Raw genomic sequence first — 57,671 nt, 5'->3', positions numbered from 1 at the left:
TTCGCTCGTGCGTATGGCACAGGATTGGTCTTTGCGTGTGCCGCTTGTCGACGGGCAGGGTAACTTTGGCTCGATTGACGGCGATCCACCTGCAGCGATGCGTTACACAGAATCGCGGCTTCAAAAGGTTGCGCATGAGCTACTTGAAGATATCGACAAGGATACTGTCGACTTTCAAGATAACTATGATGGCTCACGTGAAGAGCCTAAGGTTTTGCCTGCGCGCTTTCCAAATCTGTTGGTCAATGGTTCTGGCGGTATTGCTGTTGGCATGGCGACCAATATCCCGCCGCACAATCTGGGCGAATTGGTTGATGGTTGTATCGCGATGATCGACAATCCGGCAATCACTTTGCCGGAAATGATGCAGCATGTGCCAGGGCCGGACTTTCCGACCGGTGCTATGGTGCTTGGACGTTCTGGTATTCAGTCTGCTTATGAGACAGGCCGCGGTTCGATTATCATGCGTGGTAAAGCTGAAATTGAACAGCGCCCGAACGACCGCGAAGCAATTATCATTACTGAGGTGCCATATCAGGTCAATAAAGCGACCATGATTGAAAAAATGGCTGACCTCGTGCGCGATAAGCGCGTGGAAGGTATTTCTGATCTGCGCGATGAATCTGACCGTACGGGATACCGCGTGGTTGTTGAGATCAAGCGCGATGCTAATGCGGAAGTGGTTTTGAACCAGCTTTACCGCTATACACCGCTGCAGACTTCGTTCGGCGCCAATATGGTTGCACTGAACGGCGGCAAGCCAGAACTTATGAATATTATGGATATGCTACGCGCGTTTGTAGCATTCCGCGAAGTTGTTGTTCAGCGCCGTACCAAGTTCTTGCTGCGTAAAGCGCGTGATCGTGCTCATGTCTTGGTTGGTTTGGCGATTGCTGTGGCCAATATTGACGAAATTATCCATCTTATTCGCGTTGCGCCAAATCCGGCGACGGCGCGTGAACAATTGATGGAACGTCGTTGGCCTGCAAAAGATGTTGCTCCTTTGGTGGAACTGATTGCTGACCCACGCCATAAGCTCAATGAAGATGGAACTTATTTCCTTTCAGAAGAGCAGGCACGCGCCATTCTCGAATTACGCCTTGCACGCCTTACTGCGCTTGGACGTGATGAGATTGCCGATGAATTGAACACGATTGGCGGCGAGATTAAAGAATATCTTGAAATTCTGGCATCACGTCAGCGCATTCAAGATATCGTCAAGGAAGAACTTGCTGCCGTTAAAGAAGAGTTTGGTACGCCGCGCCGCACGGTTTTAGCTGAAGGCGGTCCGGACATGGACGATGAAGACCTCATCGCCCGTGAAGAAATGGTCGTCACATTCAGTCATGAAGGATATATCAAGCGCGTTCCGCTCGATACGTATCGTGCACAGCGCCGTGGCGGTAAGGGTCGCTCTGGCATGGCAACCAAGGACGAAGATTTCGTAACACGTTTGTTCGTTGCCAATACCCATACGCCGATCTTGTTCTTCTCGTCGCGCGGCATCGTCTATAAAGAAAAAGTATGGCGCTTGCCGATAGGTACGCCAACATCGCGCGGTAAATTCTTGCGTAATATGCTGCCGCTTGAGGCTAATGAACGTATCACTTCCATTATGCCGCTTCCTGAGGATGAGGAAAGCTGGGCTGAGTTGGACGTTATGTTCGCGACAACGCGCGGCACTGTGCGCCGAAACAAATTGTCTGACTTTGTTCAGGTTAATCGTAACGGCAAAATTGCGATGAAATTTGAAGAAGGGTCAGGCGACGAAATTCTATCTGTTCAGACCTGTTCTGAAGATGATGATGTGCTTATGACAACCGCGCTCGGCCAGTGTATTCGTTTTGCTGTCACCGATATTCGGGTGTTTGCAGGGCGTAATTCGACAGGCGTGCGCGGCATGAATATTGCCAATGGTGACAATGTGATTTCAATGTCCATTCTTGGTCATGTGGACGCAAGTGCACAGGAACGTGCTGGTTATCTGAAACATGCAGCGGCGCTTCGCCGTGCGGATGTAGAAGATGAGGATGTGGCTGTAAGTACTTCTGATGATGAAGAAAATACAGTTGCGGCTGAACTTTCACCTGAACGTTTGGATGAACTTGCAGCACGCGAACAATTTGTGTTGACCATCTCTGAATTTGGTTATGGCAAGCGCTCTTCTTCTTATGATTTCCGTGTTTCAGGACGTGGCGGCAAAGGCATTAAAGCAACCGACACATCCAAGACCAAAGAGATTGGCCAATTGGTTGCGACTTTCCCTGTTGATAGCGATGACCAGATTATGCTGGTGTCGAACAATGGGCAGGTTATTCGTGTGCCGGTTGAGGGAATACGCTTTGCGAGCCGTTCAACTAAGGGCGTTACGATCTTCAAAACGCGCGATGGTGAGCGTGTGGTTTCGGTCGAACGTATCTCTGAACCTGCTGATGATGAAGCCGAAGACGGTGAAGGCATTGAAGCTATTGAAGGTATCGTTTTGCCTGAAGGTGGTTCAGGCGGTGCTGTTGAAGGTGATACAGATTTGCCGGATGAAGCTTTGCCTGGTGATGATGACTAATGATTGATGCAGCAGTGCTTTGGACTTTTGTTCTTGCCTGAGCAGCAATTGTTGTCGTGCCTGGCCCGACGGTTACGGTGATTATCGCTAACTCGCTACGGTCAGGCTCTAAAGCTGGCTTTATGAATATTGCTGGCACGCAGTTTGGCCTAGCGATTATGATCGGCGTACTTGCCTTCGGTTTGCAGGCCGTCGTCTCTATAATGGGTGAGATCTTCGATTATGTGAAGCTGTTCGGGGCAGCTTATCTCATCTATCTGGGTATCATGATGTGGCGTTCAAACGGCGCATTAGCAAACCCTAATGAGATGCGCACAAAGAAACATTCAATGAACGGCTATTTTTGGCAAGGATTTTTTGTAATCTGGTCAAACCCTAAAGCACTGTTCTTCTTTGGCGCATTTATTCCGCAATTTATTGTCGCGGAAGGCAATGCCTCTGTTCAAACAATTATACTGGGCGGTATTTTTATGATTATCGGTGCCGTTGGTGACGGGATTTATGCGCTTGCCGCTGGCAGAACGGGAAGCTGGCTTACACAGTCCAATATTCGTTTGATTGAACGCATATCAGGCACTGCGCTTATTGGCGCCGGTATTTGGTTGGCTCTAACAAAGCGCGCTTAAGTTATTTCGATTGTTCTTGACGTATCAAAAGAGCAGCGGACAAACCGCTTGTGATTGTTAAAAGTGCGATTGCGAAAGCGGCGGTATAAAGTGCGAACATTTTGCGTTCCTATTCTTACTTGTTTTGCGCGCCGCAACTGCTGGAGTCTCGTGCGGTGCATTTGTTGACTTGCTGATATAACGCGGGATGTGATTTAAAGTTGCATCATTTACGTACACAGATGCGTGTTCAGCCTGTGAGGAGGCCTCAATGTTATTAAAACGAGCCAGTTTACAGCTTTTCTTCCTGACTGTTTTTGCAGGCCTTTTTACTTTCTCTGCGTCTGCATCGGCCAATATTGAGTGCCGCGCGGTTGATGGGCGAAGCGGTGAAATATCTATGAATGTAGGGCGTTTGGATGTGCTGTCTGTTTTGTCTGCGCGGGTGACCGCTTTTGGCAGAACATGGTCCACGACTGAAGGTGAAGGCACAACGATCATTGTTGGGCAAGCATTTCAGGATGATAAACGCATGCTGGTTGATTTCACCGATGATAGTGTTGATGTTGTTCTTATTTCATTGCGCACGGTGCGTGTTTCGACCGCAGATGAATATGGCGAAGCCGGAATATTGCGTATCGGTAAAGCAGTTTATCCTGTTTTATGCGAAGGCGATTGATTTACGACTTTCAAGCCAGCTGAAATACGGATAAATCAAAATCATGACAAAGCTTAGTATCGGTTTTTATTCAGGTTCCTTCGATCCTATTACCAACGGCCATATGGCTGTTTTGGAAGGCGCACTCACATCATTTGACCGCGTTGTCATTGGTATTGGCGTTCATGCTGTTAAAAAAGGCATGTTTGATTTTGATCAGCGCAAAGCTCTTATTGAGCAATCGCTGAGCGATTCAGCGCTCGATCCGAGCTGTGTAACAATTGTTGCATTTGACGGTTTGGTGGTTGATGCCGCTCGAAAAGCGGATGCAAAAGCCATTGTGCGCGGTCTGCGCGATGCTTCTGATTTTGATTATGAAATGCAGATGGCAGGCATGAATGCGCAGCTCGCACCGGATATTCAAACAATATTTATTCCTGCAACAGTTGAGACACGCCCGATCAGTGCCACATTAGTGCGGCAGATCGCAGTCATGGGCGGCGATGTGTCGTCATTTGTACCGGCGCCAGTGTTGCAGGCGCTCAAAAAACTCAAATAAACAGGATATTTTTATGCGTTTAGGAAAATTCATTGGTGGCGCACTGGCCGCAATTACAATTGCTGCGGCATCCACAATTGCTGCTTTTGCCGCTGAACCAGAAAACACAATGGTTATCACCCTTAAATCGGGCGAAGTGGTTGTTGCTTTGCGTCCAGACCTTGCTCCAAAACATGTTGAGCAAATTAAAAAGCTCGCGCGCGCTGGTGAGTATGACAATGTGGCTTTCCACCGCGTGATTGAAGGCTTCATGGCGCAAACGGGCGATGTTCAGTTCGGCGATATGGAAGATGGTTATAGCGCGGATCGTGCGGGCACTGGTGGTTCTAAGCTTGACGATATTGATGCCGAGTTCACAGACACGCATTTCAAGCGCGGTGTTGTAGGCATGGCACGATCACAGAACCCGAACTCTGCCAATTCGCAGTTCTTTATCATGTTCGCCGATGGTGACTTTCTCAATGGTCAGTACACAGTTGTTGGTGAAGTTGAGAGCGGAATGGAGTTTGTGGACGAAATCAAACGTGGTTCTGGTCAATCGGGCTCAGTTTCTGGTCCAGATCGCATGATCAAGGTTGAGATTGCCGCCGACAAATAATAGGGACATGTCACGAATGTTTTCATATCCCAAAACGAAGGAATAAAATTTGGCTTATAAAGATCCAGAAAATACACTCATCCTTGATACAACTAAGGGTGAAGTTGTTATTGAAATGCGTCCTGATTTGGCGCCTAACCATGTTGCGCGTATCAAAGAACTTGCCCGTGCAGGTGAGTATAATGGTGTGGTGTTCCACCGCGTTATTGATGGCTTCATGGCACAAACTGGCGATGTTAAATTCGGCAAACAGGGTGGCGCATCATTTGATGCTAACCGTGCTGGCATGGGTGGTTCAGACAAGCCTGATCTTGCACAAGAATTTTCTGACGAAAATCATGGCCGCGGTGCTTGTTCTATGGCGCGTGCGCAGAACCCAAATTCTGCAAACTCACAGTTCTTCATCGTTTTTGATGATGCTAGCTTCTTGAACAAGCAATATACTGTTTGGGGCCAAGTCACCGAAGGTATGGACAATGTTGACCAGCTAAAACGCGGTGAACCGGTTCAAATGCCTGATTCAATTACAACAGCGAAAATTGCGGCTGATTTGTAAGCGACTACTATAATAGCTTAATGGGCAGGCCTTCAGGTGATGGCCTGCCTTTTGCATGTGTGGACTTGCCTAATGCGCGTAGATGATTTTGATTTCGAGCTTCCTGAAAAGCATATTGCGCTGCGCCCAGCTGAGCCGCGTGACAGTGCAAAATTGCTTGTGGTCAAACCATCAGGCCGCACAGATTCGCAAGTCAGCGGACTGGTTCAGTTTTTAAAGGCCGGTGACTGCCTTGTTTTCAACGACACGAAAGTCATTCCTGCGCAGCTTAATGGTATCCGTGAGCGCGACGGTGCTCCCGGCTCTGAAGTTGGCTTTACGCTTCATTTGCGCGGTGCGCCCGATAGCTGGAATGCTTTTGCTAAAGGCGCAAAAAAGCTGCGTGTGGGCGATCTTGTTACTTTTGGTTCTGAACTGAATGCACATATTGCTGAAAAGTTAGATGGCGGTGAAGTGCGCCTTGTGTTTAATTGCAGCGGACCGGATCTTGATATAGCAATCATGGCCGTGGGCCATGTGCCGCTTCCACCCTATATCGCCGCAAAGCGCGAAGATGATGGTCGAGATTTAAAAGATTATCAGACAATTTATGCGCGCGAAAATGGCGCTGTGGCTGCGCCCACTGCCGGATTGCATTTTACCGACGAACTTTTTGCTGCATTGGACAAGGCTGGTATCGGGCGTGAATTCGTAACGCTTCACGTTGGCGCAGGAACATTTTTACCTGTCAAAGTAGATGATACAAAAGACCATAAAATGCATTCAGAAATTGGCACGATTACTGGTGATGTTGCCGAGCGGCTCAATGCCGTTAAACAGGCCGGTGGCCGTATTGTTGCCGTTGGCACAACATCATTACGCTTGCTTGAAAGTGCGGCTAAAACGGATGGCAATCTGGAGGCGTGGCGCGGTGCGACTGACATTTTTATAACGCCTGGCTATAAATTTAAATTTGTCGATCTTTTGATGACAAATTTTCATTTGCCGCGTTCAACCTTGATGATGCTTGTGAGTGCTTTTGCAGGCTATGAAAATATGCGTGCAGCTTACGAGCATGCCAAGGCGCATGATTATCGATTTTATTCTTATGGCGATTCAAGCCTGCTTTTTCCTGAAGGTTCTGACGAATGACGCAAAATTTTGGTTTCACGCTACACAATAGTGATGGCATGGCGCGGCGCGGTACTGTTCATACGGGGCGCGGCGATATTCAAACGCCGGCCTTTATGCCCGTTGGTACGGTTGGAACAGTCAAAGGGCTTTACCTTAATCAGGTTAAAGATGCTGGCGCTGATATTATTTTAGGCAACACATATCATTTGATGCTGCGGCCGGGCGCTGAGCGTATGGACCGGCTTGGGGGCTTGCATAAGTTCATCGGATGGGATGGTCCAATCCTGACAGATAGCGGCGGCTTTCAAGTGATGAGCCTGTCTGCTTTGCGCAAAATGAGTGAAGAGGGCGTGACGTTTAAAAGCCATGTGGATGGCAAATTGTTCGAGATGTCACCGGAGCGCTCGATTGAAATTCAGGGGCTTTTGGGTTCTGATATTCAGATGCAGCTTGATGAATGTGTGGCGCTGCCTGCCGATCATGACACGATGAAAAGCGCGATGGAATTATCTTTGCGCTGGGCAGAACGGTGTAAAGTCGCCTTTGGTGACCAGCCGGGCAAAGCGATGTTCGGCATTGTGCAGGGCGGCGATAATGTGAAACTTCGTGAGCAATCTGCACAGGCGCTGGTCGATATGGACCTCAAAGGTTATTCAATTGGCGGCCTTGCTGTTGGTGAGCCGCAAGACGTTATGCTGTCCATGCTCGACGTTGTTTGTCCGATTTTGCCTTCTGCAAAACCGCGCTATTTGATGGGTGTTGGTACGCCGCAGGATTTGCTGCGCTCGGTTGCCCACGGTGTTGATATGTTTGACTGTGTCATGCCAACGCGCTCAGGTCGTCACGGCTTGGCATTTACAACACGTGGCCGTGTGAACTTGAAGAATGCGCGTCATGCCGAAGACAATCGACCTTTGGATGAAGGCGTCAATTGCACAGCATCAAATACGTATTCACGCGCTTATTTGCATCACCTTATTCGCTCGAACGAAATGCTCGGAATGATGTTGTTAAGTTGGCATAATATTGCATATTATCAACACCTTATGGCGGGTATTAGAGACGCAATATCAAGTAACAATTTTGCGCAATTTGCAGAAGAAACAGAAGCACGCTGGGCTGCTGGTGATATTGATGCACTTTAAGTGCCTTACTTAAAGTAGATGTTTAGGTCATGCCAGCTGCGCCTTTGCGCAGATTAACGGCATCGATTTTCCAGCTACCGTCAGGTTGTCGCTGCATGTAATATATTGCGGTCCAATCTGACCCATCTGGTGCGCGGATTAGTAAGTCTTGTTTGATGCGGCCTTCGGTTAAATTTTCAGTGTTTCCAAAGGCATAATTGCCGGGTCTTAAAACGGGCAAGTAACCGCCTTCAACCATCGCCATGAACTGTTCCACCGTTGGGAATATGCCTTTGATATTGTCTGACGCGAATGAATAAGCCAGATCAAAATCACGGGCGATAAATGCTTCCAGTTGATTGGTGATTACGCCGCGTGCTGCATTATTATCGGACTGCGCATTTGCCGTGGCAGGTGTGAGCAATAAAGCCAGCGCGAAAAAAGCGCTTGGAAACATATTCCTGATCATTCGCATTTCCTCCTATCATCATTATAGAATAGACGGGCAGGTGAGCAACTTAGTTTCAAATTGTCAGTTCATTGGTGCATGCGCTTGCGGATAGTTTGGAAATCGGGCAGAGCTTCATCAACATTAGAAAGCGGAAAATCGATGTCAGCAAAATTCTTTGATCATGCGGTTCTACCAGTCGAAAGTCTTGAGGTTAGCCGTGAGCGCTATCAGGCGCTTGGTTTTACTGTGGCTGCGGATGCGCGCCATCCTTTTGGTACTGAAAATGCCTGTGTTTTCTTTAGCGATGATACATATCTCGAACCGTTAGGCATTGCTCAGCGTGAGGATTGCGAAGCGACGGCAACAAAAGGAAATGTATTCACGAAGCTGGATCAAACGTATCGCTTCCGTGTCGCGCAGGATGGGTTCTCTGCTGTTGCTTTTAAAACCAATGATGCGGATGCGGACCATAAGGCATTTCAAAAGCTGGGTATTTCAGCTGGCAAAAAATTATCTTTCGGTCGCAATTTTGTGGACGGTAATGGCAAAAAAGAACGTGCATCGTTCAAGCTTTCTTTTGCAAGAGATGACCGCGCACCGGATGCTACTTTCTTTACATGTGAACGTATCAACACCCCCAATGTTGATCGTTCATCGCTGACCAGTCATGCCAATGGTGTTACCGGTATTAAAGAGATAATTCTAAGCGAATTTGTTCCTTCAGATTTTCAATATTTTCTTCAGCCTGTGATTGGAAACCGAGACACGCCGTCTCATTCCTTCGGTATGGAAATCACATCGGCAAATGTGAATTTTAATGTTTTGACGCCAGAAGGTTTGACAGCGATGTTCGGCGCTACGCGACAAACATTGGACCGCGGCCTACGTCTTGAAGGGATCGTTTTTGCAGCAGATAAAAATGCGCTGCTTGCTGCGCTTAAACAAGGCAATATCGAATACCGTGATACAGGGCGTTATATCATCGTGCCAGCTGCCAATGGGCAGGGCGCGTTTTTTGCTTTTGAAGGCAATTAAGAAGGCGATTTAAAAATGAGTTCTACAGTCAATTCAGTTGTTAAAGCTGGTAATGTTTCGTTCGGCAATGCACTGCCTTTGTCGCTTATCGCGGGTCCGTGCCAAATGGAAAGTCGCGATCATGCGATGGAAATGGCATCTGCATTAAAAGAGATCTGCGCAGAGCTTGGTATCGGGTTTGTTTTTAAAACATCATACGACAAGGCAAACCGCACATCGATTTCCGGTCAGCGTGGCCTTGGCCTTAAAAAGGCGATGGATGTTTTTGCAGAAATTAAGACAAGCCTCGATTTGCCTGTTCTAACCGATGTTCACACGGCTGAGCAGTGTGCGCCGGTTGGTGAAGTGTGTGACGTTTTGCAAATCCCAGCCTTTTTGTGTCGCCAGACCGATCTGCTGATTGCTGCCGCTGAAACAGGCAAGGTCGTTAATGTCAAAAAAGGCCAGTTTCTTGCGCCATGGGATATGACGAATGTATTGAAAAAAGTCACAGATAGCGGCAACCCAAATGTCATGTTAACGGAACGCGGCGCCAGCTTTGGCTATAATACGCTGGTTTCAGATATGCGCGCGCTTCCCATCATGGCTGAAACAGGTGCACCGATCATTTTTGATGCAACCCATTCGGTTCAACAACCCGGTGGGCAAGGCACATCTTCTGGCGGGGATCGCCGTATGGTGCCTTATTTGTCCAAAGCCGCTGTAGCGGTCGGTGTGGCGGGGCTCTTTATAGAAACGCACCAAGACCCTGATAATGCACCATCTGATGGGCCAAACATGATGCACTTAAAAGACATGAAATCGCTGCTTTTAAAACTAATGGCTTTTGACGCTTTGGCGAAATCTGCCTGATTTATCAGGCGCAACGATTGGTTTGCGGCCGCTCGCTTGATTATGTCAGGCGCATGAAATCGCTCGCAGGCCTATTTTACTTTTTAACGGTCTCGTTTATGCAAAGACGAGATATATGACTTACGTATGATAAGGATTAGAAAATGACTGCAATTATCGACATTATTGGCCGCCAAATTTTTGATAGCCGCGGCAATCCTACTGTGGAGGTCGATGTTATTCTGGAAGACGGTACGCTTGGCCGTGCAGCTGTACCATCGGGTGCTTCAACTGGTGCTTATGAAGCGGTTGAATTGCGTGACGGTGGTAGCCGCTATGGTGGCAAGGGCGTTTCAAAAGCAATCGACGCAATCAACGGTCCTATCTTTGATGCGATCGGCGGAATGGACGCGACACAGCAGCGCCAAATCGATGAAACAATGATCGAGTTGGACGGCACAGAAAATAAAGCCAATTTTGGCGCTAACGCTATTCTTGGTGTTTCGCTGGCTGTTGCGCATGCCGCTGCAAACTATCTTGGCCTGCCGCTTTATAAATATGTAGGCGGCCCAAATGCTCGCATTTTGCCTGTGCCAATGATGAACATTATCAATGGCGGCGAACATGCTGACAACCCAATTGATTTTCAAGAATTTATGATTTCTCCGGTTGGTGCTGAATCTCTTGAAGATGCTGTGCGCATGGGTTCTGAAGTTTTCCATGTTCTTAAAAAGCGTTTGTCTGTTGCTGGCCACAACACATCAGTTGGTGATGAGGGCGGTTTTGCACCGAACCTTTCCAGTGCAATTGATGCGCTTGATTTCATTATGGATTCGATCAAGGAAGCTGGCTACAAGCCGGGCGAAGACATGTATATCGCACTTGATTGCGCTGCGTCTGAATTCTTTAAAGATGGCAATTATGTTTACAAAGGTGAGGGTGTTACGCGCACGCCATCTGAGCAAGCAAAATACCTTGCTAAACTTGCGGCTGATTACCCAATCATTTCGATTGAAGACGGCATGGACGAAGATGACTGGGATGGCTGGGCTGAGTTGACGGCCCTTATCGGTTCGACTTGCCAGCTCGTTGGCGATGATTTGTTTGTAACCAACACCAAGCGTTTGAAGACCGGCATTGAGAAGGGCGTTGCAAACTCCATTCTTATCAAGGTCAACCAGATTGGCACATTGTCCGAAACTTTGGATGCTGTCGAGCTTGCGCATAAAGCTGGTTATACGGCTGTTATGTCTCACCGTTCAGGTGAAACCGAAGATGCAACCATTGCTGACTTGGCTGTTGCTACCAATTGCGGACAAATCAAAACCGGTTCGCTTGCCCGTTCAGACCGGCTCGCGAAATACAACCAGCTCATTCGCATTGAAGAAGAGCTTGGCAATTACGCGCAATATGCGGGCCGCTCAATTTTGCGGAAATAATAGTTACTGAGCTTTTATTAAAAAGGCCGCGCTGGATTTTCTTCCAGCGCGGCCTTTTACGTTTTGTTAGCTATGTTTTTTGGGTGAGGCTTAACCAAGACCGTATACCTTCTGGATCAGTTATTACTTTCAGGTGTGTGTATGTGGACCAGACAATATAAGAGATCAAAACTGCGCGTCGTCGTGGTACCAGTGCTGGCGTGCTGTCTGCTTGGCTATTTTGTATTTCATGCTGTTAATGGAACGCTTGGTCTTAATTCAAGTGAACGCTATGATGCTGAAATATCAAGGCTCGGTGTTGAGCTGGCTTCATTGGAAAAACGCCGCGGCGAATTGCAAACGCGTACCAAGCTTTTAAGCGATGGATCGTTGGAGCGTGATTTGATTGATGAAACAGCGCGCAGGGCGCTCGGATTGACTCGTTCTAATGAACTCATAATGCTGCATAGCAGCAATTAACTCGATTTCAGTTAATTGCACTATTTTTCAAATAAAATAGCCACTTAACGTGTCCGTGTTATGCAAAAATGCCTCTTGCAACTCCTTTGCGCTGCGTTAGTGTTAATTCAGATAATAATGTAACGGGAGATCTTCATGGCAGCACGCGCGCGTAAATCTGCACCTAAGAAAGCGGTCGATCATGCTTTGCTTGGTTCTATTCCGGCACCTGAGCCGGCAAAACTTTCCAAAGATGAAGAGCTGAAGGCATATCGCGATATGCTTTTGATCCGCCGCTTTGAAGAAAAAGCGGGCCAGCTGTACGGTATGGGTCAAATCGGTGGCTTCTGTCACCTTTATATCGGTCAAGAAGCTGTTGTTACCGGCATCCAAATGAATATGAATGATGGTGATCAGATGATTACTGCTTACCGTGATCATGGTCATATGTTGGCTATGGGCATGGAAAGCCGCGGCGTTATGGCCGAACTTACAGGTCGCAGCGATGGTTATTCGCGCGGTAAGGGCGGCTCAATGCACATGTTTAGCCGCGAAAAGAACTTTTACGGCGGTCATGGTATCGTTGGCGCGCAGGTTTCGCTCGGCACAGGTTTGGCTTTTGCGAACAAGTACCGAGATAATGGTAATGTCTCTGTATCGTTCTGCGGCGATGGCGCGGCCAACCAGGGTCAGGTCTATGAGAGCTTTAACATGGCAGCGTTGTGGAAGCTGCCGACAATCTATGTGATTGAAAACAACCGTTATGCGATGGGTACATCGACAAAACGCCATGCAGCGCAGCTTGATTTCTCAATGCGCGGTGTATCTTTCGGTATTCCTGGCATTCAGGTTGATGGTATGGATGTTCGTGCCGTGAAATCCGCTTCGGAATATGCGCTCAACCATTGCCGCAATGGCGATGGTCCAATCATTCTTGAGATGATGACATATCGCTATCGCGGTCACTCAATGTCTGACCCTGCGAAATACCGCACCAAAGACGAAGTGCAGAAAATGCGCTCGGAGCAAGATCCGATTGAACAGGTCAAACAGCGTATTATTGCTGAAAAACTGGCTACGGAAGATGATTTGAAGGTCATCGATAAGGAAATTCGGGAAATCGTGGTGGATGCTGCAGAGTTTGCGCAAAACAGCCCCGAGCCTGATGTTTCTGAACTTTACACCGACATTTTGCTTTAAGGGGAGATACCAGCATGCCTATCGATATTCTTATGCCTGCGCTTTCTCCAACAATGGAAGAAGGCAATCTGGCCAAATGGACTGTTAAAGAGGGCGACAAAGTCGGCCCCGGCGATGTGATCGCTGAAATTGAAACGGACAAGGCAACCATGGAAGTGGAAGCCGTTGAAGAGGGAACCATCGGCAAAATCGTTGTCGCCGAAGGGACCGAAAACGTTAAGGTCAACGCTGTCATCGCTATTCTATTAGAAGAGGGCGAAAGCGCGGGCGATATTAATGCTGAAAAATCATCTGCTAAATCCGAACCATCTGACGACAGTTCAGCGCCAGCCAAGGATGATAGCAAGGCGGCATCTGTTCCTGCAGAGCCAATCGCTGTTGAGCCTGCATCTGATCCCGATATTCCCGAAGGCACGAAAATGGTGCCAACAACTGTTCGTGTTGCTTTGCGCGATGCTATGGCCGAAGAAATGCGCGCCAGTGACGATGTGTTTGTCATGGGTGAGGAAGTCGCCGAATATCAAGGCGCGTATAAAATCACGCAAGGCTTGCTTGATGAGTTCGGACCGCGCCGCGTTGTCGATACACCCATCACAGAGCATGGTTTTGCCGGTGTTGGCGTTGGCGCTGCGATGACAGGTTTGCGTCCAATTGTTGAGTTTATGACATTCAACTTTGCGATGCAGGCGATAGACCAAATTATCAACTCTGCTGCCAAAACGCTTTATATGTCTGGCGGCCAGATGGGCGCACCAATGGTGTTCCGTGGTCCAAACGGTGCCGCAGCGCGTGTGGGTGCACAGCACTCACAATGTTATGCTGCTTGGTATAGCCATGTGCCGGGCTTGAAAGTTATCATGCCCTATACGGCGGCTGATGCAAAAGGCTTGCTCAAAGCGGCAATCCGCGACCCGAACCCTGTTATCTTCTTGGAAAACGAGGTTCTTTACGGCCAAACATTTGATGTGCCGGATATGGATGATTTTGTTTTGCCAATCGGCAAGGCACGCATTCATAAAAAGGGTAAAGATTGTACAATCGTTTCCTTCGGTATTGGCATGACTTACGCCATCAAGGCTATGGAAGCGCTGAGCGAGCAGGGCATTGATTGTGAATTGATCGATCTTCGCACAATCCGCCCGATGGATATTCCGACAATTTTGGAAAGCGTTAAAAAGACAGGCCGTTTGGTGACTGTTGAAGAGGGCTTCCCACAATCATCTGTTGGTGATTTCATCGCAAACAAAGTGCAACGCGAAGCATTTGACTATCTTGATGCGCCGATCATTTCGATCTGCGGTAAAGATGTGCCAATGCCTTATGCGGCCAATCTTGAAAAACTGGCATTGCCAAATGTAGATGAAGTCATTGATGCTGTTAAAGCTGTCACTTACGCGGGTTAAGGAGGTCTATCATGCCTATTAATATTACAATGCCCGCACTTTCGCCAACGATGGAAGAGGGTAACCTTGCCAAATGGTTGGTCAAAGAAGGCGACAAAGTTGGCCCCGGCGATGTGATTGCTGAAATCGAAACCGACAAGGCAACGATGGAAGTCGAAGCGGTTGATGAAGGTACGATTGCCAAGATCCTTGTCGAAGAGGGTACTGAAAACGTCAAGGTGAACGCTGTCATCGCGATTTTGGCTGAAGAGGGCGAAGATGCTTCTGAAGCTGCTAAAGGCGGTGCTTCTGCGCCAGCGAAGCAAGAGGCTCCTGCCGAGGCAAAAGCTGAAAGCGCTTCTGAAGCGCCAACGCCTGCGGCCAAAACATCGGCGGCTGATTCCAAGCCACTTAGCGAGGATAAGGGCGGTTCTGCTGGACCAGTGCCAACAAAAGACGGGGCAAAAGTTTTTGCCTCTCCTTTGGCACGCCGTATCGCGAAGAATGAAGGCGTTGATATTACTGCCGTTTCAGGCTCCGGCCCGAAAGGCCGTATCGTCAAACGCGATGTTGAAGAAGCAATTGCTGGCGGCGCTCAGCCTAAAGCCGAGGCACCAAAAGCTGCGACAGCAATGCCAGTTGGCGCATCTGCCGAAGCGGTGCTGAAAAACTTCGAAGAAGGCTCTTACGAGCTCGTCAAGCACGACGGTATGCGCAAGACAATTGCCAAGCGTTTACAAGAATCCAAACAGACCATCCCGCATTTCTATGTGACGATGGATTGTGAATTGGATGCACTGCTTTCCTTGCGCTCGCAGCTCAACAAATCTGCGCCTGTTAAAGATGATAAGCCTGCTTACAAGATTTCCGTCAATGACATGGTGATCAAAGCGCTGGCGCTATCTTTGCGTGATGTGCCGGATGCGAATGTGTCTTGGACCGATGAAAATATGGTCAAGCATAAACATGCCGATGTTGGTGTGGCTGTGTCTATTCCGGGCGGTTTGATTACACCAATTGTGCGTTCTGCTGAAACCAAAACTCTGTCTGCCATTTCCAATGAAATGAAAGATTTGGGCAAACGCGCCAAAGAGAAGAAACTTAGCCCGAATGAATATCAGGGCGGTACGACTGCTGTATCCAATATGGGTATGATGGGCGTGAAGAACTTCTCTGCTGTGGTTAATCCGCCGCATGCGACAATTCTTGCTATTGGTGCTGGTGAACAGCGTCCGGTTGTTAAAGATGGTGAGTTGACGATCGCAACCGTCATGAGCGTTACGCTATCGACAGACCATCGCTGTGTGGATGGTGCGCTGGGTGCAGAATTGCTCGGTGCATTCAAAAACTACATCGAAAATCCAATGGGCATGTTGGTTTAAACCATCATGACCACGGTTCTCGCATATGGCGACTCGCTCACTTGGGGCTCATGCCCCGAGACTGGTAGTCGTCATCCGGTCAGTCACCGTTGGCCTGATGTGCTTAGTGCGGCTTTGGGCGATGATGTGACCGTTATAACCAATGGTTTGCGCGGTCGCACAACGGCGTATGATGAATATTTGGCCGATTGTGATCGCAATGGTGTGCGTGTTTTACCAACGGTTTTAAATACCCATGCGCCGATTGATTTGGTTATCATTTTGCTGGGTGCCAATGATATGAAACCTCATATTTGCGGTACGGCAATTGGCGCTTTGCAAGGTGTGCGGCGTTTAACGCAAATTGCTAAAAATCATATGCAAGGACTTTCAAACGGGCATTGTGCAAAGGTTCTAATCGTCGCACCGCCGCCTTTGGTGGAAAGCGATGATCTTGAGTTTCGCGCTATGTTTGACGGCGGTATCGCTGAAAGTAAGAAGCTCGCCGGCCTATATGAGAAGCTTGCTAAAGATATGGATGTTGCATTTTTTGATGCTGGCACTGTGGCTGAGGCCTCTACATTAGATGGTGTTCATTTGGACGCCGAAAACACAAAGAAAATTGGTGCGGCACTCGCGCCCATCGTGAAAAAATTACTCGCGGTTTAAACCGCTTTGACACGGAGAAGCTAAAATGGCTGACAATAATTATGACGTGCTGATTATCGGTTCCGGTCCCGGCGGTTATGTAACGGCGATCCGTGCTGCGCAATTGGGCATGAAAGTTGGCATCATTGAGCGTGAGCATCTTGGTGGCATCTGTCTCAACTGGGGCTGTATTCCAACCAAGGCGTTGCTGCGTTCTGGCGAAATGCTCGACTATGCAAACCGCGCATCCGAATATGGGTTGAAGCTTGAAGGCAAAATGACGGCCGATGTGAAAGAGGTCGTTAAGCGTTCGCGCGGTGTATCAATGCGTCTTAATGGCGGTGTTGGTTTTCTGATGAAGAAGAACAAGATCGATGTGATTTGGGGCGAAGCCAAACTTGCTGGTAAAGGCAAAGTTACAGTTGGTAAACCGACTAAAAAAATCATGGAGCCGCAAAACCCTATCCCTAAAAATATCAAAGGTGAAGGTGACTACACGGCCAAGCACATCATTGTTGCGACAGGAGCGCGTCCACGCGCATTGCCGGGCATTGAGCCAGACGGCAAGCTGATCTGGACTTATTTTGAAGCAATGGTGCCGCAGGAATTGCCAAAGAAGCTCATCGTTATGGGCTCTGGTGCTATCGGCATTGAGTTTGCATCATTTTATAATTCTATGGGCTGCGACGTTACCGTTGTTGAACTCATGCCAAACATTATGCCGGTTGAAGACCCTGAAATTTCTGGCATAGCTCGAAAAGCGCTTGAGAAGCACGGGCTTAAAATTATTACTGAGGCGAAAGTCACAAAAGTTGAGAAGAAATCCAATTCGATCATTGCCCATGTTGAAGGCAAAGACGGCAAAGTGACGCCGATGGAAGCGGACCGGATGATTTCGGCTGTTGGTGTTCAAGGCAATATCGAAGGCCTTGGCCTTGAAGATCTTGGCATTAAAACTGATCGCGGCTGCGTGGTGATCGACGGATACGGCAAAACCAATGTCGAAGGTATTTACGCCATTGGCGATGTTGCTGGACCGCCAATGCTGGCGCACAAGGCTGAGCATGAAGGTGTGATTTGTATCGAAAAGATTGCCGGTGTGCCAAATGTTCATCCGATGGAAAAAGACAAGATTCCAGGCTGTACCTATTGTCATCCGCAAGTTGCCTCTGTTGGTTTGACGGAAGCCAAAGCCAAAGAAGCAGGCATTGATATTCGTGTTGGCCGTTACATATTTAATGCAAATGGCAAAGCCATTGCGCTTGGCGAAGATAATGGCATGGTCAAAACGATCTTTAACAAAAAGACGGGCCAGTTAATCGGCGCGCATCTTGTTGGCGCAGAAGTCACAGAACTTATTCAGGGCTTTGTTATCGCGATGAACCTTGAGACGACGGAAGAAGAGCTAATGCACACGATCTTCCCGCATCCGACACTTTCAGAAATGATGAAAGAGAGCGTGCTGGATGCCTATGGACGTGTTTTAAATGCCTAAGCGTTCTCGCCGCGGCATCATTCGCGGCGGTAATGCGCGTTGGTGGCAGTCAACAGGCTGGAAAATCATGCGCGTAAGCATCATATTGTTTATGGTGATGGGGTTTCTTGCTTCATTCGCCGCGATGCGCAACGGCGGTGTCACATTTAACGGTGTTCTGGTTGAAGGTTGGACTGGCGTTTGGTACGTGACTGGCATTACGGCGTGTGCAGGATTTTTATTTGGCGCTATTTGGCTGCTTTTATTTAAAGCAATGTCGATGGCATCGAAAAACTAGAAAGTTAGGTTGTCCGAATGGTTACGGTTCTCGATACAACAAGGCCTTCCGGCAAAATGCGGCATCCTGAAAAGGCGCATCGTCCAGATCAGCCAACACGCTTGAAAAAGCCAGACTGGATTCGCGTGAAAGCGCCGACATCGAAGGGCTTTCACGAGACAAATAAAATCGTTAAATCGCATAATCTTGTGACGGTTTGCGGTGAGGCGGGCTGTCCAAATATTGGCGAATGCTGGGATCAGAAACACGCGTCCTTTATGATTATGGGTGAAATTTGTACCCGTGCTTGTGCTTTTTGTAATGTCGCGACTGGCATGCCCGGTGCGCTTGATAAAGAAGAGCCTGTCAATGTAGCAAAAGCCGTCAAAAAGATGGGGCTTAAGCATGTGGTTATCACGTCGGTTGACCGCGATGATTTGGCTGATGGTGGCGCGCAGCATTTTGTAGAAGTTATTCAAGCAATCCGCGAATATTCGCCCGGTACGACGGTTGAGATTCTAACGCCGGACTTCCTTCGCAAAGAAGGTGCGCTTGAGGCTGTCGTGGCCGCTAAGCCTGACGTGTTTAACCACAATCTTGAAACGGTGCCTTCTAATTATTTAAAAGTGCGCCCTGGTGCACGCTATTTCCACTCAATCCGCCTTCTTCAACGCGTCAAAGAGCTTGATCCTTCGATTTTTACAAAATCTGGAATCATGGTGGGGCTTGGCGAAGAGCGCAATGAAGTGCTGCAATTGATGGATGATTTGCGCATTGCTGATGTCGATTTTCTAACGATCGGCCAGTATTTGCAGCCAACAAAAAAGCACCATGAAGTGATGAGCTTTGTGACGCCTGATGAGTTCAAATCATATGAAACAATTGCTTATACAAAAGGCTTTTTAATGGTTTCGGCTTCACCGCTTACGCGTTCATCGCACCATGCGGGGTCGGATTTTGAAAAACTGCGGGCGAACCGCGAAGCAAAGCTGGCCTCGATAAAGTAATATGCCGAGTTTTAAGACCACGCGCCGCGTCAATCACAGCGCAGACAAAATGTTTGCGCTGATTGCTGACGTGGAAAAATACCCTGAATTTTTGCCCTTATGTGAGGCGCTCAGTGTTCGTGATATCCGCGAACGTGATGGCAAGCAGATGCTGGTTGCGGATATGAGTGTTGGCTATAAGGCAATACGCGAGACATTTACCAGTAGGGTTCTGCTCAATCCTGACGAGAGTCAGATTGATGTGTCCTATATTGATGGGCCGTTCAAATATCTCGACAATCGCTGGACGTTCACCGATGTTGATGAACGCAGCTCTGATGTGCACTTTTATATTGATTATGAGTTTAAGAGCAGAATGCTTGGTATGGTCATGGGGTCGATGTTCGACCGTGCTTTTCGAATGTTTGCGGAGGCATTCGAAAAGCGTGCAGACGAGATTTATTCAGAGTCTTGATCTGGCTCTTTGTCAGGCGCTTCTTTTAATGTCTCAATCAAAATCATCAGCGCGGTCATAACTGTTTCTGCGCGAATTGCATCGCGGCCATTATCGTCAAAGTAACGGCTGATCGCAAATGTTGGCGCCCAATCGCAGGCACAGCCAAACCAGACGAGGCCGACCGGTTTATCTTCGGTGCCGCCGCCTGGACCAGCAATGCCTGTTACTGAAATCGCAATGTCTGTTGAGCTTTTCTGCAAAGCGTTCTTTGCCATTGCTTCGGCAACTTCTTCGGACACAGCGCCGGGGCCGCCATCTTCAAAGAATTCTTCCGGCACGGATAGCATTTCGATTTTGGCATCGTTGGAATAAGTTACATAACCGCGATCCAAAACCTTGCTGGAACCAGGAATATCGGTGATCATGCCAGCGATTAGGCCGCCTGTGCAACTTTCAGCGGTCGCGATTGTAAATCCACGTGCGGAAAAGGTTTCGACGACTTCTAGCGCAAGTGCGCTCAGCGGGTTGTCGTGTGCTGGGGTGTCATTCATGATTTTTCTCCATAGACAACACTCGCAATTGCAAGCGCCATAATGCCTTCTTTACGGCCAATAAAGCCCATTGTTTCGTTTGTCGTTGCCTTCACCGAGCAGCGCTCTAAAGAAATACCGAGCAGTTCGCTTAATTTCTCACGCATTGCCATCCGGTGCGGTGCAATCTTGGGTGCTTCGGTTACGATTGTCACGTCAGCGTTCATGATTGTACCGCCGTTTTGCCGCACAATTTTGACTGCTTCTGATAAAAAAACATGGCTGGCCATGCCGTGCCATTTTTCATCAGTTGGCGGAAAATGGTCGCCGATATCGCCCGCGCCGCAAGTGGCAAGAAGCGCGTCTGTTAGCGCATGCAATCCAACATCTGCATCTGAATGACCCGATAGTTTTTTATCGAACGGAATATCAATGCCGCATAAAATAACTTTATCACCATCTTCAAAACGGTGAACATCATAGCCATTGCCTGTGCGCACATCGGGTAGAGAATTATTGTTCATATTTTCCTGTGCGGTAAAATCTTGAGGGTAGGTGAGTTTGATATTGGAGGCGTCGCCCTCCACAATCCGCACTGTCATTCCCGCCCATTCAAAGATTGCTGCATCATCAGTGAAATCAGATATGGATTGCGCGCTCGCTTTATCATGCAGTGCAAGAATAGTTTCAAATGGGAAGGCTTGAGGGGTTTGTGCGCGGTGCATATCTTTGCGCGATGCTGTGCCAGTCACGATACCATCTGATACGGTTTTGAGGGTTTCCGACACGGCGATGGTTGGTAAAATTCCGTCATTGGGATTTGCCCCAATTTCTTCGATGACCCGCAATAAAAAGTCATCATTCACATAAGGGCGGGCAGCATCATGTATTAGAACATGACTAAAATCTTGTGCCATGTCGCGAAGCGCCCGTAGGCCTGCATGCACGGATTCCTGCCGTGTCGTGCCGCCCGTTACAATTGCCATCTGCGCTGTATCAATATTGCATGTTGCTTGTTTGAGCAGCGCTGCATCATCTGCATGAATAACGAGAACGGTGTTCGCCGCTGGTATAAAGTTTGCAAAACGTGATATTGTTTGTTCTATAACAGTGCTGGAACCGAGTTTTCGGTACTGTTTTGGCCCGTTTTGCATGCCTGCGCGTTCGCCGCGGCCTGCCGCCACAATCACCAGTCCCATTGAGTGTTGCAAATATGCTGACAAAATATCTCGTCCTAGTCGCAGGTTTCGTTGCTTGCTTTGGTTTGTTTAAAGTTTTGCGACCTTTATCATAGGTGGCTAATTGCGCAATTAGTCTATATTGTATAAAGAATGTGCAGTCGATATAGCTGCTTAAAAAATGGACAATCACTTGACTGCACTCCTTCATGAACCGTTCCAGATTGGAAATGTTGCCGTTCGCAATCGCGTTCTGGCTGCTCCTTTATCTGGTGTGAGTGACTTGCCTTTCCGTCAGCGCACTTGGGCGGCGGGCGCAGGTATTGTTGTTAGTGAAATGATTGCGAGCCGTGAGTTTTGTTCTGAATCCGACGAGTCCACACGGCGTGCGCTTTCTCATGATGCAGGTCCGGCAATGCTTCAGCTTGCGGGCTTTGAAGCGCACTGGATGGGCGAAGCGGCGAAAATCGCTGAATCAAATGGCGCGGAAATTATAGATATCAATATGGGGTGTCCTGCTCGCAAAGTGACAGGAAAAGCATCTGGCTCGGCGCTTATGCGTGATCTTGATCATGCCATGACGCTTGTCAATGCGACGGTTGATGCGGTTCAAGTTCCGGTGACGCTCAAGATGCGCTTGGGCTGGGATGACGAAACAATCAACGCGCCAGAGCTTGCAAGGCGTGCGGTCGATGCAGGGGTGCAAATGATTACCGTGCATGGGCGCACGCGCTGTCAATTTTATGACGGTGTTGCGGATTGGCGGGCTGTTGCGGCCGTTCGGGATGTGGTGGATGTGCCTTTGGTCGTTAATGGCGATATTGACGACCTTTCATCCGCGATTGCGGCCTGCGAGCAATCTGGTGCTGATGCCGTGATGATTGGGCGGGCAGGGCAAGGTTCGCCGTGGAAAGCCGGCGACATAGCCAATGCGTCTGCTGGGCTTCCACAATTTACACAGGCACCATCCTTTGATGTCGCTGATTATGTGATCTCCCATTACCAAGCAATGCTTGAACATTATGGCGAGCATGTTGGCACGCGCCATGCGCGCAAGCATTTGGGTTGGTATATTGATGGTCTTTTGCCAAAGACGCAGTCCATAACTGAACTACGCACAGAGATTATGAGATCTCATTTGCCGGAGAAAGTTATTCCGCTTTTGCGCGATGTTTTTAACTCAGTAGATATTGAAAAATCGGAAGCTGCATAATGAGTCCTGCAAGTAAAAATGCCAGTCAGGCAGAGAATGCGCGGCGCGTATTAGATAATCTGCGTGATCCGGTTATCATGATCGATAAGGATAATTTGATCACTTTTGCCAATTTGGAGGCGGAGTATTTTTTCTCTTCGTCGATGGCAAACCTTGCTAATTTCAGAATTGATGAGTTTGTTGGTTTTTCTAATCCATTGTTGACGTTGATAGATCAGGTGCGTTTGGCTCAATCACCGACAAATGAGTACCGCGTGGATGTCTCATCGCCGCGCTTAGGTCTTGACCGGACTGTCGATATTCATGTCACGCCTGTTGCTGAAGAAGACGGTGCGATGGTGATTGTTTTCCGTGAACGTTCAATGGCTGAAAAGTTTGACCGGCAAATGACACATCGCGGCGCTGCCCGTTCGGTAACGGGCTTGGCGTCCATGCTGGGCCATGAGATTAAAAATCCGCTTTCAGGTATTCGCGGTGCTGCGCAATTGCTTGAAAGTGTTGTCAGCGATGAAGACCGTGCGCTGGCACAGTTGATTAAAGATGAGTGCGACCGGATTGTTCAACTTGTCGATAAAATGGAAGTGTTTTCTGATGAGCGGCCGCTGGACCGTGATCCGGTCAATATCCATGTCGTTTTGGACCGCGTTCAGAAAATCGCTAAATCGGGATTTGGACGGAATATAGAGTTCAAGCAGGACTTTGATCCATCACTGCCTTATATTGCTGGCAATCAGGATCAGCTTATTCAGGTGTTTTTGAACCTCGTCAAAAATGCCTGTGAGGCCGTTGCCAATGTTGAAAATCCAAAAATAAGATTGAAAACAGCATATCAACCCGGCGTTCGTCTTTCGATCCCAGGCTTGCATGAGCGCGTTTCTTTACCGTTGGAATTTTCTGTGCAGGACAATGGTCCCGGTGTTCCAGAAGAAATTCAGAGCTATATGTTCGATCCTTTTATTACAACAAAAACAAATGGTTCAGGCCTTGGGCTTGCTTTGGTTGCCAAGATTGTTGGGGACCATGGAGGCGTTATTGAGTGCGATAGTCAGCCTGGAAATACCAAATTCAAAATTTTAATGCCAACTGCGCCAAAAGCGCCGAGCTAAGGCTTTTAAGGTAAATGCAATGAACGGAACAATTCTAGTTGCAGACGATGATGCAGCCATTCGCACCGTGCTTAGTCAGGCATTGTCACGTGCTGGGTATGATGTTCGCTTAACGTCGAATGCCTCAACTTTATGGCGTTGGGTGGCTGAAGGTGAAGGCGACTGCGTGATCAGTGATGTGGTTATGCCGGATGAAAATCTATTTGATCTTCTGCCGCGCATGAAAAAAATGCGCCCAGATCTGCCGGTTATTGTCATGAGTGCGCAAAACACATTTATGACGGCGATCAGAGCTTCTGAAAACGGCGCCTATGAATATCTTCCAAAGCCGTTTGACCTTGTAGAGCTCACTGCGATTATTGAGCGTGCGCTACAGGAAGCGCGGCGCAAACCGACTGATAGCAAGAGTGCTGTGGCAGAAAAAGATGAAGCCATGCCGCTTGTTGGCCGCTCGCCAGCGATGCAGGAGATATACCGTGTTTTGGCGCGCATGATGCAGTCTGATCTCACGGTTTTGATCAATGGCGAATCAGGAACCGGCAAAGAGTTGGTTGCGCGTGCGCTGCATGAATATGGCAAGCGCAAAAAGGGCCCGTTTGTTGCGATCAATATGGCAGCTATCCCGCGCGATTTGATTGAGTCTGAGCTTTTCGGTCATGAAAAAGGGGCATTTACTGGCGCCCATAGCCGTGCCACAGGCCGGTTTGAACAAGCGGAAAATGGCACTTTGTTTCTTGATGAAATCGGTGACATGCCTATGGATGCGCAAACGCGTTTGTTGCGTGTGCTTCAGCAGGGCGAATATACGACGGTTGGCGGACGCACACCGATCAAAACAAATGTGCGTATTGTGACCGCGACGAATAAAGAGCTGCGTAGCCTTATCAATCAAGGGCTGTTTCGCGAAGACTTATATTATCGCTTGAATGTTGTTCCGCTGCGCATACCGCCTTTGCGTGAACGTGTTCAGGATATTCCTGATCTGGTCAGCCATTTCTTGAAGAAAGTTCAAGAAGAAGGGCTTGAAGAAAAGATATTATTGCCGGATGCGATTGAGGCACTTTTGCATCACTCTTGGCCGGGCAATGTGCGTGAACTTGAAAATCTGGTTCGCAGATTGGCAGCGTTGTATCCGCAAGATGAAATAACAGCCGATATCATTTCATCTGAACTTCAAGACCCTGATAATCATAATTTGCCAGACATCGGTCACGTTGAAAACGGTAAAAATATCACCATCGCGCAAGCGGTTGAATTAAATATGCAAAAATATTTCAATTCATTCGGCGATGGTTTGCCGCCGCCAGGACTATACCACAGACTTCTTTCCGAACTGGAATATCCGTTGTTAATGGCAACATTGACCGCAACGCGGGGGAACCAGATTAAAGCTGCGGATATTTTAGGCTTAAATAGGAATACGCTTCGAAAGAAAATCCGTGATTTAGGCGTTAGTGTTTTTAAAGGCCAATAAATGCGTTAAATAAAGTCTGGGAGTGGTCATTTATGTTGCAAAATGGCCACATTCTGTTGCACAATCGCCTCAGTATTACTGGGCTGGATTGAATCGCTAAATGGTCTCTCTCGACAAGGAAATGATGACACCGGTTGCCGGTCTTGCTCCGGGCAGGGCTGTGTTGCGTTACGGCTTCATTCTGGTGTTTGCGGCGGTTATTGTTGCGATTGCCTCTTTCGTTATTCTTATTGGTCTGACACCCATTCTGCCAGATGACACCGTCGCGATTACGGCTGTTATTATTAATGGTATGTTTGTTGCGGGTCTGCTGCTGCTTATCGGTATCGAACTTAAGCGCATTAAAGATGCTCGTCGTTATGGCCATGCGGGTGCGCGTTTGCATGTGCGTATCGTCACACTTTTCTCGATTATTGCTGCCGCGCCAGCTTTGGCTGTTGCTATTGTGGCAGCCATTACTTTGGACCTTGGCTTGGACCGATGGTTTGAAATCCGCACACGGACAATCGTGGAATCATCCAAAGAAGTCGCGGAAAGCTATATCAACGAAAATGCGATCAATCTGCGCGATGCGTCAATCAATATGTCGTTTTCACTGGATAATCAGGTGCGCCTTTTTAGGCTAGATCAACGCGGTTTTCGTAATTTTCTGACACAGCAAGCCAAGGGGCGAGGCATGTTGGGCGCATCGGTTATTCGTCCTGACGGAACGGTCATTCACAGCGCTGATATTGAAACAAGTCAACCTTTACCGTTGCCGCCAGAAGATGCACTTGAGACAGCCAAAGATGGTGCGCCAGTGATTATTCCGCCCGGCGTGACCAATTTGGTGGGCGCGCTAATTATGTTACGCGAAATTGATAATGCGATGCTTTATACCGTGCGAAGCGTTGATGCTGATGCGCTTAATGCTGTTCGGCTCATGGAACAGAACCGGCTGGAATACAGTAACCTTGAAGGGAACCGTCCGGTTCTACAGCTTGCTTTTGCTATTCTTTATTTTGGGCTGACGCTGATCATGCTGCTTTCTGCAATATGGACCGGCATCGCTGTTGCGAACCGTATTGTGCGGCCGATTCGTCAATTGATCACAGCATCTGATGAAGTGGCGGGCGGGAACCTTGAGGTGCGGGTGCCTGTTCGTGCCAGCGACGGCGATGTGGCGCATCTGGGTGAAACATTCAATGATATGATTGTTCAACTCAAAACACAGCGTAATGACCTTTTGACAGCGCGCGACACAATTGATGAACGCCGACGGTTCTCAGAGGCTGTTCTTTCTGGTGTATCTGCGGGTGTTTTGGGTGTTGACCGTGCAGGTGTGATTCATGTCGCCAATAGTTCGGCGGCTCAAATTCTCGTTGGCAGCAATCAAGACATTATTGGCCGGCTGCTGAGTGACATATCACCGGCGCTTGCTGATTCTTATGCGGACATGGTTTCAAATGACCGTGATGATCTTCGTAGGCAAGTGACCTTCATTGATGGCGCAGGACGTGAGCGCGTGCTCAATGTACAACTGACACTAGAGCAAGAGCCTGCGGGCAGTGCAGAACATGGTCGTTCCGTCACAGACGTTTTAACGATTGATGATATTTCGGATCTCATGGAAGCGCAGCGCTCTAGTGCTTGGGCCGATGTCGCTCGGCGTATTGCTCATGAAATCAAAAACCCATTGACGCCTATTCAGCTTTCCGCAGAGCGTATACGCCGCCGGTTTGGCAAGCAAATTGCTGATGAGGACCGAAAAGTCTTTGACCAGTGTACAGATACGATCATCCGGCAGGTTGGTGATATTGGCCGTATGGTCGATGAGTTTTCATCATTCGCGCGCATGCCAAAACCTGTCATGCAAATGCAGGATTTGCGGACGGTTATCAAAGAGGCTGCTTTTTTAGTTGAAGTTAGCCGCAATGAAATCAAATTTGACCATGATTTGGGTGCAGGACCTTTAAAATGTCTACTCGATGATCGCCTAGTTGGTCAGGCTATTGGTAATGTCATCAAGAATGCATCCGAAGCTGTTGAAAGCCGGATTTTTGAAGGTCTGCTTGATAATAAAGAAGGTCATATTTTGATACGTGCCTATGGGGCCGGAGATCAATGGATTCATTTGGATGTAATTGATAATGGGCGCGGTTTTCCGAAAGCCAATCGCCAACGCTTGCTTGAGCCTTATATGACCACCCGAGAAAAAGGGACGGGGCTTGGGTTGGCGATCGTTCGGAAAATTATGGAAGATCATCATGGACGTTTGGAGCTTCATGATGCACCGCTTGAGCACCATGAGGGAACGGGTGCCATGGTGCGCATGATCTTCCCAAAAAGCGAAGCTGTGTTTGATGAACAGGCTGAAAATATAACAGATAAAAACACGACAAGTGTGGAGAATTCAGTATGAAAGCAGATATTCTCATCGTCGATGATGAAGCTGACATCCGTGATATCGTATCGGGTATTTTGGAAGATGAAGGACATGAGACGCGGACTGCTTATGATAGTGACAGTGCGCTGGCGGCAATTTCTGACCGTGTACCGCGCTTAGTGTTTCTTGATATTTGGATGCAGGGCAGCAAGCTTGATGGACTTGGGTTGCTTGACGAAATTCAAGCGATGCACCCCGGACTTCCGGTTGTCATGATTTCTGGTCACGGTAATATTGAAACGGCTGTGTCTGCTATTCGCCGCGGTGCATTCGACTATATTGAAAAGCCGTTTAAAGTGGATCGTCTTGTTTTGGTTACGGAGCGAGCGCTTGAAACAAGCTCTATGCGCCGCGAAATTTCCGAACTTAAAAAACGATCTTCTGACTCTGAAGAACTGCTTGGTAATTCTGCCGCGATGATGAATTTGCGCCAAAGCATTGACCGTGTCGCGCCAACCAATAGCCGTGTGCTTATCAAGGGACCAACAGGCGCAGGAAAAGAGCTTGTCGCACGGGCAATTCATGCTGCTTCATCGCGCGCTAGAAGTTCGTTTGTGTCGATTAATGCGGCTGCAATTACACCAAGCCGGATGGAAATTGAGCTGTTTGGTACAGAACCAGATGGTACAGAGCGCAAGGTCGGCGCGTTAGAGCAAGCGCATGGCGGTATTCTTTATCTTGATGAAATCGCTGATATGCCGCTTGAAACACAGTCTAAAATCTTGCGCGTTCTTGTTGAGCAAGAGTTTGAGCGGGTAGGCGGTGTCAGGCGCGTTAAAGTGGATGTGCGTATTATCTCATCGACTGCTTTTGATTTGGAAGCATTGATTGAAGAGGGCAAATTCCGCCGCGATTTGTTTAATCGGCTGGCTGTTGTGCCTATTGAAGTGCCACCCTTAACGGCGCGGCGCGAGGATATTGATGTTCTTGTTCAGGCCTTTATGAAGCAAATATCAGCTCAGACAGGTATTCGGACTAAAATCATAGACGATGATGCGATGGCTGTTCTGCAAGCGCATTCTTGGCCGGGTAATATTCGTCAATTACGCAACACCATTGAGCGGATCATGATTTTGACTCGCGATGAAAGCGATGAAATTCCGATCACTGTCGATAAATTACCTGCAGAACTCAGTGATAATTTACCCAAAGCGCCAACCGAGTCAGATACACACATTATGTCATTACCGCTGCGCGAAGCACGCGAGCGTTTTGAGCGTGATTATTTGTTGGCTCAAATATCTCGTTTTGGCGGTAATATTTCACGGACGGCTGAATTTATTGGTATGGAGCGCTCTGCACTACACCGTAAACTGAAGTCTTTAGGAGTTTAAACGCCTATGCGGGTTATTATTTGTGGCGCTGGACAGGTCGGTTACGGTATCGCGGAACGGTTGGCAGCAGAGGACAATGACGTTTCTGTTATTGATACGTCTGCGGCGTTAATCCAGCGTGTGCGTGATACGCTCGATGTGCGCGGTTTCGTTGGGCATGGGGGCCATCCGGATGTGTTGGCTGCAGCTGGTGCTGACGAAGCTGAAATGATCATTGCGGTTACGCTGTATGACGAAGTGAATATGATTGCTTGTCAGGTTGCGCACTCGCTTTTCGATGTGCCAACGAAGATCGCCCGTATTCGTGCGCAATCATATCTTCAAGATCAGTACCGTGACATGTTCAGCCGCGATAATCTGCCGATTGACGTGATCATTTCGCCAGAGCGTGAAGTGGGCGAAGTCGTGTTGAAACGCATTGCACTGCCCGGTGCAACGGACGTTGTTCAGTTTGCCGATGACAATGTGACGATGATGGCGATTGAGTGCCGCGAAGATTGTCCTGTTATCAATACGCCGCTTAGCCAGTTGAGCGAACTTTTCCCTGACCTTGGGGCAACGGTCACAGGTGTGTGGCGTAATGATAAGCTTTTCATTGCGAAATCAAGCGACCAGCTATTTGCAGGTGATCTTGTCTATGTGATTTCTGTCAAAGGACAGGTGCGCAGAACACTTGCACTGTTTGGCCACCAAGAAACACAGGCGCGCCGCATTGTATTTGCAGGCGGCGGTAATATCGGCCTTTATGCTGCTTCTCGATTGGAAAAGTCGGCGATTAAAGCCAATTTGAAAATCATTGAAGCAAACCGCACCCGCGCGGTTGATGTTGCTGACCAATTGCTTCGAACCATCGTCTTGCATGGCAGTGCACTCGATCAGCAGATATTGCGTGAAGCAGATGTGCAGGATGCCGACCTTATGGTTGCGCTCACCAATGATGATCAGGTTAATGTTTTATCGTCGGTTATGGCTAAAAGATTGGGCTGTAAATCAACGATGACTTTGATCAATGATTTGTCATATCAAAACTTTACAGCGGCGCTTGGTATTGATGCGCAAATTAATCCGCGTGCCGTGACCATATCGCGCGTTTTGCAACATATGCGCCGTGGCCGTATCCGCCAGGTACACTCTGTTCAAAAAGGTCAGGCGGAAGTCATAGAAGCGCAAGCTTTGGAAACGTCGCCGCTGGTTGGCAAACCATTGCGCGAACAAGAACTGCCTGAAGATGTGCGCATCGGTGCCATTTACCGCGAAGGTGTCGTCATCAAACCGGACGGTGACACAATTGTAAAAGCAAATGACCGTGTCGTCATGTTTGCCAAAACTTCTGCTGTTAAGAGTGTAGAGCAGTTGTTCCGCGTAAGTCTTGAGTTTTTCTAAGCCCTTGGAAGGGAAATACAATGTCGCGTATTGCTTATGTCAATGGATGCTATGTGCCGCATAACCAAGCGGCTGTGCATATTGAAGATCGTGGCTATCAGTTTGCTGATGGCGTCTATGAAGTGTGTGAAATTGCGGATGGTTATATCATTGATATGACGCGGCATCTTGCGCGCCTTAACCGCTCATTGAGCGAGCTTCAAATGGCGTGGCCTGTCGATAAGAAAGCCTTCGTGCGGATCGTCAAGGAAGTGGTGATACGCAACCGCGTGCGCAATGGTCTTGTCTATATTCAAGTTAGCCGCGGTGTGGCTAAGCGCGACCATGTTTTCCCTTCAGCCAGTGTTAAGTCGGCGCTGGTTATCACAGCGCGGCGTAGCGATCCTGTACAAGCAGATGAAAAAGCTCAAACTGGCGTTGGGGTTATCACTGTTCCAGAAAATCGCTGGGACCGAGTTGATATTAAAACGGTTGGTCTGCTGCCCAATGTTTTGGCAAAGCAGAAAGCAAAAGAGCAGGGTGCTGCTGAAGCATGGTTTATTGATGAAGATGGCATGGTGAAAGAGGGCGGTTCTACGAATGCGTGGATCGTCACTCAAGACGGCACGCTAGTGACGCGTCCTGCAGATCATGGCATTTTGCGCGGGATTACCAGAACAACAGCTATTGATGCAGCGGAAAAACTAGGCTTAAAAGTCGAGGAGCGCTACTTTTCTGTGGATGAAGCAAAAAATGCACGCGAAGCATTCATTACGGCTGCGACAACCATATTAATTCCTGTTGTATCTATTGATGGTGATTCTGTCGCAAATGGGCATGCAGGCTCAATAACTGAGCAGCTACGCATTCAGTTTCGTATCGAGGCAGAAAAAACATCTGTCTATAGGTAACGCAGTAGGCAGTTTTTTCTAATAAAGGTACAGCAATTGACGTTGACGTACTGGTGATAATTGAAAATATGCTTATACATGGGCACCTTGAGGTTACGAGTTTGATTGCAAGCTCATTTTACACGGTAAGAAAATGGCAGATAGATCACAAAACTTACAGGACCAGTTTTTAAATTCGGTCCGAAAGCAAAAAATTTCACTGACAATTTTCCTCGTAAACGGCGTAAAGTTGACAGGTGTTGTTACCTCATTTGATAATTTCTGCGTTTTGTTGCGTCGTGATGGTCATGCGCAGCTTGTTTATAAGCATGCCATTTCAACAATCATGCCGGGCCAGCCTGTGCAAATGTTTGAAAGTGAAACGGCTAATCAAGGCGACGAGTAATCGGCTCCCCATTTGATGATATTGATGGCGATGAAGACGCCAAAGGACCTCGCGGATCAATTGATCACGCGGTAGAGCCAACACGCGCAATTGTCATTGCGCCGGATATTAGCCAGAGAAATCAGGCAAAATCTACTTTTGCAAACGGCGCTATCGAGCGCAGCGCTGCTGAACGATTGGTTGAAGCGGAAGGTTTAGCGCTCGCGATCGATCTGGTTATTGCACATTCTGCTGTCATTAATGTTGCAAAACCACGCCCCGCAACCTTGCTAGGGTCTGGTAAAGTTATTGAATTAGCGGAAATCGTAAAAGCCGAAAACGCGAAATTGGTCGTCATTGACCATGCATTGACACCTGTTCAGCAGCGTAACCTTGAAAAAGAGCTGCATGCTAAAGTGGTTGACCGTACAGGTCTTATTTTAGAAATTTTTGGTCGCCGTGCGCGAACCAAAGAAGGCTCTTTGCAAGTTGAGCTCGCGCATTTGAACTATCAGCGTGGCCGTTTGGTCCGTTCATGGACACATTTGGAGCGTCAACGTGGCGGTGCTGGCTTTCTGGGTGGCCCTGGTGAAACGCAGATTGAGGCTGATAGACGGCTTCTGCGCGATAAGATTAAAAGCCTTGAGGTTGAGCTTGAAGCTGTGCGCCGCACACGCACGCTACACCGTGCCAAGCGCAAAAAAATACCGCTGCCTGTTGTTGCATTTGTTGGTTATACCAATGCGGGAAAATCCACGCTTTTCAATCGTTTAACGGGCGCAGATGTTCACGCAGAAGATATGTTATTTGCAACGCTAGACCCAACATTGCGGCGCGTTCAATTGCCCGGTGGCACATGGATTATTTTGTCCGATACTGTGGGCTTTATTTCCGATTTGCCAACACACCTCGTTGCGGCCTTCCGTGCGACACTTGAAGAAGTGCAGGAAGCCAATCTCGTGCTGCATGTTCATGATGCCGCCGATAGCGCTGTATCCGCTCAGGCCGATGATGTGCGGCAGGTTTTGAAAGATCTTGAAATTGATCCTGAAGACACATCTCACATCATTGAAGTGTGGAACAAGATTGATGCACTTTTGCCTGAAGACCGTGAAGCGATACAAAAACGCATGGTTCCGAGTAAGGGCGATACGCTCAACCAAGTTGCGGTGAGTGCGCTTGATGGCACTGGATTGCCGGATTTACTCGCGCTTATTGAACAAAAAATTGCTGGGTCGCTTGTTTCACGCACTGTAGAAATTTCACCTGACCATTTTGCCGACGTTGCTTGGCTTTATGAAAATGGCATTGTGCGCGGCCGTGAAGCGCTTGATGATGGTATGATTGTTGTGCGTGTGGATTTGACGCCTGAAAACTCTGAAGCCTATGATCGAAGAACCAAAGGTTAGGATATGGCTGCGCAAGAAATCGAATTTCCTGAGTTTTTTGATAGTCTTGATGAAATTTCGCCGCCATGTGCTGCGACCTCTCTCATCGGCCATGAAACGGCGATGGAACAGATATTTTCAGCAATAACTGGTGGTCATCACGCATTGATATTGGATGGTGAGCAGGGGATAGGCAAGGCGAGCGCTGCCTTTCTTACTGCAAATGCTGTGCTTGGAAATGTGCCGCTTGATGATGTTCAAGCCCTTTATCAATGCAATGAAAATACAGGCACATATCGCCAGATTGCACAGAACGTGCATCCCAATATGCTCTATTTAACCCGTCCTAAAAAAGATGACGGCAAGGGATTTAAGACGGTTATTACCGTTGATGAAGTGCGCCGTTTGCAGCGCTTTCTCGGCATGACGTCTTCGGCTGGTGATAAACGAATCATCATTATCGACAGTCTTGGCGATATGAATCGCAACGCTGCCAACGCTGTTCTTAAATTACTTGAAGAACCGCCTGTAAATACATTGTTTTTGCTTGTTTGTCATGGCTTGGGCGGTATCTTGCCAACCATTCGTTCGCGATGCCAAGTGGTGCGGTTTCAACCACTTGATAATGAGCAAGTGAAAACTGTTTTAAATAAGGTTGCGGGCACGCTTCTTGATTCAGATCAGATTCCGCAGCTTACTGCCTTGTCTGGTGGCTCTGTTCGCCATGCGTTGTTAATGGCGCTTAATGGCGGGGTGGAGCTGAAAGAGAATCTCGATCTGTTTTTAACGTCTGTGCAGTTTGATACGGCACGCGCGCATAAGCTTGCAGAGGTCGCAGGAGCGCGGGGCAGCGATACGCATAATATTTTGCTGCGTCAGATGATGTTTGAGTCCATTCAGCAAGCGGCGATACAGGCTGCTCATAATGGCAATGTTCACCGTGCTGCGCAGATTGCAAGGTTTGACGAAGAGTTCGGCGAGCGCGCACGTATGGCCGATGGTTTTAACCTCGACCGCAAGCAAGAGTTTCTCATCATGGCCAATAAGGTGCATGCATTGCTGCATACGGCGTAGTTTAGCGCCTCACCCATGATTTGAGCGCTATTGCCTTGTTGATGTGAGACTGCGTCAAATATCTCGAAAAATTTGAACAAGTTGCAATTTCAATTCGGGACAATTTGTTCTAAAGCTCCGCTACAAATTTCAATACGATCAGATTGTAGCTTATGAGCGATAAATTCTTCATCACGACGCCAATTTTCTATCCAAACGGTGTTCCGCATATCGGCCACGCCTATACTGCGATTGCCACGGATGTTCTCGCACGTTTCCAGCGCCTTGATGGTAAAGATACCTTCATGTTGACCGGAACGGATGAGCACGGGCAAAAAATGCAGCGCACAGCAGAAGAGCGCGGAATTACGCCGCAGCAATTGGCTGATGAAAATGCAGCTGTATTTCAAAAGATGGTTGAGACATTTGGCTGTTTGCACCGTGAGTTTATTCGCACGACTGAAGATCGTCATGCCAAGGCCGCACAAGCGCTTTGGAAAAAGATGGAAGCCAATGGTGATATCTATTTAGACACCTATGGCGGCTGGTATTCTGTTCGTCAGGAAGCCTATTTCGACGAAGCTGAAACTACGGTCGGCGAAGATGGTGTGCGCCGCGAGCCGCTTGGCTCTGAAGTTGAGTGGGTGGAAGAGGAAAGCTATTATTTCAAGCTTTCTGCCTATGGTGACAAACTATTAGAATATTACGAAAAGCACCCCGATTTTATTGCGCCGCCTGAGCGCCGCAATGAGGTGATGAGTTTCGTTAAAGGTGGTTTGCGTGATTTATCTGTTTCGCGCACGACATTTGATTGGGGCATTCCTGTTCCAGGAAATGACGATCATGTCATGTATGTTTGGGTTGATGCGCTGACCAACTATATTACAGCAGCAGGCTATCCGGATGAGCAGGGGGCTGATTGGAGCTATTGGCCTGCGACCCATATTATCGGCAAAGACATTATCCGTTTTCACGCCGTTTATTGGCCTGCATTCTTGATGTCGGCAGGCATTGAATTACCAAAGCGAATTTACGCGCATGGCTTTCTTTTCAGCAAAGGTGAAAAGATGTCGAAATCAGTTGGCAACGTGATTGATCCGTTCGAACTGGTTGATGAATTTGGTCTCGATAAAGTGCGCTATTTCTTTATGCGAGAAGTGCCGTTCGGCAATGATGGTTCTTACAGCAATGACGCGATCATTACGCGCACCAATGCTGATCTTGCCAATGGTCTTGGTAATTTGGCACAGCGTTCATTGTCTATGATTGCTAAAAACCTTGATGGTGTTTTGCCAGAGCCAGGCGCTTTACAGCCTGAAGATAAAGCATTGATCGGCCTATGTGTGCCAGCTTTGGAAACAGCGCGTGCCGCGATGGACAAACAGCAAATACATAAAGCGCTCGAAGCTGTTTTTGATGTTGTGACCGCTGGTGATCGCTATGTCGATACAATGGCGCCGTGGGGCCTTAAAAAGACCGATCCTGAACGTATGGCGACTGTGCTTTATACGGTTGCAGAAACCGTGCGCCGCATTGCCATTATGTGCCAGCCAATCATGCCGGAATCAGCCGGTAAATTGCTCGATCTTGTGGCTGTGCCAGACGATCAACGTAATTTTTCTAATATCGAAGACGCACTTGTTGGCGGCATATCATTGCCTAAGCCGGAAGGTGTTTTCCCGCGCTATGTGGAGACAAAAGCCTGATGCCTGCACTCGTTGACAGTCATTGCCATTTGAACTTTCCCGACTTTGCGCCAGAGCTAGATGCGGTTGTTGAGCGTGCTCGTAGCGCTGGTTTGGTGCGGATGGTGACCATATCCACGCGCGTGCATGAGTTTGATAAGATACGCGCCATTGCTGACGCTTATGACGATGTGTACTGCTCGGTTGGCACACATCCGCACAACGCCGATGAAGAGCTTGATGTAATGACGAGCGATCTCGTCGCGCATGCTGAGCACCCCAAAGTTGTTGCTATTGGCGAGGCGGGGCTTGATTATTTTTACGACAATGCACCTGTTGAAGCGCAAAAGATCGGCCTTATTCGCCATATAGATGCAGCACGTGAAACCGGATTGCCTTTGGTTATTCATGCGCGTGCGGCGGATGATGATATGATGCAAATCTTGCGTGATGAAATCGCTAAAAATGGTGCGTTTCCGTTTGTGCTTCATTGCTTCTCATCGGGCAAAGCGCTTGCCGAATGCGGTGTTGAACTTGGCGGTTATGTATCGTTTTCAGGTATTTTGACATTCAAAAACAGCCAAGAAATTCGCGATATCGCCAAAGACATTCCGCTTGACCGCATGCTCGTAGAAACCGATGCGCCTTATCTTGCGCCGCCGCCACACCGTGGTCAGCGTAATGAGCCAGCCTTCGTCGTAAATACAGCCAAAGTGCTCGCTGAAACGCTGGATGTTTCTTTTGAGGCCATCGCTCAGCAAACGACATCAAATTTCTATAATTTATTTTCCAAGGTGCCACGTCACGATGGTTGATAAAGACGGAAGATTGCAAGTGACCATCTTAGGATGCGGTTCATCGCCAGGCGTGCCGCGCCTTAATGGTGATTGGGGCAATTGCGATCCAAATAACACTAAAAACAATCGTTTGCGTGCTGCGGTTCTTATTGAGAGAATTGCGGAAAATGGCGACAAAACGGTCGTTTGTGTCGATACTGGTCCTGATTTTCGTGCGCAGATGATTGCGGCCCAAGTTCAGCAATTGGATGGGGTTGTTTATACGCACGCGCATGCAGACCATGTGCACGGTATTGATGATTTGCGCACATTTGTGATCATGCAAAAACAACGCATGAATATTTATGCCGATGATCTGACGACTGAACGATTGCGCGATGGTTTTGCCTATTGTTTTGAGACGCCTATTGGCAGTTCTTATCCGCCAATTTTGCACCCGCACCGGATTAAACATGACGAGCCATTTACAATAGATGGAGCAGGGGGCGCATTAGAATTTGTACCGCTTGTTCAACAGCACGGCAGCATTCATTCTTTGGGCTTTCGAATAGGTGAGTTTGCCTATTGTTCTGACGTGTCTGCTTTTCCAGAAGCAACGCTTGAAAAAATGGCCGATCTTGATGTGTTGATTATCGATGCCTTACAATATCGTGAGCACCCAAGCCATTTATCGCTGGAGCAAAGTTTGCAAATTATCGAACGTTTAAAGCCTAAACGCGCATATTTAACGCATATGCATATTCCGCTGGACTATGAAACTGTGCTGCGCGAGACGCCGGATAATGTAGAGCCTTGTTATGATGGGTTGATCATAAAAACATCATAACGCGTTGATTTTCCTAATATTTGATGGGAATATTTTCGTATGCCGTTCATCGGATCAGCTTTTGCCGGCCATTTGAGAACGACACGCTTTTGCGCATGTTCTAGCGCGACTTGCATTAATTCGACAGCATCGTCATCAGTCCCAACGATTTCACGAACTTGGCGCAGCTCACGCTTGACCAGAGCGGAGTTTTTACGTGGAGGATGCATCGGATCGATTAAAATAGACTCGCATTTTAGCTCAGGCAAAACGTCTTTGGCATCGCCTTTAATCAGGGTCATACGACCAATAATGTCTCGGAATTCACCACCTTCGTTCAAAGCGCGTTCCATGCCTTGAGCCAATAAAGCATGCATTTCTTGCGAGCGTTCTATCATTGTAACGTGCGCGCCGAGCGATGCTAACAGGAATGAGTCGCGACCCAAACCAGCCGTTGCATCAACAATTGTGGGCGTAACGCCAGAACGGAAACCCATTGCTTTGGGCAAATCTTGTTTTCTTCCGCCGCCAAAGCGAAGCCGATGAGCGACAGCGCCACTGACGAAATCTACCTGCAACTCTCCAATATTCTGCGTCATATGTGGCTTATCGCTATTTTCGTATGCTTCAAATTAGCCAATGATTTAACCCATTTGATGCAAATTCCAATTGCTTTTCTATATGTCGTGTTGATTAAAGTGAGATTTGGAGCTTGTGTATATGCATTACCTATCCAAGATAGATACACATTTTAGTTCCATAATCTATCTTATGCGACAATTGTATGTAGCTGTAAGTATTCAGATTGTTTTGAGGATACCGATGTCAAAGAGCGTGAAACGTGTCGAGCAAGCCATTCTTCATCTAAAGCTTAGTGCTTCAGTGCAGCGTATGCCGGAAACAACACGAACGGCAAAAGACGCTGCTGTAGCGTGCGATTGTAGTGTTGGGCAGATCGTGAAGTCCATGATATTCGAAGGTGTCGAAACAGGTACGTTGAAGCTGCTGCTTGTCAGTGGCCAGCACAATTTTGATCTCGATAAAGCTCCTGAGCTGTTTGGAGAACCGTTGATGAGAGCCGACCCGAAGCGCGTCCGTTCAGAGACAGGTTTTGCAATTGGCGGTGTGTCGCCCATTGGCCATTTATGCGAAATTGAGACATGGATGGACGACAAGCTTTTGGACTATGGGATCGTTTGGGCAGCAGCGGGTGCGCCAAATGCTGTTTTCAGTGTAGCGCCAGCGGATTTGAGCATGGCGACGAAGGCTAAGACTTTTAGGGTTGCCTGATTCCAATTGTTGATTTGAACTCCCGCTCCTATTTTAAACCAGTTTAACGCTCATCTTTACGCAAGATCAAAAGCAACAGCCTGTTTTATGAAATGAGCCATCGCTATATTTGGATATTCGTCAATGCTTGAAACTCGCACTGTGCGAGACCGTTTACCTGAACCTGTCAGTATTTCAAAAGGATCTTCAAATTTTCCGCCAGCCGTAAAGGAAAACGTGATGCCAGCTTTGGTTGGGCTAATGGCTACAATGTCCCTTTTTACCTTATAAACAGGAACAGAGTAATATTTCTCTGTTCCTCCTCGCATACGTAGTGATGCTTCAGGTGCTATCCTAGCCATCTGTTCACAGAAGCGAAGAACGATGAGTTTATGGTTCGCAAGTACACGCTCTTGGAGAAAATGATTATATAGATCGCTCATAAGCATCAAAACCCATCACTTAGAAGCCTTGTTATTCTTGGCTAAAGTATGAGCCACCAGAGCGTTGGCATGGCCATGGCCCATTGCGTGGTTCTCCTTTAAAAAGCTAACGAGCTCCATATGTTTGTTGCTCGCCTTTTGGCTCAACAGTTCAATCCAATCTTCGACTGGACGACCATATTTTTCTCGATTGAAGGGAAATAGGATGCTGGTCCCTTAACAGGTGCTTCGTTATTCTTGCTCATATTGATCTCCATTAGCTACTTTTGTGCCTTAAACTCGCCTCTCCTACTTTTGAGCAAGCGTCACAAGAAGTTCGTCTAGGCGTTCCAATGTAGACGTCATGCCGTCTTGCATGCCCATGTCTATTATCTGTTCGAGTGCCCGCGTAGAATTGTAATAGCCAATCGTCTGGACAAGACAGTTCCCTGATTTTTCAGTAAAAGTGACGTCCCATTTTGATCTCGGCAAGTCTGGATTCAACGCTCCTGATGCGTCGCAAAAACCGTCTAGTGCCGTATAATTTTCGATTGGAGTTATGGTTTCATAGTCCAATCTTGACCAGTATTCCTGTCCATCTGGGTCAATCATTACATAGTGCCAATACCCACCCTCTTTGAAATTCATAAAGCTGGTTTTTGTTGTGAGCGGTTTGGGTGCAAACCATTTATCGAGGAGCTCGCTTTTTGTGTAACAGTCCCAGACCTGTTGCCTGCTGGCTGCGAATTCCTTTTTGATAGTTAGAGTGTTTTTTTGTTTGTCGACGAGGAAGTCAAATTGCAATTTAGTATTCATTTTTATCTCCGTTCAATTCATTAAGTAGACTGTCGAGATTTTCATAACGACGTTCCCAAATTTTACGCTGTTCATCGAACCATTTTTCAACATCAGCCAACCTTTTTGCTTTGATTTCGCAGGTTCTCACGCGGCCGATTTTTCTTGATTCAATTAGTCCAGAAGATTCGAGTACACCGATGTGCTTCATGAAGGATGGCAAAGCCATATCGAATGGCGCTGCAAGTTCACTGACCGTTGCCGACCCTTTGCCAAGTTGCTGAATGACTGCGCGGCGTGTTGGGTCTGCCAAAGCGTGAAATGCGGAATCTAAAGTGTTACAATTGTTATCCATATGGCTAACTATAATGATAAGTAATAGTTAGGTCAATGGGTAAGTTTTAATTCTGATAATGTGAGTTTAGTTTGACCCGTTGTTCAAGTCGATGAACTTGAGATTTTCATGAGAATGATCCCTGCCAAGATTAAAGCGCCGGCAGTCAATCGCATTGGCGTCACACTTTCTCCAAGCAACACGATGCCCACAATAAACGCGCCAACTGCGCCAATTCCTGTCCAAACAGTGTAAGCAGTACCCAATGGCAGTGAGCGCATAGCAATCGAAAGCAATGCAAAACTAGCGACCATTGTAATGATGGTGATCGTGCTGGGCACAAGCAGCGTAAAGCCTTCAGACTTTTTCATGAAGAACGCCCAAACAATTTCGAACAGTCCTGCCAATACCAAATATATCCAAGCCATTTTGTACCCCTTAGTGATGGGGTCGTCCCCGAATATTCCTGATAAGGCGCAGGTCGTCCTGCACACTCTCATAATATGAAATTCAGTGGCATTGTTCAAGCTGATGTAATTTTTTAAGCGGCAATTGCGCAGGATTAACTTACAAAGACGAGTTTTATATATCTTTGGATGACTAGCGTGTCGTCATTGCATTTAATTGCATTAGGTTTTGTGTGCCGTTAAAGACTGCTCAACAAATAATTCTTTGGAGAAGATACGTCCATGACACAATCAAGTACTTTGAATGTCGCTGCTAACCCGCTTAACCTTCAGCAAAGGTCCCTCGCCTGGCAAGTAACTGCCGTTGTCCTCGGCACGGTCTTTCTCGCAGTGTCTTCCTATATTGAAGTACCAATGGTGCCTGTTCCAATCACAATGCAAACATTCGCTGTCGCATTGGTCGGTGCGCTTTATGGATGGCGTTTGGGCGCAATCACAGTCACAGCTTGGCTTGTTGAAGGCGCAATGGGTTTTCCTGTTCTTGCAGGTGGCGCGGGCGGTCTTGCTCGTTTCGCTGGCCCAACAGCTGGCTATTTGTTTGCCTTTCCAGTTGCCGCTGCTGCGGTTGGTTGGCTCGTTGAAAAAGGTTGGAACGGCAACCATTTGTTCCTAGCGTTTCTCGCTATGCTCATTAGCAATGCAATTTGCTTGGTTCTTGGCGCGACATGGCTTTCCTTTATGATTGGTGCGGAAAAAGCGTTTACTTTGGGCGTAACACCATTTTTGTTGGGTGCAGTGCTTAAATCAGGTTTGGGTGCAGCCACACTTAAATTCGCCACATGGGGCAGTGCTCGTCAACGCACATGACCGTTAGGCTTCGCTCACACCACCTCCTCTGCCTGCTTACCTATGTGGGCAAAGGATATAGCGATGCATTTATCGAAAATTACGATAAGATTGCAGAGCGGCTTTGTGATGGCGAAGATATTATAATCGTTGCGGGGCCAGATGATATTTGTGCCCCGCTTCTCGATGACACTGATGCCCATTGCTGGCGAGACAGTGTCGTTTTGCGCGATAAAGCGGCGGCCACAGCACTGACTGCAGAGCTCGGCACACCTATCGAGGTTGGCGCAACGATTTCTCTTGAACCTTCAGCTTTGCGCAAAATGCGTGATGGCTTTGTCAAAGGCACAGTCAGGCAAGCATGCACGGAATGCGAATGGCATGATTTGTGTACGAACGTCGCAGCATCAAATTATGAAAATGCCAAAGTCGACAGATAAAACTCAGACCGCTTTTGACGGCTTTTTTGTCTGCCTGAGTGCGAAACCAATAAATCCAGTCGCGAGCAAGAGTGCCAAACCGAATAGGCTTAAATGGTCAGGCACAGTGTCAAAAATGATGATTCCCAAAATAGTGGCAGAGAGCAATTGCACATAAACAAGCGGTGCTAGCCGTGATGCATCTGCCATTTTAGTTGCGGTTACATATAATAAATTTCCAATGGCTGAAAATGCTGCGCTTAAAAAGACAAGCATACCTATATTAAAATCAATCTGCGGGGTTTCCGGAATTCCCCACGGTGCCAAGAGCACAGCACCAACGACAAGATTTGATAAAAGAAGGCTGCGTGAATTTGATAAATGGGAGAGCCATTTTGTTGAAACCAGAAAGCAGCCATAAAGCAGGCCAGCAGTGACAGCCCATACGTGGCCGATAGTCAGGCCAAAACCTGGTTTGACGACAAGCAACACACCGCAAAATCCGACAAAAAGAAGCGCTGTTCTTGTGCCCGATATAGGCTCTTTTAATAGCCAGCCTGCTAGAAAATAAGAAATAATCGGTCCAATAAAAAAAGCTGCGAAAACATCGGCAATGGGCGTCGTTGAAAGTGCGGTTAATATGCATACCACGCCAAGCATTAGAAAAATACCGCGGAGCCAAATGCGCCAGTCGGTCATGATTTTAAAATTAAATTGGCGTCCTGCATAGGCAGCAATGATTAGAAGTGACCCAAGTGCAAAGCGGCTCCAAGCAACAAAAACTGGTGCAATAGCCCCCTGCTGCGTCATGCCTGATGTCATCCATTTGCCTGCGGTGTCACCAGCAGGAATAAACATCATACCAAAGGACATTATGAGTGCGGCTTTGACCAACATTGTTTTATTCATCAGATGCCGCACGCTCACGCTGTTCTTGTAAAGCGCATTTTTGCCACATCAAAAGCAACTTTCACAAGGTCCATTAAACCTCATTCAGTACGCTTACAGCACATTGTAATGGCAAGCCTGATAGGTCTTTGGACAAACTGCGTTAGGGCGTGACAAACGCGTTAATTTCGTCAATCTAAGGATATGGAACCTTCAAATGATATAAAGCGTCTCATCGACATTATGGCGCGTTTGCGTGATCCGCAAAATGGCTGTGCTTGGGATGTTGAGCAAACCTTTGAAACAATTATGCCTTACACGATTGAAGAGGCTTATGAAGTTGCTGATGCCATTGAGCGCGGCGACATGGATGATTTGGCCGACGAACTTGGCGATCTGTTATTGCAGGTCGTCTATCATGCGCGGATAGCCGAGGAAGCAGGCTTGTTTGCCTTTGGCGATGTTGTTCATGCGGTCACAGACAAGATGATCCGCCGACATCCGCATGTGTTTGGTCCAGAAAATACCCGCAGCATGACAATGGCCAAAGGCATGTGGGAGAAGGTCAAGGCGCAAGAAAAGGCAGCCAAAGCACAGCGACAACTTGAATCGGGCGCGATCGAGAAGCGCCCTTCTCTGCTGGATGATGTGCCACGCGTACAACCATCGCTGATGCGTGCTCTTAAAATGCAAAAGAAGGCCGCGACCGTTGGTTTTGATTGGTCCGAGGCGGAACCTATTCTCGACAAAATCAGTGAAGAGATGGATGAGCTGCGCGAAGCAATGCAGAGCAAAGATCAATCACATATTGCCGAGGAATATGGTGATTTGCTTTTTGCGATGGTCAATCTGGGCCGTCATTTGGGCATTGAGGCAGAAACAGCGCTTGCAGGAACGAATTTGAAATTTAGCAGGCGGTTTGCATTCATCGAAGATCAATTGGAGCAACAAGGCAAACCAATCAAAGATGCCAGCTTGGATGAAATGGAAGCGCTTTGGCAGTTGGCTAAAACTGAGTTGAAGCCTTTATAAGCCGCTCTTGGCTTTATCTTTGTTTCGCGCATCGTGCAGGTCAAAACCAGCTTCGATTAAAGCTGTTTCTACGATAGACCAAATTTGATCAGCGATTTCTTCGACGGTGCCTGATGCATCAACAACTTTGCAGCGCTCCGGTTCGGCTGATGCAATTTTTAAAAATGCTTCTCGGCGTGCTTGATGCTTTGCCAGCGTTTCGCGTTCAAAGCGATCAACATCAACATTGTCTTCTCGTCGTTCGGCTGCACGTGCCAGACCAATCGCAGGGTCCATATCTAAGATAAGCGTAATGTCAGGGCTTGTTTCATTGATTGCGACGCGTTCCAGTGTTGATAAAAAGTCCTGATCTAAATCGTTGGATGCGCCCTGATAAACACGCGTTGAATCCATAAAACGGTCAATGATGACCACATCACCGCGTTTCAATGCTGGTTTGATGACGCTCTCGACATGGTCAAGGCGCGCAGCTGCAAATAGCAACGCTTCCATTTGGGCCCCAAATGGTTCTGCGGCCGCTTTATCGAGCACGACATGGCGCACAGCTTCTGCACCTGCAGTTCCGCCCGGCTCACGCGATATCGTTGGTGAAAAATCCAGTTCGGCTAAACGCTGGGCAAGCTTGCGTATCTGCGTGGTTTTGCCAACGCCTTCGCCGCCCTCAAAGCTTATGAAAAAGCCGGACCGTTTTCGTTTGTTTGTCTTCTTGCTCAATTCTTGATCCAGCCAATCGCAAGTTCAGTGATCGCATCAAGCGCTTGTCTGTGAATTGGACCTTTGGCAATAGTTTCAGCTGTAAACAGTGGTGCTTGTTGAGCCAGTTGATCGCCAATATAAACGTTCAATGTTGCGATTTCGACGCCCTCTTCAACCGGCGACGCAATTGGTCCTTCATAGACAATGCGCGCTTTGAGTTTATCGCGATTTGTCAGCGGCACTAAGATCGTAACCTTGTCATGCGTCTTTACTGGGACATGAAGCTGTGCACCGCCATAAAGACGCGCCTGCCCTATGACTTCGTCCTTCTTAAACAATGTGTAAGGCTCAAAGGCACGAAGCCCCCATTGAAGCATGCGGCGTGATTCTTCTGCGCGATCTCGATCACTCTCAAGGCCGCTCATGGCGACGATTAAACGGCGACCATCTTGCTTAATAGAACCAACGATTGCGTAGCCTGAATCTTCTGTAAAACCTGTTTTAAGCCCGTCAGCGCCGATATCCATATTGATCAATGGATTGCGGTTGCGTTGCCGTATTTTGTTCCAAGTAAATTCTGTTTGAGAATAATATTTGTAATATTCAGGATATTCCCGCTGAAGATGCAGCGCCAATTTTATCAAATCGCGCATAGAGGTTTTTTGGTCTGGATGCGGCAAGCCTGTCGAATTGTAGAAAATAGAATCTGTCAAACCGATTTGTTTCGCGCGTTCGCTCATCAGACCTGCAAAGGTTTCTTCTGATCCCGCCATACCTTCCGCGATAATGATGCAGCCATCATTGGCAGACTGTACAATGACGCCTTGAATCAAATCTTCTAATGGAATGGAGGATTTGAGTTCTGCAAACATCGTTGATGTGCCCGATGGTGCACCACCTGTGCGCCAAGCGTTTTCGCTGACATAAAATTCGTCTGTCAGGCTTAGCCGGCCCGTTTTTAAGGCGTTAAAAACCACTTCCATCGTCATCAATTTGGCAAGTGATGCGGGCGGTATCTGTTCAGCTTCGTTTTTTGCGAAAAGAATAGAGCCTGTTTCTACGTCAATCAGCATTGCTTGTTTGGCGCGCGTTTCAAACAATTGCGCGTGCGCACCCGTAGAAACGGCAAAAAGCATGATTAAAGCGAGTGAAAGTGCCGCAACAAGCCTCTGCAAATGGCTGTTTGACGTTAAGAAACTAGATTTAAGTGAAGTAATCATAATTAATCAGGAACACTCTGAAGCAAAGGAATGTCCCTTGTAGCGCGTGCCAGATCAGCATTGCAAATATCAATTTTAGTTTTGGTTAGTTGCGCGCGTTCATGCGCTTCCAAAGAAGGCTGGCTTTTTCGGTTTTATAAATGTCGAAAGCGGCACTAACGCGCTGTGTTGCATAGGCAGACACAGGCACATGTGGGCGCGGTGCTGGTATATTCGAGCCAGATGCTGTCAGAACATTTGCATCAACGCCCGGCAAAGGCATAATCGGGTTTCCGGGCAGTCCTTGCATAGAAGCCATCAAATAATCATCATCGCGGCCGTGCAATGGCGCTGGTCCGACATATTCGACTTTCACTTCAGCTGTACCCAGAAGCGTATAGTCCAAAATTTCAGCAGCGCGTTTTGAAAGATCGATTACGCGGTCGTTTGAAAATGGGCCGCGATCATTCACACGAACAATAACAGAATGACCATTTTTAACATTTGTTACACGGGCATAGCTCGGCAGCGGCATTGTTTTATGTGCTGCCGTTAAATGGTTCATGTCATAGACTTCACCATTGGCTGTTTTGCGTCCGTGAAATGCTTTTCCATACCAAGAAGCACGTCCAAACTGAACTGGCTTCGGGGTTTCTGTCGGATGGTAGCGTCGGCCTTTTACAACATAGGACGAGCCGATTTTCAGATATCCGCCGCCCCTCGGTAATTTGGTGCCGGTTGCAACACGTGGGCTGGCAGAAACACCATAGGCGCTTTCGGTGAAGTTTTCTTCACCTGAAGTTGCGCCATTGTCGATTGCGCCGGGCGTTGTAAAGTCAATCTTTGTGCGCGGCGTGCCGGATTTCGTGCCAATATGGGACGTAGATGATGTACACGCAGATAAAACGGCACTGCCCAATATAAGGCATGCCCAAGATTTGATTCTATTTTTATATAATATGTCCACCATCGATGGTTGGCATACACAAAAGCCTGTTTTTAGCCAAGTCTAAAAGACCACAGCTTAAATCACATTTTCTAACAGGGTTATTTTGTTATTAATGAGCAGCCATGCGCGCTTTATCCGTCTAGCCGCCTTCGCAAACTCATTTCAGTGCTCTCTTGGTTCTATATTCCAATGGAAATTTACCGCCAAGAGAATGATTCAAATGAATATTTTGCCAAATAAGAGGCTTTTAAAAGCCATGCCGCTCAATTGTTTGCCTGCATGTACTGTGTTGGTAAGCAAAATGATTCCCAAAAATGCGCTGGCCCCTGTAATTTCATTCAACATATGTCCGTTCAGTTGCGCATATTGGCAATATTTACGCCCTTAACACACTCCGGATCCTCTGGATTTGAAGAAAATCAAAAAAATCTTGCATCAATGGCGGATTGATCTTGCGGTCATCGAATTGTCATGCCATTAGGAGCGCGGTTTGGAGGGGTGGCCGAGCGGTTTAAGGCACCGGTCTTGAAAACCGGCGTGCGTGAGAGCGTACCGTGGGTTCGAATCCCACCCCCTCTGCCATTTATTTGGCAAACCAAAATCAAAGCGTCCTTCGGGGCGCTTTTTTTGTTTGCTGTGATATTCAGCCCCATTTCTGACCCCACTCCAACTTTTATTTATTTGTTACTCTATCGATTCTTTCTCGGTTTAAGTTTCATGTGGAGGCAAAGAAAATTTCGAAACGTAAATCTTATATGGTTAAGCTTGACGAATAGGAGGAAGATTGATTGCGGCGCACGGTTGTCTTTTGATTTGGTAGGTGCATCAAGTTTTGACCACCAGATGGTAACCTTCTATTTCATTACGTTGATAACCAACTTCATTTTCATAAATTGATATCTCGATTTTGTGTTTTTGACAGAATGGCTTGACGAATGTGTCGGCGTCAAAAAGTGCAGCTGCGCAATTTCCTGTTCCAAGTATTCGTTGAATGACAAATTCATGCCTGCCATTGCTTTCGATCGTGCAAACTTGTGCACCAAGCCAATACGCGATGTCTGCACCAAACATTTTTATTCGTCGAACAAAACAAATCCGATCAAGTTTGCCGAGCGGTTCTTTCTCTATTTTCTCAAAAGATAGCTTTAGGTGCCCTTCGTTCACTTTAGTTAAGTAAAAAGCTTGTGACACACATTCACCCAACTGGTAAAAATCCGAAAGCGAAAACTTTTCCTCGGGTAAATCAAATGCTTTCCAAATGGCCGAAATAATATGTAGTTTACTGACAAGGTGAACAACTGGCTCAATCAATGAAGTTATTAACGCTCCTTCAGTTACTTTGAAAGCTGCTGAGCCTAATTGCGTTTTGAGAGTGAATTCTGAAACGGGTCCGGAAAACGCAATTAAAAAGTCATTGAGTTGTCGCCATTGTTGAGCGTGGAGTTTTGCATTGTAGTCTATATTTAAAGTTACAGTTTCCTTTTTACCTGTACTAATACGCATTTCTATTCCGTTGCCAATGAACCTGACTTTGGAATGGTCATTAAATACGAATTGGGCAGGAGGCGTTATTAATTGACCCACAATTTGGTTTGAGGGAATGCCATCTTCATCTAAATTTGCCAAAGTGCAAAAATCGCCACTACTTTTTGAAATTACAGCTTTAAATTTGGTTCCAGTGGGTAGCTGTTGTATAACACGCTCAATTCCAAATCTTTTCTGGAAAATTTTTCCCTTAGATATTGTCGCAGCAGACAGGCCTATTGACGCGTCCAAAAGCTGTTCAATTTCCTCTCCATTTATAGAGAACTCCATCCGGTGAGATCCGGTATCAACTCCGAGATTCTTCCTCTGGTCAGATTTTTTTTGAGCGTATTCTACTCCTGAAGAATATTGTTTCAGGACAGAGTTTAAATAATTACGGACGCAATACGCCTCACTATAACAAATTTCTGTCCAGCTATTATCGACGGTAAATGACGATGCAGCATTAGTCTCAACAAATTGCCCAGCAAGTGTTAGTTTCCTCAGCGCCAGTTCGAAGAAATCATCGAGCACATGTTTGGCGAATAGGCCGACCACCTCTTGATCATTATTCAATTTCATCACAATTAAGAAGGCGGGACCATTATACGAAGTCAAACGCTGCAGCGCTCTTAGTTTGATTTTTACGCGGGAATTATCGTGCCAAAGCGTTTTTAATTGTACTTTTGCAGATAAAATATCGTCCGCCAGATCTTGAAAATCCTCTTTAGCGACATCTTCATTGGTGGCATCCAGAAGGTAATCCCACCCTGCCCGATCTTCCGTGGATTTGTTAACAACTAACCCAGCGCAATAGGTTGGGAACTTACGTTCCCCCGAAGTTCCAAGTTCATCAGAGCTCAACGATCTTTTCTTAGCCACCTCGTCCCCCAAGAGAATCATAATCGAGAAAGCTTATCTGTATTACTAAGCTAGTAGCAATCTGTCCCTCAATTTGAATGGTGGATTAGTGCATGAATTGTTTCGGATAAAATGAACTCTGCTGGCCAAGATTAAATTACCAAGCTCCCCCGCCATCACTAAAATTCCGGTTGATGTCCTGCTCAACTCTGCTCTCCGTAGCCTTTGCAGCGCCATTGGCTTCATTAAATAGAGATAGCAAGCTGTGGATCTTTTGAACTGTTGTCGCGATTGTGGCATCAACACCAGACATATCAATTGTAGGCTTTCCGTTGGCGCTGAGTGCGTCAGAGAATTTTGCTACATTTCCATTTCCATTGCCTGCTTGCTGGCCAACATCACTGAAAGTACCATTATTTATTTGGCAACCCAAAATCAAAGCGCCCTTCGGGGCGCTTTTTTGTGCAATTTATACATTGTGTGCAATCTTCCCGTTTACGCCCCGTAAAAGTCTGCCTGCTAAACAGGTTTCAATGTTTTAAATGGTAGGAACGCACTATGCTAAGCAGCATTAGAACCGGCGCTTGGATTGATAAAGACAGGTTACTTTTCTATCCGGCAGTGATCGTCGTGTTTACGATCGCTGCAATGACATATGTGCTTGCTTCCAACGGGTGGATGTTGCCCAGCGGTGCACCTTATGGTTCTGACTTTATCAGCTTTTGGACTGCTGCGCGTGAGGCTGTTGCGGGAAATCCACTCGTTCCCTATGAACGCTCTCAGTTTGAGCCAGCTCAATTGGCCTTGTTCCCCAAAAGCGTTTACTTCGCCTTTTTCTACCCACCACACTACTTGATGTATTTAATGCCACTTGGTGGATTGTCCTATTATGCAGCTTTTGCGCTCTGGGTATTTGTAACATTTGGTGCTGCGTTTTGGGTGCTTGTTCAGATCGCAGGAAAACCCAAACATTTATTTTTGTTGGCACTCGCCTTCCCTGCAACTTTTTTGACAATCTCACACGGACAAAACGCGTTTCTTTCTGCTGCTTTGTTTGGCGGCGGGCTTCTTTTGCTGGAGCGCCGTCCCATTCTCGCAGGTGTGTTGTTCGGGCTTTTAACTTTTAAACCGCAATTAGGTTTGCTTATTCCTTTGATTTTACTCGCTGGCGGTCATTGGCGCGTGATTATTTCTGCCTGTGTCACGCTTGTCATATTGGTGCTTCTTTCAGCTCTTGTGTTTGGCATTGAGGTATGGGGATCGTTTTTTGCGCAGGCAGATTATGCCGTTTTGACAATGCGCGAAGGGCTCGTGAGCTGGGCAAAAATGATCTCTATTTATGCTGGATTACGCATCTTTGGGTTCGGTGATTCTATTGCCAGTATTTTGCATTGGCTTATCGCTGCCTTTGTCGCCGCCGTTACATTCTGGGCATGGTTGCCGCGTAACAAGATTGATCTTAACCTTAAGAAAGCGCTGGTTTTAACGGCAGCTTTAATCGTGACGCCTTTCGGGCTTAATTACGATATGTTTTTGCTGGCACCGGCTACTGCTTTTGTTGTTGTGCACGGTATGGAAGCAGGTTTTATGCCTTATGAAAAATCAACATTAGCGATGATATATTTCTCACCGATATTTGTTTTATTATCCATGGCAGGCGGTTTTTCACTCGCGTCAATCTTCCTAATTATTATGTTCGCTCTGATTTTAATAAGCATGCGATGTGACACCAAACATAACGCAGCAGTAGCAGTTTTATAGCGACCAAATAAAAAGGCGCCGCACTTACTGCGACGCCTTTAAAATCAGATATATCTAAATCTTATTGCGGCAACTTATCGTCAACGCCTTTGATGTAGAAGTTCATGCCCAACATTGTTCCAATATCGGCTTTGTCGCCTTCTGCAAGCCATTCAGAGCCGTCTTGCTTGGTAATTGGACCAGTAAATGGCTCCAATTCGCCAGACTTGATTTTCTCTTCAGTTTCTTTTGCCATCGCAGCGACATCATCAGGCATGTTGGCATATTCTGCCATGACAACATTGCCTTCAGCCAAACCGTGCCACACATCCTGTGATTTCCATGTGCCATCAAGCACTGCACCAACGCGCTCTACATAGTAAGGCGCCCAATCGTCAATAATCGCAGTTAGCTGTGTCTTCTTGCCAAATTCGATCATGTCTGATGCTTGACCAAATGCTTTAATGCCACGTTCTTCTGCAACTTGCATTGGTGCCGTTGAGTCTGTGTGCTGTGTGATAATATCAACACCTTGGTCGATGAGTGATTTTGCTGCGTCAGCTTCTTTGCCTGGGTCGAACCATGTGTTGGCCCATACAACTTTCACTTTGAAGTCTGGGTTTACAGATTGCGCGCCCAACATGAATGAATTGATGCCGCGTACAACTTCTGGAATTGGGAAAGAGCCAATATAGCCTGCTTCACCTTTTTCAGACAATTTTGCTGCGATCTGGCCCTGAATGTAACGGCCTTGATAGAATTTAGACGAATATGTCGCCACATTTTCTGTGTCGCGCTTATAGCCTGTTGCATGTTCAAATTTCACATCAGGAAACTTTGCAGCAACTTTGTTGGTTGGGTCCATGTAACCAAATGATGTCGTGAAAATGATGTTACAGCCCGACCGTGCGAAACGCTCAATGGCGCGCTCTGCGTCAGCACCTTCTGGAACGCTTTCTAGGTAAGCCGTTTCAACTTTATCGCCATAGGCTTCTTCGACAGCCAAAAGACCTTGGTGGTGCTGATAGCTCCATCCGAAGTCGCCAATTGGTCCAACATAGATAAAGCAAGCTTTAGCATCGGCCGCCATCGCGCTGCTGGCGAATAAAGTAGCTGCTGCTGCTCCCAATATTGTTTTTGTAATTTTTTTCATTTCAAACCTCTGTGGTATAATTTCATTTTGTATCAGTGCCTTACGGTTGCGGCTTTTGCCCTACCCCGTCTATCTCTTACCGATCAGGCACAAATGGCTTGCCCAGCGATGCTGGTGTGTTTTTCATCGTCATGCGCTTGTTCGTGGAAATCAAGACCAGAACGATAATTGTTGCGATATATGGTAAGGAAGAAAGCAATTGTGAAGGAATTGCAACACCTTGCGCCTGTGCGTGGAACTGCGCAATCGTAACCGCGCCAAATAAATAGGCGCCTGCAACAATGCGAAGCGGCCGCCAAGATGCGAACACCACAAGTGCCAGCGCAATCCAGCCGCGCCCTGCAGTCATGTTTTCTGTCCATTGCGGTGTGTAAACCAGCGATAGATGCGCGCCAGCAAGTCCGGCGCAGGCCCCGCCAAACATAACGGCCAAGTAGCGCACTTTTAGCACATTGATGCCGAGCGCATGGGCTGATGTGTGATTGTCACCGACAGAGCGCAGCGTTAGCCCTGCCCGCGTTTTGAAGACGAAATACCAGATGGCAATTGTGAGCAAAATAGAGATGTAAAAAATCAAATCTTGAGCAAATAATAATCTGCCGATCACGGGAATGTCGGAAAGAAGCGGAATTTCGATAGCTTTGAGTTTTATGCCCGGTAGCCCGATAAAGTTTTCGCCAATCATGCCCGATGCGCCAAGCCCTAAAAGGGTGAGTGACAGTCCCGTCGCAACTTGGTTGGTCGCAAGTGACAGCGTCAACACACCAAAGAGTAGCGAGAACAATGCGCCGCAAATGATGGCCGCCAATAAGCCAAGATAGGCAGAACCGGTAATTTGCGCTGCACCAAAGCCAGTGACAGCGCCCATAACCATCATGCCCTCAACACCAAGGTTGAGAACACCGGAACGCTCCACAACGAGTTCACCAAGCGCGGCAATTAAAAGCGGTGTCGCGGCTGTTGCGATTGTTAAGAATATAGCTATCGCGATTTCAGGGGTCATAATGCCGCCTTTCCGCGCATGGTTTTGACGATTTTGATTTTGTAGTGGATGAGCGTGTCACAAGCCAACACTGAAAAAAGCAATAAGCCTTGGAACACTGCTGACACCTTGTTGGAGACGCCAATCGAAATCTGTGCTGCTTCACCACCAAGATAGGAAAGCGCGAGAATAAGCCCTGCGGCGATGATACCGAGCGGGTTAAGCCTTCCTAAGAAAGCGACAATGATCGCTGTAAAGCCGTAGCCAGGCGATATAACGGGTCGCAGCTGGCCAATTGCGCCCGATACTTCGCTAATGCCCGCTAGTCCGGCAAGACCACCTGCAACGATGAATGCGGTGTAAATCATTTTGTTTTCGGAAAATCCTGCAAATCGCCCTGCCCTTGGGCTAAGGCCAAGCACCCGCACTTCAAAGCCTTTGAGCGTTTTGTTTAAGACGAACCACATCAACACAGCGATAATAATGGCGAAGGCAAAACCCCAATGGGCACGGCCAGAAGCAAACCAAATTTCTGGTAAAATCGCGTCTGCGTGAAAGGTGCGTGATTCTGGAAAATTAAAGCCTTCTGGATTGCGCCAAGGACCACGCACCAGCCAATCTAAAAACAATTGAGCAACATAAACCAACATGAGGCTCGATAGAATTTCATTGGTGCTGAATTTTGCTTTCAGAAATGCGGGTATTGTCGCATAGGCGGCACCGCCAATAATGCCCATGATTAGCATGAGCGGCAGCACCATCGGGCCTGTAAATTCAGGATATAAAATAGGAAGTGCGGAGCCAAATATACCGCCTAGAATGAACTGTCCTTCGGCGCCAATATTCCAATTGTTCGATAGAAAACAAATAGATAGGCCTGTTGCAATTAAAATGAGCGGCGCAGCCTTAATCATCAACTCATGGATTGACCACATGTCGGTCAGGGGCTCTATAAAATAGGAATATAGCGCTGCAGTTGGCGATTTTCCAAGCAGCAAAAACATAATCGCACCAAGCGTCGCAGTAATTGCGAGCGCGATTAAGGGCGATGTGAGGCTAAAGATTGCCGAATGTTGAGCGCGTTTTTCAAGTTGAATACGGATCATGCCGCTTGCCCCGCATTTGCACCGCCCATCAAGAGCCCCAATGTTTCCCGCGTGACGGTGGATGCTTGTTGCGGTTCAGACATTTGCCCTTCGGACATAACGGCAATCCGGCCGCACATTTCCAACAATTCATCCAAATCTTGACTGATCACAACCACCGCTGAGCCAGATTTTGACAAGTCGATCAATGATTGACGGATACGGGCCGCAGCGCCAGCATCAACACCCCAAGTGGGTTGGTCGACGATCAACAATGATGGTTGACGATCAAATTCACGACCCAGAATGACTTTTTGTAAATTGCCGCCTGAAAGTGTTCCTGCATCTGGGTTTTCTCCAGATTTGCGCACATCCATTGTTTCTACAATACGCGACAGCGTTTTTCGCAAAGCACTTGGTTTGGCAATTTTTAAAATACCGCCGGAAAGATAGACATTCGCATCGCTGGCATGGCGCGACAGCAAAATATTGTCGGCTAAAGATAAGGTGGCGATAGCGGCATGACCAAAACGCTCTTCTGGCGAGAAAGCTGCACCAGCTTTTCGGCGCTCATTGATTGACTTGTGACCGATAGGATCATTGCGAAATGTGATCATCGCGGCATCTTTTTGCATCCGCTCGCCTGACATGGCTTCGAATAGTTCGAACTGGCCATTGCCTGCAACACCTGCAATGCCAAACACTTCGCCTGCAGGCACGTCAAAAGAAATGTCCTTCAGCGCCGTTGAAAATGGCCCCGTTGGTTTCTGTGAGAGATTTTGAACAGACAGCACAATTTCGCGGTTTTTGTCTGTTTCATCCGCGACTTTGCGTATGGTGTGAATGCTTTCACCCACCATCATCGCGGCTAGACTTGAAGGCGTTTCGTCCGCTGGAATGCAATGACCAACCACTTTGCCGTGACGCAGCACTGTCGCGCGGTCGCATAGACGCTTAACTTCGTCGAGCTTGTGCGAAATATATAGGATCGATTTGCCTTCGCTGCGCAGCGTTTCCAATGTTTCGAATAGACGGTCGGATTCCTGCGGCGTGAGTACCGATGTTGGCTCATCGAGAATGATCAGATTGGGTTTTTGCAAAAGGCAGCGGATAATCTCGACGCGCTGACGCTCGCCGACGGACAGGTCGCCAACCATTGCCTCTGCATTGATAGAGAGACCATATTTGTCCGCAACACGTTCAGCTTCTTCAGAAACTTTTGACAATGGTGTCGAGGCGTCCAATGAAAGTGCAATGTTTTCAGCAACACTTAATGAGTCAAAGAGTGAAAAATGTTGGAAGACCATTCCAATGCCGAGTTGTCGTGCAAAAGAAGGCTTTGTGATAATTTGAGGTTTGCTGCGCCATAGGATTTGGCCGCCATCTGGCTGCAATGTACCGAAGAGCATTTTGACAAGGGTTGACTTGCCAGCGCCGTTCTCGCCTAGAAGTGCGTGAATCTCGCCTTCGTCAATATCGAAATCAACGCCGTCATTTGCTTTTAGTGTTCCGAAAACCTTTGTCAGGTTTTCAACTGCTAAGAGTTGTTTTCTTTGCGCAATTTCTGATGCAGCCACACATGCTCTCCCTATCGCAATCTACTTTAACCAAGTCTTGCACACACGCAATACGCAAGAAGTCTCAAAAGACTTTTCCCCAAGCTAGATTGTATTTAAACGTAAATTTTAATGTGCGGCATCATGCCGGTGGACACTGCGCCGCTGCTGCCCCATTTTAAATGCAGTTGAATAATGATGGAATAAGATACCATGTCCCATTCACGTGCAGATATTGTTGTTGTTGGCGGCGGCCCCACGGGTATGGCTGCCGCACTTGAATGTGCTAGCCATGGACGCAGTGTCATTATTCTTGCGCCGTCGGGCTCACATGTTGATAGCGATGCGCGCACTACCGCGCTTATGGTGCCGAGTATTGATCTCATTAAAGCCATGGGCGTTTGGGATGACTGTGCGCCTCATGCTGCGCCCTTGCGCACATTGCGTATTGTTGATGACACCAAGCGCCTGCTGCATGCGCCGACAACCGACTTTAAAGCCGAAGAAATCGGCGAAAATGAATTTGGCTTTAATATCCCCAACCGGATATTAAATGCAGCTTTGCAAAAAGCGATTGATGGCACGCCGGCTATTCAGCAAATGGCTATTTCCCTGAGCGCCGTTCACTACAGTGAAGATGCGGCCGAGCTAACATTGTCAGACGGCAATAAGATTACCACTCAACTTGTTGTTGGTGCTGATGGCGCGCAATCTATCGTGCGTCAATCGGCAGGCATTGATGTTCGCCGCTGGGATTATCCGCAGACAGCGTGCGTTATGGCGTTTGATCATGCGCGCAGCCATAATTTTGTTTCGTCCGAGTTTCATACTGTAGAAGGCCCGTTTACGCAGGTTCCTCTTCCTGGAAAGCGATCAAGTCTTGTGTGGGTTCGAAAGCCTGAAGAAGTTCAAACGCTCATGGCAATGGGAGATGATGAGCTTTGCCTCGCCATTGAAAAGCAGATGCAATCCATGCTTGGGAAAATCAGCAATCCGACCAAGGTTCAAGCTTGGCCGCTATCAGGTTCATTAGCGCATCAATTTGCTAAGCGGCGGTGCGTACTTGTTGGTCAAGCAGCACATGCTTTTCCGCCAATTGGCGCGCAAGGGCTTAATCTTGGTTTTCGCGATGTTGAAGATTTGGGCGCAGCTTTATCAAACGCACCTAAGGATGCTGGTGCGAACAGTGTGACAAGCCATTATGATCGCAAACGCCGCACAGATATTTATTTGCGTACTGGCGCGGTTGATTTGCTGAACCGATCATTGCTCAGCGAGTTCGTTCCGCTTCATATGGCACGTGCACTGGGCATGGGCGCTTTGAAATATGGCGGCCCTCTTCGCGGTATTTTTATGCGCGAAGGCATTAAGCCGGGCAGCAGTTTTTCCAACGTCCTAAGCAGCTTGGTGGATAAGCGAAAAACAGTGAGCAGCCCAAGTTAAACATCAAGATTCACAGTGGAATTAAGTTGTTCTTTGCCAGATAAAGCAGAGCTGTGACTGTAAATACAGACAAAACAGTGGTGATAAGCACCATTGCTGACGCGCGTTCCACCCAGATATTATATTGCTGAGCGATAACAAAGACATTGGTTGCGCTTGGTAGTGCTGCCAGCAACATTGCACAATAAACCCAAATTGGCGGAAAATCGCCGATTGAAGTCACCAATACATATACGATGACTGGCTGTATGATGAGTTTCATCGGGGCGATAAATATCGCTTCTTGCGGCACGCGTTTTAGCGGCCTGAGTGCGAGTGAAACACCCATGGCAAATAGTGCACATGGCGCAGCTGCATTGGCAAGATAATCAATCAATGTGCCGATGGCTATTGGTGGCTGAACTTCAAATATAGCGGCTAAAACACCGACAATTGTTGCCAAAATAAAGGGATGCAACAAGATGCGTTTTGCGACCTGCCCGACGAGTTGAAGCTTGGACACATTTTGGTCGCCGCTGCCTGACAGTGCCATAAGCAAGGGCGCTAAAACAAAGTGTAATGTGTTATCAAAACAAAATATCAGCGCGACAGGCACAACAGCAGCTTCGCCAAATGCCAGCAAAGCCAATCCCGGCGCCATATAGCCAATATTGCCATAGGCACCTGCAAATCCCATAATCGCGCTTTCGGC

At 47.6% G+C, this 57,671-nt stretch carries 58 protein-coding genes, 1 tRNA gene and 1 pseudogene (2 of these 60 running past the window's edge); 40 read left to right on the top strand and 20 right to left on the bottom strand.

Annotation, left to right across the window (positions count from 1 at the left end):
- From gyrA to tgt, 8 genes are all read left to right on the top strand, one after another.
- Positions 1–2,563, top strand: partial view of a DNA gyrase subunit A gene (gene gyrA / locus C504_RS0103425; protein WP_018687907.1) — the 3' portion only. 284 nt of this gene lie to the left of the window's left edge; only the last 2,563 of its 2,847 coding nucleotides appear in the window; its start codon lies off the left edge, out of view; its stop codon occupies positions 2,561–2,563.
- Between the two features lie 56 nt (positions 2,564–2,619).
- The gene (locus C504_RS17105) at positions 2,620–3,189 is read left to right on the top strand and encodes a LysE family transporter (RefSeq protein ID WP_018687906.1); all 570 of its coding nucleotides are present in this window, start codon (positions 2,620–2,622) and stop codon (positions 3,187–3,189) included.
- A 250-nt stretch (positions 3,190–3,439) separates the two neighbouring features.
- Positions 3,440–3,847: a hypothetical protein gene (locus tag C504_RS0103410; RefSeq protein WP_018687904.1), complete on the top strand. Its 408-nt coding sequence runs from the start codon at positions 3,440–3,442 to the stop codon at positions 3,845–3,847.
- A 43-nt stretch (positions 3,848–3,890) separates the two neighbouring features.
- The gene (gene coaD, locus C504_RS0103405) at positions 3,891–4,385 is read left to right on the top strand and encodes a pantetheine-phosphate adenylyltransferase (protein ID WP_018687903.1); all 495 of its coding nucleotides are present in this window, start codon (positions 3,891–3,893) and stop codon (positions 4,383–4,385) included.
- A 13-nt stretch (positions 4,386–4,398) separates the two neighbouring features.
- A complete protein-coding gene (locus C504_RS0103400; protein ID WP_018687902.1) occupies positions 4,399–4,983 on the top strand; it encodes a peptidylprolyl isomerase in 585 nt (194 codons plus the stop codon).
- 49 nt (positions 4,984–5,032) lie between these two features.
- On the top strand, positions 5,033–5,539 hold the full coding sequence (locus C504_RS0103395) for a peptidylprolyl isomerase (protein ID WP_018687901.1): 507 nt from the start codon (positions 5,033–5,035) through the stop codon (positions 5,537–5,539).
- 72 nt (positions 5,540–5,611) lie between these two features.
- Positions 5,612–6,670, top strand: coding sequence for a tRNA preQ1(34) S-adenosylmethionine ribosyltransferase-isomerase QueA (gene queA, locus C504_RS0103390; protein ID WP_018687900.1), 1,059 nt, complete (start codon positions 5,612–5,614; stop codon positions 6,668–6,670).
- Positions 6,667–7,797: a tRNA guanosine(34) transglycosylase Tgt gene (tgt, locus tag C504_RS0103385; protein WP_018687899.1), complete on the top strand. Its 1,131-nt coding sequence runs from the start codon at positions 6,667–6,669 to the stop codon at positions 7,795–7,797. Before queA ends, tgt begins: the two co-directional genes overlap by 4 nt.
- Positions 7,798–7,819: 22 nt before the next feature.
- On the opposite strand, the gene C504_RS0103380 is transcribed toward tgt, so the two are convergent.
- Positions 7,820–8,245 carry a DUF4864 domain-containing protein gene (locus tag C504_RS0103380; protein ID WP_026317184.1) on the bottom strand — a complete coding sequence of 142 codons (426 nt, stop codon included), beginning with the start codon at positions 8,243–8,245 and terminating at the stop codon, positions 7,820–7,822.
- Between the two features lie 141 nt (positions 8,246–8,386).
- Between C504_RS0103380 and C504_RS0103375 the strand changes: the two genes are divergently transcribed.
- From C504_RS0103375 to C504_RS0103320, 12 genes are all read left to right on the top strand, one after another.
- Positions 8,387–9,262: a VOC family protein gene (locus C504_RS0103375; protein WP_018687897.1), complete on the top strand. Its 876-nt coding sequence runs from the start codon at positions 8,387–8,389 to the stop codon at positions 9,260–9,262.
- A 15-nt stretch (positions 9,263–9,277) separates the two neighbouring features.
- The gene (gene kdsA / locus C504_RS0103370; protein WP_018687896.1) at positions 9,278–10,114 is read left to right on the top strand and encodes a 3-deoxy-8-phosphooctulonate synthase; all 837 of its coding nucleotides are present in this window, start codon (positions 9,278–9,280) and stop codon (positions 10,112–10,114) included.
- Positions 10,115–10,257: 143 nt separating this feature from the next.
- Entirely contained in the window at positions 10,258–11,532 is a 1,275-nt protein-coding gene (eno, locus tag C504_RS0103365; protein ID WP_018687895.1) for a phosphopyruvate hydratase, read from the top strand.
- A 141-nt stretch (positions 11,533–11,673) separates the two neighbouring features.
- A complete protein-coding gene (locus C504_RS0103360) occupies positions 11,674–11,991 on the top strand; it encodes an FtsB family cell division protein (RefSeq protein ID WP_026317183.1) in 318 nt (105 codons plus the stop codon).
- 135 nt (positions 11,992–12,126) lie between these two features.
- The gene (gene pdhA, locus C504_RS0103355; RefSeq protein WP_018687893.1) at positions 12,127–13,170 is read left to right on the top strand and encodes a pyruvate dehydrogenase (acetyl-transferring) E1 component subunit alpha; all 1,044 of its coding nucleotides are present in this window, start codon (positions 12,127–12,129) and stop codon (positions 13,168–13,170) included.
- A gap of 14 nt (positions 13,171–13,184) precedes the next feature.
- A complete protein-coding gene (locus tag C504_RS0103350) occupies positions 13,185–14,573 on the top strand; it encodes a pyruvate dehydrogenase complex E1 component subunit beta (protein ID WP_018687892.1) in 1,389 nt (462 codons plus the stop codon).
- Between the two features lie 11 nt (positions 14,574–14,584).
- Positions 14,585–15,934: a pyruvate dehydrogenase complex dihydrolipoamide acetyltransferase gene (locus tag C504_RS0103345; protein ID WP_018687891.1), complete on the top strand. Its 1,350-nt coding sequence runs from the start codon at positions 14,585–14,587 to the stop codon at positions 15,932–15,934.
- Positions 15,935–15,940: 6 nt separating this feature from the next.
- On the top strand, positions 15,941–16,582 hold the full coding sequence (locus tag C504_RS0103340; RefSeq protein ID WP_018687890.1) for an SGNH/GDSL hydrolase family protein: 642 nt from the start codon (positions 15,941–15,943) through the stop codon (positions 16,580–16,582).
- A 25-nt stretch (positions 16,583–16,607) separates the two neighbouring features.
- Entirely contained in the window at positions 16,608–18,056 is a 1,449-nt protein-coding gene (lpdA, locus tag C504_RS0103335) for a dihydrolipoyl dehydrogenase (protein ID WP_018687889.1), read from the top strand.
- The gene (locus C504_RS17100; RefSeq protein WP_018687888.1) at positions 18,049–18,333 is read left to right on the top strand and encodes a hypothetical protein; all 285 of its coding nucleotides are present in this window, start codon (positions 18,049–18,051) and stop codon (positions 18,331–18,333) included. Before lpdA ends, C504_RS17100 begins: the two co-directional genes overlap by 8 nt.
- 17 nt (positions 18,334–18,350) lie before the next feature.
- Positions 18,351–19,319, top strand: coding sequence for a lipoyl synthase (lipA, locus tag C504_RS0103325; RefSeq protein WP_018687887.1), 969 nt, complete (start codon positions 18,351–18,353; stop codon positions 19,317–19,319).
- Position 19,320: 1 nt separating this feature from the next.
- Positions 19,321–19,773, top strand: coding sequence for a type II toxin-antitoxin system RatA family toxin (locus C504_RS0103320; RefSeq protein ID WP_018687886.1), 453 nt, complete (start codon positions 19,321–19,323; stop codon positions 19,771–19,773).
- Here C504_RS0103320 and C504_RS0103315 read toward each other — a convergent pair.
- Both C504_RS0103315 and C504_RS0103310 read right to left on the bottom strand, forming a co-directional pair.
- Complete coding sequence (locus C504_RS0103315; protein ID WP_018687885.1) at positions 19,758–20,306, bottom strand: CinA family protein; 549 nt, start codon at positions 20,304–20,306, stop codon at positions 19,758–19,760. The two genes, C504_RS0103320 and C504_RS0103315, sit on opposite strands and share 16 nt — an antisense overlap.
- Entirely contained in the window at positions 20,303–21,484 is a 1,182-nt protein-coding gene (locus C504_RS0103310) for a bifunctional 2-C-methyl-D-erythritol 4-phosphate cytidylyltransferase/2-C-methyl-D-erythritol 2,4-cyclodiphosphate synthase (protein WP_018687884.1), read from the bottom strand. Before C504_RS0103310 ends, C504_RS0103315 begins: the two co-directional genes overlap by 4 nt.
- Before the next feature lie 160 nt (positions 21,485–21,644).
- Between C504_RS0103310 and dusB the strand changes: the two genes are divergently transcribed.
- The 13 genes from dusB to C504_RS0103245 all read left to right on the top strand — a co-directional run bounded on the left by dusB (position 21,645) and on the right by C504_RS0103245 (position 37,401).
- Positions 21,645–22,676: a tRNA dihydrouridine synthase DusB gene (gene dusB, locus C504_RS0103305; RefSeq protein WP_018687883.1), complete on the top strand. Its 1,032-nt coding sequence runs from the start codon at positions 21,645–21,647 to the stop codon at positions 22,674–22,676.
- The gene (locus C504_RS0103300; RefSeq protein WP_018687882.1) at positions 22,676–23,782 is read left to right on the top strand and encodes a two-component system sensor histidine kinase NtrB; all 1,107 of its coding nucleotides are present in this window, start codon (positions 22,676–22,678) and stop codon (positions 23,780–23,782) included. The genes dusB and C504_RS0103300 overlap by 1 nt, the downstream gene beginning before the upstream one ends.
- A 19-nt stretch (positions 23,783–23,801) precedes the next feature.
- A complete protein-coding gene (ntrC, locus tag C504_RS0103295; RefSeq protein ID WP_018687881.1) occupies positions 23,802–25,256 on the top strand; it encodes a nitrogen regulation protein NR(I) in 1,455 nt (484 codons plus the stop codon).
- Positions 25,257–25,356: 100 nt separating this feature from the next.
- Positions 25,357–27,657 carry a sensor histidine kinase NtrY-like gene (locus C504_RS0103290; RefSeq protein ID WP_018687880.1) on the top strand — a complete coding sequence of 767 codons (2,301 nt, stop codon included), beginning with the start codon at positions 25,357–25,359 and terminating at the stop codon, positions 27,655–27,657.
- Positions 27,654–29,015: a nitrogen assimilation response regulator NtrX gene (gene ntrX, locus C504_RS0103285; RefSeq protein WP_018687879.1), complete on the top strand. Its 1,362-nt coding sequence runs from the start codon at positions 27,654–27,656 to the stop codon at positions 29,013–29,015. The genes C504_RS0103290 and ntrX overlap by 4 nt, the downstream gene beginning before the upstream one ends.
- Before the next feature lie 6 nt (positions 29,016–29,021).
- Positions 29,022–30,398, top strand: coding sequence for a Trk system potassium transporter TrkA (trkA, locus tag C504_RS0103280; RefSeq protein WP_018687878.1), 1,377 nt, complete (start codon positions 29,022–29,024; stop codon positions 30,396–30,398).
- 20 nt (positions 30,399–30,418) lie between these two features.
- A complete protein-coding gene (locus C504_RS0103275) occupies positions 30,419–31,288 on the top strand; it encodes a D-amino-acid transaminase (RefSeq protein WP_018687877.1) in 870 nt (289 codons plus the stop codon).
- Between the two features lie 133 nt (positions 31,289–31,421).
- Complete coding sequence (gene hfq / locus C504_RS0103270) at positions 31,422–31,673, top strand: RNA chaperone Hfq (RefSeq protein ID WP_018687876.1); 252 nt, start codon at positions 31,422–31,424, stop codon at positions 31,671–31,673.
- A 20-nt stretch (positions 31,674–31,693) separates the two neighbouring features.
- Positions 31,694–33,061 carry a GTPase HflX gene (gene hflX, locus C504_RS0103265; protein WP_083923121.1) on the top strand — a complete coding sequence of 456 codons (1,368 nt, stop codon included), beginning with the start codon at positions 31,694–31,696 and terminating at the stop codon, positions 33,059–33,061.
- A 3-nt stretch (positions 33,062–33,064) separates the two neighbouring features.
- Positions 33,065–34,114, top strand: a complete 1,050-nt coding sequence (locus tag C504_RS0103260) for a DNA polymerase III subunit delta' (RefSeq protein ID WP_018687874.1) — start codon at positions 33,065–33,067, stop codon at positions 34,112–34,114.
- Positions 34,115–34,266: 152 nt separating this feature from the next.
- Positions 34,267–35,799 carry a methionine--tRNA ligase gene (gene metG, locus C504_RS0103255; protein WP_018687873.1) on the top strand — a complete coding sequence of 511 codons (1,533 nt, stop codon included), beginning with the start codon at positions 34,267–34,269 and terminating at the stop codon, positions 35,797–35,799.
- Positions 35,799–36,593: a TatD family hydrolase gene (locus tag C504_RS0103250; RefSeq protein ID WP_018687872.1), complete on the top strand. Its 795-nt coding sequence runs from the start codon at positions 35,799–35,801 to the stop codon at positions 36,591–36,593. Before metG ends, C504_RS0103250 begins: the two co-directional genes overlap by 1 nt.
- On the top strand, positions 36,586–37,401 hold the full coding sequence (locus C504_RS0103245; RefSeq protein ID WP_018687871.1) for an MBL fold metallo-hydrolase: 816 nt from the start codon (positions 36,586–36,588) through the stop codon (positions 37,399–37,401). The genes C504_RS0103250 and C504_RS0103245 overlap by 8 nt, the downstream gene beginning before the upstream one ends.
- Here the strand turns inward: C504_RS0103245 and C504_RS0103240 are convergent.
- Complete coding sequence (locus tag C504_RS0103240; RefSeq protein WP_018687870.1) at positions 37,371–37,979, bottom strand: class I SAM-dependent methyltransferase; 609 nt, start codon at positions 37,977–37,979, stop codon at positions 37,371–37,373. The genes C504_RS0103245 and C504_RS0103240 overlap by 31 nt on opposite strands.
- A 223-nt stretch (positions 37,980–38,202) precedes the next feature.
- On the opposite strand from C504_RS0103240, the gene C504_RS0103235 reads away from it, so the two are divergent.
- Positions 38,203–38,670, top strand: coding sequence for a YbaK/EbsC family protein (locus C504_RS0103235; RefSeq protein ID WP_018687869.1), 468 nt, complete (start codon positions 38,203–38,205; stop codon positions 38,668–38,670).
- Positions 38,671–38,726: 56 nt separating this feature from the next.
- On the opposite strand, the gene C504_RS0103230 is transcribed toward C504_RS0103235, so the two are convergent.
- From C504_RS0103230 to sugE, 5 genes and pseudogenes are all read right to left on the bottom strand, one after another.
- Entirely contained in the window at positions 38,727–39,092 is a 366-nt protein-coding gene (locus C504_RS0103230; RefSeq protein WP_169385077.1) for a DUF1801 domain-containing protein, read from the bottom strand.
- A gap of 15 nt (positions 39,093–39,107) precedes the next feature.
- A pseudogene (locus tag C504_RS17095) lies at positions 39,108–39,337 on the bottom strand (DUF4287 domain-containing protein).
- A gap of 43 nt (positions 39,338–39,380) precedes the next feature.
- A complete protein-coding gene (locus C504_RS0103220) occupies positions 39,381–39,887 on the bottom strand; it encodes an SRPBCC family protein (protein ID WP_018687866.1) in 507 nt (168 codons plus the stop codon).
- Positions 39,877–40,221, bottom strand: coding sequence for an ArsR/SmtB family transcription factor (locus C504_RS0103215; RefSeq protein ID WP_018687865.1), 345 nt, complete (start codon positions 40,219–40,221; stop codon positions 39,877–39,879). Before C504_RS0103215 ends, C504_RS0103220 begins: the two co-directional genes overlap by 11 nt.
- Positions 40,222–40,304: 83 nt before the next feature.
- A complete protein-coding gene (gene sugE, locus C504_RS0103210) occupies positions 40,305–40,628 on the bottom strand; it encodes a quaternary ammonium compound efflux SMR transporter SugE (protein WP_018687864.1) in 324 nt (107 codons plus the stop codon).
- A 261-nt stretch (positions 40,629–40,889) separates the two neighbouring features.
- Here sugE and C504_RS0103205 point away from each other — a divergent pair, with 261 nt between their 5' ends.
- Together C504_RS0103205 and C504_RS0103200 are read left to right on the top strand one after the other, a co-directional pair.
- Complete coding sequence (locus C504_RS0103205; RefSeq protein ID WP_018687863.1) at positions 40,890–41,474, top strand: biotin transporter BioY; 585 nt, start codon at positions 40,890–40,892, stop codon at positions 41,472–41,474.
- On the top strand, positions 41,471–41,893 hold the full coding sequence (locus C504_RS0103200) for a DUF1284 domain-containing protein (RefSeq protein ID WP_018687862.1): 423 nt from the start codon (positions 41,471–41,473) through the stop codon (positions 41,891–41,893). The genes C504_RS0103205 and C504_RS0103200 overlap by 4 nt, the downstream gene beginning before the upstream one ends.
- Before the next feature lie 3 nt (positions 41,894–41,896).
- On the opposite strand, the gene C504_RS0103195 is transcribed toward C504_RS0103200, so the two are convergent.
- Positions 41,897–42,781 (bottom strand): DMT family transporter, encoded by an 885-nt coding sequence (locus tag C504_RS0103195; protein WP_018687861.1) that lies wholly within the window; start codon positions 42,779–42,781, stop codon positions 41,897–41,899.
- A gap of 183 nt (positions 42,782–42,964) precedes the next feature.
- Between C504_RS0103195 and mazG the strand changes: the two genes are divergently transcribed.
- Positions 42,965–43,792 carry a nucleoside triphosphate pyrophosphohydrolase gene (gene mazG, locus C504_RS0103190; RefSeq protein ID WP_018687860.1) on the top strand — a complete coding sequence of 276 codons (828 nt, stop codon included), beginning with the start codon at positions 42,965–42,967 and terminating at the stop codon, positions 43,790–43,792.
- Here mazG and tmk read toward each other — a convergent pair.
- The 3 genes from tmk to C504_RS19065 all read right to left on the bottom strand — a co-directional run bounded on the left by tmk (position 43,787) and on the right by C504_RS19065 (position 46,606).
- Positions 43,787–44,506 carry a dTMP kinase gene (tmk, locus tag C504_RS0103185; protein WP_018687859.1) on the bottom strand — a complete coding sequence of 240 codons (720 nt, stop codon included), beginning with the start codon at positions 44,504–44,506 and terminating at the stop codon, positions 43,787–43,789. The two genes, mazG and tmk, sit on opposite strands and share 6 nt — an antisense overlap.
- A complete protein-coding gene (locus tag C504_RS0103180) occupies positions 44,503–45,624 on the bottom strand; it encodes a D-alanyl-D-alanine carboxypeptidase family protein (protein WP_018687858.1) in 1,122 nt (373 codons plus the stop codon). Before C504_RS0103180 ends, tmk begins: the two co-directional genes overlap by 4 nt.
- A 169-nt stretch (positions 45,625–45,793) precedes the next feature.
- Positions 45,794–46,606 (bottom strand): septal ring lytic transglycosylase RlpA family protein, encoded by an 813-nt coding sequence (locus tag C504_RS19065; protein WP_425393367.1) that lies wholly within the window; start codon positions 46,604–46,606, stop codon positions 45,794–45,796.
- 522 nt (positions 46,607–47,128) lie between these two features.
- Here C504_RS19065 and C504_RS0103160 point away from each other — a divergent pair.
- Positions 47,129–47,218: transfer RNA gene (locus C504_RS0103160), tRNA-Ser, on the top strand.
- Between the two features lie 243 nt (positions 47,219–47,461).
- Here the strand turns inward: C504_RS0103160 and C504_RS0103155 are convergent.
- A complete protein-coding gene (locus tag C504_RS0103155) occupies positions 47,462–49,024 on the bottom strand; it encodes a hypothetical protein (protein ID WP_156815835.1) in 1,563 nt (520 codons plus the stop codon).
- Between the two features lie 154 nt (positions 49,025–49,178).
- On the bottom strand, positions 49,179–49,454 hold the full coding sequence (locus C504_RS0103150) for a hypothetical protein (protein WP_018687852.1): 276 nt from the start codon (positions 49,452–49,454) through the stop codon (positions 49,179–49,181).
- A gap of 125 nt (positions 49,455–49,579) precedes the next feature.
- On the opposite strand from C504_RS0103150, the gene C504_RS0103145 reads away from it, so the two are divergent.
- The gene (locus C504_RS0103145; RefSeq protein ID WP_018687851.1) at positions 49,580–50,782 is read left to right on the top strand and encodes a glycosyltransferase family 87 protein; all 1,203 of its coding nucleotides are present in this window, start codon (positions 49,580–49,582) and stop codon (positions 50,780–50,782) included.
- 61 nt (positions 50,783–50,843) lie between these two features.
- On the opposite strand, the gene C504_RS0103140 is transcribed toward C504_RS0103145, so the two are convergent.
- The 4 genes from C504_RS0103140 to C504_RS0103125 form a co-directional block, all read right to left on the bottom strand.
- A complete protein-coding gene (locus tag C504_RS0103140) occupies positions 50,844–51,914 on the bottom strand; it encodes a BMP family ABC transporter substrate-binding protein (RefSeq protein ID WP_018687850.1) in 1,071 nt (356 codons plus the stop codon).
- A gap of 76 nt (positions 51,915–51,990) precedes the next feature.
- The gene (locus tag C504_RS0103135) at positions 51,991–52,917 is read right to left on the bottom strand and encodes an ABC transporter permease (RefSeq protein ID WP_018687849.1); all 927 of its coding nucleotides are present in this window, start codon (positions 52,915–52,917) and stop codon (positions 51,991–51,993) included.
- Positions 52,914–53,999 (bottom strand): ABC transporter permease, encoded by a 1,086-nt coding sequence (locus tag C504_RS0103130; protein WP_026317179.1) that lies wholly within the window; start codon positions 53,997–53,999, stop codon positions 52,914–52,916. Before C504_RS0103130 ends, C504_RS0103135 begins: the two co-directional genes overlap by 4 nt.
- Positions 53,999–55,558, bottom strand: a complete 1,560-nt coding sequence (locus C504_RS0103125) for an ABC transporter ATP-binding protein (protein ID WP_018687847.1) — start codon at positions 55,556–55,558, stop codon at positions 53,999–54,001. The genes C504_RS0103130 and C504_RS0103125 overlap by 1 nt, the downstream gene beginning before the upstream one ends.
- Before the next feature lie 192 nt (positions 55,559–55,750).
- Between C504_RS0103125 and C504_RS0103115 the strand changes: the two genes are divergently transcribed.
- Positions 55,751–56,980: a UbiH/UbiF family hydroxylase gene (locus C504_RS0103115; RefSeq protein ID WP_018687845.1), complete on the top strand. Its 1,230-nt coding sequence runs from the start codon at positions 55,751–55,753 to the stop codon at positions 56,978–56,980.
- Between the two features lie 10 nt (positions 56,981–56,990).
- On the opposite strand, the gene C504_RS0103110 is transcribed toward C504_RS0103115, so the two are convergent.
- Positions 56,991–57,671 carry the 3' portion of an AEC family transporter gene (locus C504_RS0103110; RefSeq protein ID WP_018687844.1) on the bottom strand. It continues 276 nt past the right edge of the window, so 681 of the gene's 957 nt are visible here — the last part of the coding sequence; the start codon falls outside the window, past its right edge; it ends in the stop codon at positions 56,991–56,993.

The organism is Ahrensia kielensis DSM 5890 (assembly GCF_000374465.1).
In the GTDB taxonomy this organism is placed as follows: Bacteria; Pseudomonadota; Alphaproteobacteria; order Rhizobiales; family Rhizobiaceae; genus Ahrensia; species Ahrensia kielensis.
The sequence above is the reverse complement of the archived record's forward strand: the minus strand, read 5'-3'. Positions and strand labels throughout refer to the sequence as shown.

Bases quoted from the DNA above. Each gene is read 5' to 3' on its own strand.
- tgt (WP_018687899.1), top strand. From the start codon at position 6,667: ATGACGCAAAATTTTGGTTTCACGCTACACAATAGTGATGGCATGGCG.
- C504_RS0103205 (WP_018687863.1), top strand. From the start codon at position 40,890: ATGACACAATCAAGTACTTTGAATGTCGCTGCTAACCCGCTTAACCTT.
- ntrC (WP_018687881.1), top strand. From the start codon at position 23,802: ATGAACGGAACAATTCTAGTTGCAGACGATGATGCAGCCATTCGCACC.
- C504_RS0103315 (WP_018687885.1), bottom strand. From the start codon at position 20,306: ATGAATGACACCCCAGCACACGACAACCCGCTGAGCGCACTTGCGCTA.
- C504_RS0103245 (WP_018687871.1), top strand. From the start codon at position 36,586: ATGGTTGATAAAGACGGAAGATTGCAAGTGACCATCTTAGGATGCGGT.
- eno (WP_018687895.1), top strand. From the start codon at position 10,258: ATGACTGCAATTATCGACATTATTGGCCGCCAAATTTTTGATAGCCGC.
- C504_RS0103250 (WP_018687872.1), top strand. From the start codon at position 35,799: ATGCCTGCACTCGTTGACAGTCATTGCCATTTGAACTTTCCCGACTTT.
- mazG (WP_018687860.1), top strand. From the start codon at position 42,965: ATGGAACCTTCAAATGATATAAAGCGTCTCATCGACATTATGGCGCGT.
- lpdA (WP_018687889.1), top strand. From the start codon at position 16,608: ATGGCTGACAATAATTATGACGTGCTGATTATCGGTTCCGGTCCCGGC.
- C504_RS0103340 (WP_018687890.1), top strand. From the start codon at position 15,941: ATGACCACGGTTCTCGCATATGGCGACTCGCTCACTTGGGGCTCATGC.
- C504_RS0103240 (WP_018687870.1), bottom strand. From the start codon at position 37,979: ATGACGCAGAATATTGGAGAGTTGCAGGTAGATTTCGTCAGTGGCGCT.
- C504_RS0103220 (WP_018687866.1), bottom strand. From the start codon at position 39,887: ATGAATACTAAATTGCAATTTGACTTCCTCGTCGACAAACAAAAAAAC.
- C504_RS0103140 (WP_018687850.1), bottom strand. From the start codon at position 51,914: ATGAAAAAAATTACAAAAACAATATTGGGAGCAGCAGCAGCTACTTTA.
- queA (WP_018687900.1), top strand. From the start codon at position 5,612: ATGCGCGTAGATGATTTTGATTTCGAGCTTCCTGAAAAGCATATTGCG.
- coaD (WP_018687903.1), top strand. From the start codon at position 3,891: ATGACAAAGCTTAGTATCGGTTTTTATTCAGGTTCCTTCGATCCTATT.
- sugE (WP_018687864.1), bottom strand. From the start codon at position 40,628: ATGGCTTGGATATATTTGGTATTGGCAGGACTGTTCGAAATTGTTTGG.
- C504_RS0103215 (WP_018687865.1), bottom strand. From the start codon at position 40,221: ATGGATAACAATTGTAACACTTTAGATTCCGCATTTCACGCTTTGGCA.
- C504_RS0103200 (WP_018687862.1), top strand. From the start codon at position 41,471: ATGACCGTTAGGCTTCGCTCACACCACCTCCTCTGCCTGCTTACCTAT.
- C504_RS0103360 (WP_026317183.1), top strand. From the start codon at position 11,674: ATGTGGACCAGACAATATAAGAGATCAAAACTGCGCGTCGTCGTGGTA.
- ntrX (WP_018687879.1), top strand. From the start codon at position 27,654: ATGAAAGCAGATATTCTCATCGTCGATGATGAAGCTGACATCCGTGAT.
- trkA (WP_018687878.1), top strand. From the start codon at position 29,022: ATGCGGGTTATTATTTGTGGCGCTGGACAGGTCGGTTACGGTATCGCG.
- C504_RS0103380 (WP_026317184.1), bottom strand. From the start codon at position 8,245: ATGATCAGGAATATGTTTCCAAGCGCTTTTTTCGCGCTGGCTTTATTG.
- metG (WP_018687873.1), top strand. From the start codon at position 34,267: ATGAGCGATAAATTCTTCATCACGACGCCAATTTTCTATCCAAACGGT.
- dusB (WP_018687883.1), top strand. From the start codon at position 21,645: ATGGACAATCACTTGACTGCACTCCTTCATGAACCGTTCCAGATTGGA.
- C504_RS0103345 (WP_018687891.1), top strand. From the start codon at position 14,585: ATGCCTATTAATATTACAATGCCCGCACTTTCGCCAACGATGGAAGAG.
- C504_RS17100 (WP_018687888.1), top strand. From the start codon at position 18,049: ATGCCTAAGCGTTCTCGCCGCGGCATCATTCGCGGCGGTAATGCGCGT.
- C504_RS0103375 (WP_018687897.1), top strand. From the start codon at position 8,387: ATGTCAGCAAAATTCTTTGATCATGCGGTTCTACCAGTCGAAAGTCTT.
- C504_RS0103135 (WP_018687849.1), bottom strand. From the start codon at position 52,917: ATGACCCCTGAAATCGCGATAGCTATATTCTTAACAATCGCAACAGCC.
- C504_RS0103145 (WP_018687851.1), top strand. From the start codon at position 49,580: ATGCTAAGCAGCATTAGAACCGGCGCTTGGATTGATAAAGACAGGTTA.
- C504_RS0103115 (WP_018687845.1), top strand. From the start codon at position 55,751: ATGTCCCATTCACGTGCAGATATTGTTGTTGTTGGCGGCGGCCCCACG.
- C504_RS0103290 (WP_018687880.1), top strand. From the start codon at position 25,357: ATGGTCTCTCTCGACAAGGAAATGATGACACCGGTTGCCGGTCTTGCT.
- C504_RS0103300 (WP_018687882.1), top strand. From the start codon at position 22,676: ATGAGTCCTGCAAGTAAAAATGCCAGTCAGGCAGAGAATGCGCGGCGC.
- C504_RS0103320 (WP_018687886.1), top strand. From the start codon at position 19,321: ATGCCGAGTTTTAAGACCACGCGCCGCGTCAATCACAGCGCAGACAAA.
- C504_RS0103410 (WP_018687904.1), top strand. From the start codon at position 3,440: ATGTTATTAAAACGAGCCAGTTTACAGCTTTTCTTCCTGACTGTTTTT.
- hfq (WP_018687876.1), top strand. From the start codon at position 31,422: ATGGCAGATAGATCACAAAACTTACAGGACCAGTTTTTAAATTCGGTC.
- C504_RS0103235 (WP_018687869.1), top strand. From the start codon at position 38,203: ATGTCAAAGAGCGTGAAACGTGTCGAGCAAGCCATTCTTCATCTAAAG.
- C504_RS0103400 (WP_018687902.1), top strand. From the start codon at position 4,399: ATGCGTTTAGGAAAATTCATTGGTGGCGCACTGGCCGCAATTACAATT.
- lipA (WP_018687887.1), top strand. From the start codon at position 18,351: ATGGTTACGGTTCTCGATACAACAAGGCCTTCCGGCAAAATGCGGCAT.
- C504_RS0103195 (WP_018687861.1), bottom strand. From the start codon at position 42,781: ATGAATAAAACAATGTTGGTCAAAGCCGCACTCATAATGTCCTTTGGT.
- C504_RS0103275 (WP_018687877.1), top strand. From the start codon at position 30,419: ATGTCGCGTATTGCTTATGTCAATGGATGCTATGTGCCGCATAACCAA.
- C504_RS0103230 (WP_169385077.1), bottom strand. From the start codon at position 39,092: ATGAGCGATCTATATAATCATTTTCTCCAAGAGCGTGTACTTGCGAAC.
- C504_RS0103260 (WP_018687874.1), top strand. From the start codon at position 33,065: ATGGCTGCGCAAGAAATCGAATTTCCTGAGTTTTTTGATAGTCTTGAT.
- C504_RS0103310 (WP_018687884.1), bottom strand. From the start codon at position 21,484: ATGGGACTGGTGATTGTGGCGGCAGGCCGCGGCGAACGCGCAGGCATG.
- C504_RS0103180 (WP_018687858.1), bottom strand. From the start codon at position 45,624: ATGCTTTTTGCCGTTTCTACGGGTGCGCACGCGCAATTGTTTGAAACG.
- kdsA (WP_018687896.1), top strand. From the start codon at position 9,278: ATGAGTTCTACAGTCAATTCAGTTGTTAAAGCTGGTAATGTTTCGTTC.
- pdhA (WP_018687893.1), top strand. From the start codon at position 12,127: ATGGCAGCACGCGCGCGTAAATCTGCACCTAAGAAAGCGGTCGATCAT.
- C504_RS0103350 (WP_018687892.1), top strand. From the start codon at position 13,185: ATGCCTATCGATATTCTTATGCCTGCGCTTTCTCCAACAATGGAAGAA.